The sequence below is a fragment of the Burkholderia sp. GbtcB21 genome (assembly GCF_019091065.1).
Classification (GTDB): Bacteria; Pseudomonadota; Gammaproteobacteria; order Burkholderiales; family Burkholderiaceae; genus Burkholderia; species Burkholderia pyrrocinia_C.
Map to the genome: position 1 here is coordinate 1 of NZ_JAGXKA010000025.1, position 55,258 is coordinate 55,258.

A 55,258-nucleotide genomic window follows, 5' to 3' on the forward strand; every position below is an offset into this window, starting at 1 on the left:
ATGACGCGGCCTGCAACCTCGTCGAGCATAGAACCCCAACTAGGCCTCTTTTCCGCGCTTTGCCTCACATAAAGGACCCCGTCGATACCCAAGTTGTCTGCCATTGGATAGGTGTCTACTGGTGCGCCAGCGAGTAGATCAGCAAACATTTGGCCATCGCCTAAAGGCTTTGCCATAAAAAGGTTCAGGCGGCGGTAGCTTTTTGCCATCTCATTTTCCCCATTTTTTTCGAGGCTGGCGCCTGCCGAATGACACGGAGCGTTGCCTTTCTCTCAATTATGGTAGCCGGAAAACATCCGAAAATCCTGACACAATCGAACCTGTGAGGGGTAAGTCTACTTCTGTTAGACAGCTTTGACCGGTTCACGCACTCTCGCCGAAATTGAACTGCTCAAGGATCAGCGCTGGCTGTCATCGGGACTCCACGCAGGCACCAATTGATCGCACCAACTGTGGCGCGATAGTCAAGATTGACGCTAGACTTCGATACACCGGCTGAGCGATTTCATCAATTCGTTGCACCGACGGGTTGAATCCGCAGTCGATATAAGACTGCGCGAGATGCTGAACCCGGACATCACACTTAAGCAATTTCCGGTGCCCCCGACCGACAAAAAGATTGAGTCGCAGTCGCATCCGCATCCGCATCGAGACGAACTCATACAGTTCGTCCGATTCAATCGAATTGTTTCGAATCGTCAATTTCTGATCAATCGCTCACTGTGACGGATCGACGTTCGCCATCAGCTCTTGCAATGGCCGTGAGCATTGATCTCATTGTCTACCTATAACCAACGGCTAACGTGTGCTCAAGCAACGAACACTGTCTAATAAGCAATGTCCAGTCGATGATGATCGCGCGCGTGGATGGATACGTTGCACGTCCTGATCCACACGTCGAAGCCCCATTTCCACCGAATCACCGACAAAGGAGGAATCCGAACCATCAAAACGCCGCGGTAAACGAGCGCGGGCCGCAAGTGCTACCAACACTCACGACCCGCTAACCACAGCCAACTACATCGGAGTTGCCCATGGCTAAGGCGAATCATAAAGCACGACAACCGAAGACGGAACGTTTCGTCACGATCCAGGAAATGTGGGGTACGCCGAAAACCGACCTCAAGCCGGAGAAGTTCTATCCGTACTTGAAGATTGGTGGAATGTGGCTGATCAGCGATGCGTGTTTTGTCCCGGGCCGAAAGGCACGAATCGATATTGAGCCTGGCCGGCTGATCATCACGCAGTTGTAAAAGGCAACGCCGCAAGATGCGGCCGCGCTGCGCGACGTCGCGCAGCGCGCCGGGTAGGGCAGCCGCTGCGGACTGCCCCAACGCATCACCAGGCGATATTGCAAGACGACCGCGACGTCCTGGCACCGCCGGTAGCCGTGCAATGCGTACCCGCGCCGTTGTCGTAGAACGTGCGCGTCTCCGGCTGCGGCACCGACGGATCATACGGATTCGGCGTACCACGCGGGCCGCGCGCGGCATCGTACGGCCGCGTCGGCGCATACGAGCCGCCACCACCAGCTGGCCGCGAGCCGTTATCTCGCAGGTACTCGTTCCAGTTCTGTTCGCGCTGTTCGTATCCGGGCAACGCGCGACCAAGACTGTCGCTGCCACCCGCGCCGAGCGCGACGCGATTCGCGGGCAATACCAAATCGGGTTCGTGCTCCGACGAAGGCGGCGGTGCCACAAGCGCATCGCCCGACACACGCAATGGCCGCGTATCCGGCGTATCGAACGGACTACGCTCCACGGGCGCAGCGTACTGCGCGCGGCGACGGCTCATACGTGCCGCATGCCCATCATCACGAGCGGCAGCACGCCGCTCCGAGCGAAACACGTTGGCACCAGCCGACCGATCGACGAGCGTATCGCGACCCGAAGCATCGGCAGCGGAAACAGAAAGCGCGCACGCAAACGCGGCGGCGGAAGCAAGACGGAAGGGGTGATTCATCAGCGATCCAAATCAGGTGATGTGCGATGAGAAAAAACGGCAGATCACTGGCTGGCGGCTGGGCAACGGACGGGCGCGGAAGTGGCCCTGAAGCGGCTCCGAGGCGCGCGGACGCGACTCGGAGGAAGGCTGGCTGGATTGCAGAGGCGAAACCGTATTATTTCATATTAATAACGATGACCTTTCGGGGCGGCAAAAACCGTCGGCAAACAGAAGGCTTGAGCCGTTCCACCCAACGCACTGCAATGGTGCCCACCAAACCAATCATCAGTCGATTGAACAACGACGATGCGACCCTTTACCCACCCCGACACACGCCGCACCAGACCGCCTACCACCAGACCTCAATCCCAACAAGGCACAGCGCCAGTAAACCCACCCCGATAGCAACCAGATTGCACCACCAGCAAACGTTGTCGACACCAAAAGGTTGCGCCGTCATTGCTACCGACCGCCACCCCATCCCTACGTGTTTTCCCTCGGTTGACCGGCATTTTTGACAGACAATTTAAAAACGCCCATATAATTTCGGCTGCCTTGCCAACAGCTGTCGGACCATCCCTCCGATCAAGCGATTTGGCAAGCGGGGCAGGCGAAACGCTTGCGCAATGCAAGACGCATCACGATGTCTTTCCGAACCAGACGTCCCCTTCGGGGACTGCAAGAGCCGGGCCCCGCTACGCAACATTCCGCTGGAGTTCCGTCTTCTATGTGTCTCGGGCGTGTCTCATGTCCTCGCCCCGGGTGCTGTTCGATTGCGCAAGTCATGCCGCCTTTGCCCGTATGACTAAACAACATCGAGGAGCTCCCAGATGACGCTGTCCCGTCTTACGTCCATTTCCGTCGCCGCCGTGCTGTTCGCCGCGGGCGCCGCCGCCGCGCAAGCGGAAACCGTGAAGATCGCCATCGCTGGTCCGATGAGCGGCTCGGTCGCCCAATATGGCGACATGGTGAAGGCCGGCGCGCTGACCGCGATTGAGCAGATCAACGCGGCAGGCGGTGCGGGCGGCAACAAGTTCGAAGTCGTGCTGATGGACGACGCTTGCGAACCGAAGCAGGCCGTCGCCGTCGCGAACAAGATCGTCAGCCAGAAGATCAAGTACGTGATCGGCCACGTGTGCTCGGGTTCGACGATCCCCGCATCCGACATCTACGAGAACGAAGGCATCGTGATGGTCACGCCGTCGGCCACCGCGCCGCAGCTGACCGAAGGCAAGAAGCGCCACTTCATCTTCCGCACGATCGGCCGTGACGACCAGCAAGGCCCGGCCGCCGCGCACTTCATCATCAACAACGTGAAGCCGAAGAAGGTCGCGGTGCTGCACGACAAGCAGTCGTACGGCCAGGGCATCGCGTCGTCGGTGAAGAAGGACCTCGAAGCCGCGAAGATCCCGGTCGTGCTGTTCGAAGGCATCAACGCCGGCGATTCGGACTACTCGGCGATCATCACGAAGCTGAAGTCGCAAGGCGTCGATTTCGTCTACTTCGGCGGCTACCACCCGGAAATGGGCCTGCTGATGCGCCAGGCGCGCGAGCAGGGCGTGAAGGCAACGTTCATGGGCCCTGAAGGCGTGGGCAACAAGGACGTGACGGCGATCGCCGGCCCGGCTTCGGAAGGCATGCTCGTCACGCTGCCGGCCGACTTCTCGGCCGACCCGGCCAACGCGGCGCTCGTGAAGGCGTTCGCGGACAAGAAGCGCGACCCGAACGGCCCGTTCCAGATGCCGTCGTACGCAGCGGTGAAGATCATCGCCGACGCGATCGCGGGCGCGAAGACGACCGATCCGACCAAGGTCGCCGCGTACATGCACAAGACGACGTTCGACACGCCGATCGGCAAGGTGTCGTATGACGCACAGGGCGACCTGAAGGCGTTCAAGTTCGTCGTGTACACGTGGCACAAGGACGCGACGAAGACCGCCGCCAAGTAATACGGAGTACCCGCCCCGCGCACCCGCTCTGCCCGTAACCCGGGCGGAGCGCGTGCGCATTTGGCCGTTCCGCGGCCAACGGGCGGCCCGAGACGACACCGTGCGTTGCGCGCGGCCGCAGCCGTGATCCGGCGCGGCAAGCGACGCGGCGCCAACGGGAGCTTCCCGCACATGACTGACTTCTTTCCGCAATTCGCCCAGCAGCTGGTCAACGGCCTGACGCTGGGTGCGATCTATGCGCTGATCGCCATCGGCTATTCGATGGTCTACGGCATCATCGGCATGATCAACTTCGCTCACGGCGAGATCTACATGATCGGCGCGTACGTGGGCCTTGTTACCCTGACCGCCATCGGCATCTCCGCCGGCTATCCGCTGCCGCTCGTGCTCGGCGCCGCACTGATCGTGTCGGTGATCGTCACGGGCCTGTACGGCTTCGCGGTCGAGCGCGTCGCGTATCGGCCGCTGCGCGGCGGCCCGCGCCTCGTGCCGCTGATCTCCGCGATCGGCATGTCGATCTTCCTGCAGAACTACGTGCAGATCGGCCAGGGCGCACGCGACGTGTCCGTGCCGGTGCTGATCTCCGGCGCGTTCGAGATCCATCTCGGCGGCGACTTCGACGTGACCGTTCCATATGCGCGTCTGCTGATCGTCTGCGTGACGATCTTGCTGATGATCGCGCTCACGCTGTTCATCTCGCATTCGCGGATGGGCCGTGCGTGCCGCGCGTGCGCCGAGGACATGAAGATGGCGAACCTGCTCGGCATCGACACGAACCGCGTGATCTCGTTCACGTTCGTGCTCGGCGCGATGCTGGCCGCCGTCGGCGGCGTGCTGATCGGGCTGACGATCGGCAAGCTGAATCCGTATATCGGCTTCGTCGCGGGCATCAAGGCGTTCACCGCCGCGGTGCTCGGCGGGATCGGCAGCATCCCGGGCGCGATGCTCGGCGGCGTGCTGCTGGGCCTCGCAGAAACCTTCGCCGCAGGCTACATGCCGGCCGAGTACAAGGACGTCGTCGCGTTCGGCCTGCTCGTGCTGATCCTGCTGTTCCGCCCGACCGGCCTGCTCGGCAAGTCGGACATCGAAAAGGTTTGACGGAGACGCAGATGAGTACAGTCATTTCCGTTCGCCGCCCGGCCGCCGACGCTTCGTTCGGCCAGGCGCTGAAAAATGCCGTGGCCGCCGCGCTCCTGACGGCGATCCTCACGATCCCGGTGCTCGGCCTGCAGCTGAAGCTCGACGGCTATCAGGTCGTGCTCACGCCGCACTGGCGGCCGGTGTGGATCGCGGTCGCGGCCGTGTTCCTGTTCCAGTTGTTCAAGCCGTGGCTCGTGCGCGCGAAATCGGCGGTGAAGCTGCCGGCGATGCCCGCGATGGGCGCGCAGCAGCAGCGCGTGGTCGTGTGGGTGCTGCTCGCGGTCGGGCTCGTGTGGCCGTTCTTCGGTTCGCGCGGTGCGGTGGACGTCGCGACGCTCGCGCTGATCTACGTGATCCTCGGCCTCGGGCTGAACATCGTGGTCGGTTTCGCAGGGCTGCTCGATCTCGGTTATGTCGGGTTCTACGCGGTCGGCGGCTATACGTACGCGATGCTGAACCAGTATTTCGGGCTGTCGTTCTGGGAGTGCCTGCCGCTCGCCGCGATCGCGGCGGCGACGTTCGGCTTCCTGCTCGGCTTCCCGGTGCTGCGGCTGCGCGGCGACTATCTCGCGATCGTCACGCTCGGCTTCGGCGAAATCATCCGCCTGCTCGCGAACAACCTGACGAGCCTCACGGGCGGCCCGGACGGCATCTCGGGCATCGCGAAGCCGACGGTGTTCGGCTTCGAGATGGCGCGCTCGGCGAGCGTCGAAGGCGCGAAGACCTTCCATGAGCTGATCGGGCTGGAATACAGCGGCGAGCACATGGTGATCTTCCTGTACCTGATCGCGCTGCTGCTGGTCGGCTTCACGCTGTTCGTGACGAGCCGCCTGATCCGCATGCCGATGGGTCGTGCGTGGGAAGCGCTGCGCGACGACGAGATCGCCTGCCGTTCGCTGGGACTGAACCCGACGCGCATCAAGCTGTCGGCGTTCACGCTTGGCGCATCGTTTGCGGGTATCGGCGGCGCGTTCTTCGCGGCGCGCCAGGGCCTCGTGAATCCTGAATCGTTCACCTTCATCGAATCGGCGCTGATCCTCGCGATCGTCGTGCTCGGCGGGATGGGCTCGCAGCTCGGCGTGATTCTCGCGGCGATCCTGCTGACCGTGCTGCCGGAAGTCGCGCGCGGCTTCGCCGAGTACCGGATGCTGATCTTCGGTCTGGTGATGGTGTTGATGATGATGTGGCGTCCGCAGGGCCTGCTGCCCGCGAGCCGTCCCCACGTGGAGCTGCCCCAATGAGCGCGAATGCAGAACTGTTGAAGGTCGCCGGGCTGCAGATGCGCTTCGGCGGGTTGCTCGCGGTGGACGGCATCGATTTCGACGTGCGCCGCGACGAGGTGTTCGCGATCATCGGGCCGAACGGCGCGGGCAAGACCACGGTGTTCAACTGCGTCGGCGGCTTCTACAAGCCGACCGGCGGCGACGTCGTGCTCGACGGCCACCCGATTGCCGGGCTGCCGAGCCACAAGATCGCGGTGAAGGGCCTGGTGCGCACGTTCCAGAACATCCGTTTGTTCAAGTCGCTGACGGTTGTCGAGAACCTGCTCGTCGCGCAGCATCGCAAGGTGAAGGCGGGGCTGCTGCCCGGCCTGTTCTCGACGCCCGCGTATCGCCGCGCCGAGAAGGAAGCGCTCGAACGCGCGGCCGTGTGGCTCGAACGGATGGGGCTGAAGTCGGTCGCCAACCGGCCGGCCGGCACGCTGTCGTATGGGCATCAGCGGCGTCTGGAGATCGCGCGCTGCATGATCACCGAGCCGCGTCTGCTGATGCTCGACGAGCCGGCGGCCGGCCTCAACCCGCAGGAAAAGATCGAGTTGCAGCACCTGATCGACAAGCTGCGCCGCGAGTTCGGCGTGTCGGTGCTGCTGATCGAACACGACATGAGCCTCGTGATGGGCGTGTCGGACCGCATCCTCGTGATGGAGCACGGCCGGCCGATCGTGATCGGCACGCCGGAAGCGGTCCGCAACGACCCGCGCGTGATCAAGGCGTATCTGGGGGAAGAGTGATGCTGAAGCTGGAACAGGTCCATACGCACTACGGCGCGGTCGAGGCGCTCGCGGGCGTGTCGATCGAGGTGAAGAAGGGCGAGATCGTCACGCTGATCGGCAGCAACGGCGCCGGCAAGACGACGCTGATGATGACCGTGTGCGGCACGCCGCGCGCATCGTCGGGCCGCGTGATGTTCGAGGGCAACGACATCACCGCGATGTCGACGCACCAGATCATGCGGCAGGGGATGGCGATCTCGCCGGAAGGGCGGCGCGTGTTTCCGAGCCTGACGGTGCTCGAGAACCTGAAGATGGGCGGGTTCTTCGCGAGCCGTCACGAGATCGACGACGGCATCGAGCACGTGTTCAAGCTGTTTCCGCGCTTGAAGGAGCGTGCGACGCAGCGGGCCGGCACGATGTCGGGCGGCGAGCAGCAGATGCTGGCGATCGGCCGGGCGCTGATGAGCAAGCCGCGTCTGCTGTTGCTCGATGAACCGACGCTCGGCCTCGCGCCGCTCGTGATCGCGCAGATCTTCGACATCATCCGGACGATTCGCGACGAAGGCGTCACGGTGTTCCTCGTCGAGCAGAATGCGAACAAGGCGCTGGGCGTGGCCGATCGCGGGTATGTGCTCGAAACGGGGCGCGTGGTGCTTGCCGATACGGGCGCGAATTTGCTTGCTAATGATCGGATCAAGCAGGCTTATCTCGGCGGTTGATGGTCGATGCCGCCGGCCTGCAACGGGCCGGCGGCGGTGCTGATCTGCTTGCAGCAGTCTCGTACTTGCGACGCTTCGGCACGCTGGTCTGCAGGAAATATGTAGCCGATTTGGCTTCGATCGTAGCCAGATCAGCTATATCTCAGTGTCTGCCTGAATCGACGCAAATAGACGGCCATTGCTGCGTCGGATCTCAATCGAACTGCGGAGGACTCCGATGAAAGTCAAACGAATCGTCGCCAATATCGACACGCAATCGGTAGACGACGCGAAGCGTTTCTATCAGCGGATCTTCGGTCTCGACTTGCTGATGGATCACGGCTGGATCGCAACCTACGGCAATGCCGAACAGATGGATGTGCAGATCAGCTTTGCTTCGCAGGGCGGGTCGGGCACGCCGACGCCCGACCTGTCGATCGAGGTCGACGATCTCGACGAAGCGCTCACGCGCGTTCATGCGATGGGCATTCCCGTCGAATACGGCCCGGCCGACGAGGCTTGGGGCGTGCGGCGTTTTTACGTGCGCGATCCGTTCGGCAAGCTCGTCAACGTGCTGGCGCATCGCTGACCCAAAACGGCGAACCGGCACCGGCGTTCACGCATGCAACGCCAGCCCCTTCACCGCTTTGTCCACGGCTTTCTTCGGCCCGTGCAACGCGAGTCCGACCAAATCGGGATTCTCCGCATCCTCGGCGCGAAACACCTCGCGGTTGGCCGCATCGTGCCCGGTCGAAAACATCGCGCGTACGTAAGGCACGATCCGGAGTTCGCGCGACAGCGCCTGCCGGTGCGCAGCCTGCAGACCGTTCAAATCCGCCGCGAACACCAGCATCGGCTGGCCGAGCATCCGGCTGTAGCGACGCCCTGCCGCATCCTCGTAAGGCTCGCCGAGCGCCTCGGGCGCGCCGGCCGCGACGCCCGTCGCGAGAAACGCGACGACATTGAGTTTCTGCCACGCCGCGAGATCGTCGCGCACGATCAGTGCCACTTTTGTATCGAACATGCTTGCTCCTCGTTGAAGCACTCATGATCGGATGTCGCGTGCGATCAGTCTGGAACGTTTGTGCACATTTGCCGGTACGCAGCCGGCGTGATCCGGTACGCGCGGCGAAACCAGCGGCCCAGATGGCTCTGGTCGGCGAAGCCGACGTCCGCGGCCGCCTGCGCGGGCGTGCGGCCGGCCGCCAGCAGCCGGCGCGCGGCGCGCAGCCGCAAGCGCACCAGATACGCGTGCGGCGACGTGCCGAACGCGCGCTGGAACAACCGCGTCAGCCGGAACCGGTCGATCCCGGCGACGCTGGCGAGTTCGTCGAGCCCGAGGTTGCCGTCCATCTGCGCATGCAGCAGATCGCGCACGCGCGCGATCGCGGGCGGCACGATGCCGCTTTCCAGCGCGAGCGGGCCGCGCAGTTCGCCGCCGAGCCGCGTCAGCAGGCGGTCGAGCGTCTGGTCGCGCGCGAGCCTGCCTTCATTGCCGTGGATCGCGAGAAACGCCTGCCGGATCGCGTCGACGAGGCCGCGGTCGTCGACGAGCGTATGGCCGAACGTGGCCTCGACGCCGCCCAGGCCCGGCAAATCCAGCCGGCGCGCCGCGCGCTCGACCCATGCTTGCGGCAGGTACAGCATCCCGTAGGTGAAGCCGCTCGCGTCGGGCGCATGGCCGTCGTGCATCGCGCCTGGCTCGATCAGGATCGCGCGGCCCGGCACGCTCGTATGCAGCGACCGGTGGCACTGGAATTGCTGCACGCCCTGTTCGGTGAAGCCGACCAGCATGTCGTCGTGATCGTGCGCGTCGTATGCATGGCCGTTGAAATGCGCGTGCAGGCTTTCGATGCCGGTTTCCTGATCGCGGCGCGCGACGAGCCAGTGGTCGGTCGTGCCGATGTCATTTGCCGTTGTCGTCATCGGATGCCTCGCGCGTCGTCGTTGCGTGTCCGGTAGTGTACGCAGGTCGCGTGAAGGCGGTGGCAGGCACGGGCCATACGTTCGGCGATCGCACGGGAAGCGGGGCGGAACCCCGGCGCGTATCGCGATACGCGCAGTGGTGTGCGTGCGCGGTTCATTCCTCGCTCACCACCGCCTGCTCGTCACGCGCGTACTGCGCCGGCGGCCGGCCGACATGCCGCGTGAACGCGACGCTGAACGTGCTCGCGGAACTGTAGCCGACGCGCCCCGCGATCTCGGCGATGCGGCCTTCGTTGCGGCGGAGCAGGTCCTTCGCGAGCGCCATCCGCCACGTAAGCAGGTATTCCATCGGCGCGACGCCGACCGCGCGGCTGAAGCGTTCGAAGAAGGTCGAGCGCGACAGCGCTGCTTCCTTCGCGAGCTCGACGACCGTCCACGGATGCGCGGGGCGTTCGTGCATCCGGCGGATCGCGGCCGCGAGTCGATTGTCGGCGAGCCCGCGCACGAGTCCGGGCGACGCGTTCGTGCCGGCCGTGAACCGCAATGCCTCGATCAACAACACTTCCAGCAGGCGCGCCAGCACGATCTCGCGCGCGGGCCGCTGCGCACGCGATTCGTCACGCACCAGTTGCACGAGCGTGGTCAGGCGTGGTTCGCCGCGCACGTGCACGAATTGCGGCAGCAGCGACACCAGCAGCGCCGCATCCGGCGAACCGAAGCTGCAGTTGCCGGCCATCATCCGCGTGTCGACCGGGTTGCCCGGATCGCCGATCCGGTATTCGCCGTTGTCGAGTGCGACCGGCGGCGCGGTTTCGACGCCCGGCGGCGGCGGTTCGAGGCTGGACATCGCGACGCCGTAGGCCGCCGGAATCAGCACGAAATCGCCGGGCAGCAGATCGATCGGCGCGTGCCCGTCGATCGCGATCCGGCACCCGCCGTCGAGGATCGCGCAATAGAACGGCTCGCCGGCGACCGTGCGGTTGATCGACCACGGGCTCGCACCGTGAACGGACTTGGAGTACCGCGCGCCCGGTTGCAGCAGGGTCACGACTTCGGTCAACGGGTCGATCATCGCCGGACGCTCGCAAAAGAAAATCGGATTTTCGATTGTAGCGAATACGGATCCGGCCATCTATCGTACGGACAGGTGCCCAACACAACCCAGGAGTTCGCATGAAGACCGTACTGATCACCGGCTGTTCCTCCGGCTTCGGCCTCGAGATTGCCCGCCATTTCCTGGCTCGCGACTGGCAGGTCGTCGCGACGATGCGCACGCCGCGCGAGGACGTACTGCCGCCGGCGGAACGCCTGCGCGTGCTGGCGCTCGACGTGACGAACGCGGACAGCATCCGCGCCGCGATCGACGCGGCCGGTCCGATCGACGTGCTCGTCAACAACGCGGGCTTCGGCGCGGCCGCGCCGGCCGAGCTCACGCCGCTCGACACGGTGCGTGCGCTGTTCGAGACCAACACGATCGGCACGATCGCGGTCACGCAGGCCGTGCTGCCGCAGTTTCGCCGGCGCGGGGCCGGCGTAGTCGTGAACGTCACGTCGAGCGTCACGCTGAAGGTGCTGCCGCTGGTCGGCGCGTATCGTGCCAGCAAGGCGGCGGTCAATGCGTTCACCGAATCGATGGCGGTCGAACTCGAACCGTTCGGCGTGCGCGCGCATCTCGTGCTGCCGGGCCGAGCGCCCGACACGCGCTTCGGCGACAACGCGCGGACGCACATGCACGGCTTCGAACACGAGGCTTATGCGGAATTCGTCGGGAAGGCCGTTGCGCGCATGCTCGATGCGTCGGGGCCGATCACTCATGCGCAGGACGTTGCCGAAGCGGTGTGGCGCGCGGCGACCGATCCGTCGAGCCCGATGCACATTCCGGCAGGCGCGGACGCCGAAGCGTGGGCGGCGCAAGGGCGCTGATCGATCGGGAATCCGTCGCGCGGTCGGTCGAACCGGCGCGACGGATTGCGCGATGCGGGGAAGGGCGTTACCGCGTGCCGTTACAGCGCGCGTTCGATCGCCTGTCCGAGCAGCGACAGGCCGAGATCGATCTCTTCGTCGCTGACGGTCAGCGGCGGCGCGATCCGGAACACGCCGCCCATGCCCGGCAACTGCACGATGTTCATGCTGAGCCCGAGGTTCATGCACTCGCGCGTGATTTTCGCGCCGAGCCCGTCCGCCGGTTCTTTCGTGCGGCGATCCTTGACGATCTCGACGCCGAGCAGCAGCCCGCGTCCGCGCACGTCGCCGATGCAGTCGAACCGTTCCATCAGGTCGAGCAGGCCGCGCCTGAGCCGGTCGCCCATCGCGTTCGCGCGGGCGACGAGCCCGTCGCGCTGCACGACGTCCAGCACGCGCAGGCCGACGGCCGCGGGCAGCGGGTCGGACACGTGCGTCGTATAGAACAGGTAGCCGAGCTCGTGCGCGCGTTCCTCGATCGCCGCGGACGTCACGATGGCGGCCAGCGGCAGCCCGGCGCCGAGCGTCTTCGACAGCGTCAGGATGTCGGGCGTCACGCCGTCGCGCTGGCACGCGAACATCGTGCCGGTGCGCCCGACGCCCGTCTGCGCCTCGTCGAGGATCAGCAGCATCCCGCGCTCCTCGCACTTGCGCTTGAGCGCCGCCATATAGCCTTCCGGCAGTTCGATGATACCGCCCGAACTGAGGATCGGCTCCGCGATGAATGCGGCGAGGTTGCCGCTCGACTGGCGGTCGATCAGGTCGAACGCGTAGTCGAGTTCGGCGAGATAGTCGTAGGCGCCGTCGCGCTCGAAGCGCGGCCGGTACGTGAACGGCGCCGGAATCGCGAACGAGCCGACGGCGGCCGGGCCGACGCCCTTGCGGCCGGCGCTGTACGTGGCCGATGCCGCCGCGCCCGTCATCCCGTGCCACGACTGCGCGAAGCCGACGATCTCGTACTTGCCGGTGACGAGCTTCGCCATCCGGATCGCCGCCTCGTTCGATTCCGCGCCGGTGCTGAGCAGCAGCGCGCGGTCGAGCCCGTCGGGCGTGATGTCGGCGAGGCGCGTCGCCAGATCGACGACCGGCCGCGACAGCATCCCGCTGAACAGATGATCGAGCTTGCCCGCGTATTCGCCGATGACGGAGACGATCTCCGGATGGCAGTGGCCGAGCACCGCGCTCATCTGCCCCGACGTGAAATCGAGGATCGCGCGGCCGTCCGCGTCGTAGACGAAGCTGCCTTTCGCGCGCTCGATGATCATCGGCTCGAACGTGCCGCCGTAGCGGACCAGGTGCTGCCTGGCATTGCGCCAGAAGGTTGCGTCGTCGTTCAGGGACATCGGGCTTCTCCGGGCAAAGGGGGCAGGGATCGCTTGCAGTCTAGGCGCGCGTCTGGTTTGATGGAAACGAATAGTTCTTATGCAAGGTAGAAAAGGAGCTAATACCTTGGGGCTTTCGCTCGAAATCGACCTGCTGCGTTCGTTCGTCGTGATCGCCGAGGTGCGCGCGCTCAGCCGCGCGGCGGCGCGCGTCGGGCGCACGCAATCCGCGCTCAGCCAGCAGATGAAGCGGCTCGAGGATATCGTCGACCAGCCGCTGTTCCAGCGCACCGGCCGCGGCGTCGTGCTGACCCACCCGGGCGAGCGGCTGCTCGTGCATGCGCAGCGCATCCTGCGGCTGCACGACGAGGCAATGGCCGACCTGTGCGGTACTGGGCTGTCGGGGACGATCCGGTTCGGGTGCCCGGACGATTACGCGGAGGTGTTTCTACCGTCGCTGCTGCGACAGTTTTCGAGCCAGCATCCGCAGGCGATCGTCGAAATCGTGTGCGGGCCGACGCCGCGGCTGCTCGAACAGCTCGAGAAACGCGCGGTCGATCTCGCGATGATTTCATTGCCGGACGACGGGGCCAGCGACGACATCATTCGCCGCGAGCAACTGGTCTGGATCGGCTACCCGGGGCTCGAACCCGCGCATTTCGATCCGCTGCCGCTCGCGCTTTCCGATCGCGATACGCTCGATCACATCGCGGCTTGCGAAGCGTTGCATCGCGCCGGCCGCGATTACCGCGTCGCGTATGCGAGCAGCAGTCTCGCAGGGCTGATCGCGCTGGTGCGCTCGGGGCAGGCGTTCGCGGTGATGACGCAGACGGCCGTGCCGGCCGACCTGGCGATCGTCAACGGCGATCCGCGATTGCCGCCGTTGCCGGCCGTGGGCATTACGCTGAGGTTCGACCGGAAACGGCCGTCGCATCTGACGACGGCGTTTGCCGAGCATATCCGGCTGACGCTGCCGCTGTTGTGATGCGCAACGCGCGGCTATGTGCGTCCATCGCCACGTCGCGCATCCGGATCTTCACCCACATGCCCTGCAGATTTAGTTCGATTTCCTGATATTCGCCGACCGGTTCGGAATCGGCGATGCCTGCAGCAGGCGGCGCTTGACCGGAACGCGCGGTTCAACGCCCGCCGCACCCGTTACACGCGTGCCAATCGCCGTGCAGCCAGCAACCCGAGAGCGAGCAGCACCGCGACATACGCGGCGACGCTCGCCCACGCGCCGTGTTGCCAGAACGACCCGCCGACCGAACCGAGCACGCTCGACCCGAGATAGTACGCAAGCAGGTACAGCGATGCGGCGTGCCCCTTCGCGGATCCCGCGAGCTGGCCGACCCAGCCGCTCGCGACCGCATGGGCGACGAAGAAGCCGATCGTGACGAGCACGATGCCGACGACGATCGCGACGAGCGAGTGCGACAGCGTCAGCGCGAGGCCCGCCGCGAATACGAGAATGCCGCTGACCAGCACCGGTGCGCGTCCGACGCGGTCGGCGAGCGCGCCTGCGCTCGATGAAGACACCATCCCGAACAGGTAGGCGCCGAAGATCAGGCCGCACTCGGTCGAACTCAGATTGAAGGGGGCCGCGGTGAGCCGGAACCCTGCGTAGTTGTAGATCGTCACGAACGCGCCCATCACCAGGAAGCCGATCGCGAACACGAACGGCAGCCGCGCGTGACGCAGTTGCGCGTTCCACAGCCGCAAATGGTGGCGCAGCGTCAGATCGGTGCGCTTCACGAAGCGTCGCGATTGCGGCAGCAGCATCACGAAGGCAACTGCCGCGACGAGATCGACGACGCCGATCGTCAGCATCGCCGTCCGCCACGAGAAGTGCTCTTCCAGTGCGCTCATGCCGATCCGGCCGACCATGCCGCCGAACGCGGTGCCGCCGACATAGAGCCCCATCGAGAAACCGAGCCCGTCGGACGCGATTTCTTCGGCGAGATAGGCCATCGCGACCGCCGGGACGCCGCCCAGCGCGAAACCTTCGAGCGCACGCCAGACCAGCAGCAGGTTCCAGTTGGGCGACAGCGCGGCGAGCACATTGAACAGTGCGGCCAACGTCATCGACGCGAACATCAGCCCGCGTCGTCCGACGCGTTCGGACAGTGCGCCGGCGCACAAAATCGAGACCGCCAGCATCCCGGTCGACAGCGACAACGACAGCGAACTCGATGCCGCGCCCAGCCCGAACTCCCGTGCGAACGCGGGAAGCAGCGGCTGGACGCAGTACAGCAGCGAGAAGGTGGAAAAGCCGGCGAGGAAGAGCGCCAGCGCGATGCGCTTGTACGCGGCCGAGCGCGGGGAAACGCCGGCAGGTAGCGCATCGGGCGCGGCGTTCTGCGTACCGGGCATGGATCGGGAAATCGAGGGGGAGGACATGGGTGCACTCGATGTGCGTTGGAATGCCTGAATTCTTGCGCACCGTCATGTATATGTCCAATATATGAAAGAAACCATAGCGATATGTTTAACCACTGGCTGACGAGCCAGCCCGGCTCACCGCGAGGTCACGTAGCGAATGGAACTCAGGCATCTCCGATACTTTCTGGCCGTGGCGGCCACGTCGAATTTCACCAAGGCTGCCGAAACGCTCGGCATCGGTCAGCCGCCGTTGAGCCAGCAGATCAAGGCGCTCGAGAGCGAACTCGGCGTGGAGCTGTTCAAGCGGACCGCGCGCGGCGCCGAGCTGACGTTGGCGGGCGAGGTCTTCGCGGAAGAGGCGCGCCGCGTGCTCGACGATGCCGAGCGTGCGGCACGGGCGGCAAGGCGGGCTGCGCGCGGGGAAACCGGCCACCTGCGGGTCGGCTTCACCGGGACGGCGGCGTTCAATTCGAAAGTGTCGGATCTGATTCGCCGCTTTCGGGAGGCGTTTCCGGATGCGGAGCTGACGTTGCAGGAAGCGACCTCGGGCGTCTTGCTGGACGAGCTGGATGCCGGGCGCCTCGACGTCGCGATCGTGCGGCCGGAACGCCGTGTCGCCGCGACGTTGCGGGTGACCGACTGGGACGAGGAGCCGATGTATGTCGCGCTGCCCGTCGCGCATCGGTTGGCGCAGCGTCGGCGCATCGATCTGGCCGAGCTGGCCGACGAGTCGTTCGTGCAAGTGCCTCGGGAGGCCGGCAGCGCGCTGTTCGACGATATCGTCGCCGCATGCAATGCCGCAGGATTCGAGCCGCGGATGGCGCAACCCGCGCCGCAGATCGCGTCCGCGGTGACGCTGGTCGCGGCCGGACTGGGCGTGTCGGTCGTGCCGAAGGCGATTACGCAGGTGCAGGTCGCCGGGGTCGTCTATCGGCCGTTCGCGGGTAATGCGCTGCGTGCAAGGCTGGCCATTGCGTCGCGATGCGACGAGCCGTCGGCGGTCGTTCGCAATTTTCTGTTGCTGGCGTAGCGGGGTGTGCCGAGGTGCTTGGGGCAGATCCGTCCCGCGTTGAATTTCCCGGTGCGCGCCGGGCTTGCATCGGCATCGTGTCGTCGAGCGCGATAAAAACAAAAAACCCGCGAGGCCATGCGCTGTCGCGGGTTTTTGAAAATGCTCGAAACGCGGAGAAACCGCATCATCTGGTGCCGACGGCGAGACTCGAACTCGCACAGCTTTCGCCACTACCCCCTCAAGATAGCGTGTCTACCAATTTCACCACGTCGGCACTGCACTGCAAGGGGCGCAATTCTAGCGTCACATTGCGCGTTTGTGAAGGGGGTATGACACGGTTGCGGTGTGCGCGAAAGCGATCCCGGTAGAATTCGGGCGATCGGTCCGACGATCATCGCAACCGCAACCCGTTTTCTCCCAGTGACCACCACTCTCGAACAACTGCAGGCCGGACAACTGTCGGGCGCCCGGCAACTCAAGCTCGCGTGCGGGCTGACCGAATTTCCGCGCGAGATTTTCGATCTGGCCGACACGCTCGAAGTGCTCGACCTGTCCGGCAATGCGCTCGCCGCGCTGCCCGACGACCTGTCGCGGCTGCACCGCCTGCGCATCCTGTTCGCGTCGGGCAACCGCTTCACCGCCTTCCCCGAGGTGCTCGGCGCGTGTGCGCAGCTCGACATGATCGGCTTCAAGGCGAACCGGATTCGCACGGTGCCGCACGGATCGCTGCCGCGCGCGCTGCGCTGGCTGATCCTCACCGACAACGAAATCGATGCACTGCCCGCCGAGATCGGCGGCTGCTCGCGATTGCAGAAGCTGATGCTCGCGGGCAACCGGCTGCGCGCGCTGCCTGCCGAAATGGCCGCATGCCGTGCGCTCGAACTGGTGCGCCTGTCGGCGAACCGGCTGGACGAACTGCCCGACTGGTTGCCGCGCCTGCCGCGCCTTGCGTGGCTCGCATACTCAGGCAATCCGTTCAGCGCCGCGCCGGAAGCCGCGGCGTCGGCCGGGCCGGAGGTCGCGGACGTCGACTGGGCGTCGCTCTCGTGCGAGCAGAAGCTGGGCGAAGGCGCGTCGGGCGTCATTTACCGCGCGCAATGGCGTGCGGACGGTCATGCGCCGCGCGCGGTCGCGGTCAAGCTGTTCAAGGGCGCGGTGACGAGCGACGGGCTGCCCGACTGTGAAATGGCCGCGTGCCTGCACGCCGGCCGCCACCCGAACGTGATCCCGGTGATCGGCAAGGTGCGCGGTCATCCGGACGGCACGCACGGCCTCGTGATGGAACTGGTCGATCCGGCGCTCGCGAACCTGGCCGGGCCGCCGAGCTTCGCAACCTGCACGCGCGACGTGTATGCGGCCGACGCGCGATTCGAGCCGGAAGAGGCCGTGCGGATCGCACACGGCATCGCGTCGGCCGCACGCCATCTGCACGCGCGCGGCATCATGCACGGCGACCTGTATGCGCACAACATCCTGCACGACGGCGTGGGCGGCGCGCTGCTGGGCGACTTCGGTGCGGCATCGTTCTACGACACGAGCGATGCACGGCATGGCACCCGGCTCGAACGGCTGGAGGTCCGTGCGTTCGGCCATCTGCTCGGCGAACTGCTCGCGCATTGCGCGCCGCGCCTATGGAGCGGGGCGAGTGACCTGGCAGCGCTCGCTGCGGCTTGCGTGAGCGAGGACATCGACACCCGGCCGTCGTTCGACGGGATCATCGACGCGCTGGCCGCGTGGAAGGTCTGACGGGGAAGGGCTGCCCGCCGTGCGTGCGCTTGTTAAACCTGCTGTGCAGTCAGCAGCTTGATCCCGAGCCCGACGAACAGCAGCCCGCTGGCGCGCTTGAGCGCGCGCACCGCGCGGCTCATGCCGAAGCCGCGATGGAACCGGCGCACGCCGGCCGAATAGATGCTGTGAACGACCACAACGGTGCACGCGATCGTCGTGTACATCACGACGAACTGCAGCGCGAGCGGGCGGTCGTGCACGATGAACTGCGGCATGAACGCCGACAGGAAGATCATCGTCTTCGGATTGCTGCCCGACACGAACAGCGCTTCGCGGAACAGCTTCCCGCGGTCGGGCACGGCGCTCTCCGCTGCGCCGGTCGAAGCGGCGGCCTTGCGGTCGCCGCGCAGTTGCCGGACGCCCAGCACCATCAGGTACGCGGCGCCGACGACCTTCATCGCGACGAACAGCGGCGGCATCGCGGCGAGCACCGCGCCGACGCCGAGCGCGACCAGCAGCACGACCACGCCCTGCGCGACGAGGTTGCCGGCGATCGTCGCGGCGGTGCCGTGCGTGCCGTAGCGCACCGTGTTGCGGATGACGAGCAGCACGTTGGGCCCCGGCGACAGCGTCGTGGCGAGATAGGCTGCGGCAAACAGCATCCAGGTCTGAATGGACATGCGTCGCTCCGAGAGGCGGTTCCGGCGGGAGGGGTGAAGCGATGATGCCACGCCAAAATGGCGCAGGCACCCGCCGGAACCGGCGCGGTGCGTCAGCGCGCGTCGCGCATGCAGTACGCGGGGATCGACGGCGGCGTATCGATCGCGGCGGGCCGCGTCATCCACGCGATCCACGCGGCCCATAACCCGCAGGCGATCAGCGCGGCGACATTCAGCGGCGTCCGGTAGCGGACGATCAGGTCGGCCAGCGGCAGGCGGTTCTTCATGTTCGTCTCCATCGGTAGTTGCGCATGCAACGTTACTGATTACTGGCCGGTATACGATGGCGCCTTCGCGTCGCAGGTCACGGACACCGTCGAGCCGTCCGCGAAATGCAGCCGGAACGGCACCTTCGCGCCGGGCGCGACGGGCTGGCGCGGTTGCTCGAGCATCACGTGATAGCTCTTCGGCTTGAACGTCACGGTGCCGTGCGCGGGCACCTCGACCGCGTCGACGTGAACCATCTTCGCGGTGCTGCCGTTCGTCTGCGTTTCATGCACCATCGCCATCCCGTACGCGGGCGTGTCGATGCCTGTCAGTCTGGCGGGCGCATCGCCGTCGTTCTTCAGCGTGAAGTAACCGGACGACGGCACCGTCGCCGGCATCGCACGGATCCAGCAGTTGTCGGCCTGCACGGCCGGTGCGGCGAACGTGGCGGGGGCTTGCAGCGCCAGCAGCGCGAAGAGCGGGCCGGTCGGAATCGTGCGTTTCATCGTTTGTTCTCCTTATCGGGTGTGCTGCATGGGGCATCGACGGCAATACGATCGGCGCGTCATGCCGAAGCGCATCGCGTGCATCACTTCAGCGTGAACGTGTAGCGGCCTTTCGTGCGATGGCCGTCGCTGGCTACGGCGATCCACGCGACCGTGTACGTGCCGGCCGTCAGGCTGGCCAGCGCGACGTGCATCCGCTTCCGGTTGCCGGCGTCGACGGCCGATTTCCCGTCGGCGACCGACTGCCCGTGGCTGTCGGTGACGGCGATCGAGCTGAAGGCCGGCTCGAGCGCTTCGCTGAAATCGATCGTCACCGCGTGCGGGGCGCTCGAAAGCGTGGCGCCGGCGGCCGGTTCCTGCGTCTTCGGGAGCGCGTGGGCCTGGGCGGCCTGGATGACGACGAAGCCGAGTGCGGCGAGTGCGCCGCGAACGAAAGGGGTGGTTTTCATGGCTGGTTGTGCGAGTGGCGAATCGGATGGACACACGGATTCGACGGACGGATGCGCGAGCGGGATCGCAGCGACACCGATGCCGGCTGCGGTCGGCGCGACAGTACGCACCGGAAGCGGCCGACCGCACGCGCGGCACGACGCCGCGCGCTACACGGTGACGCATGATCGTCCTTCGAAACGTGACACGTCACGCACGCCGGTGGCGTGCGCGGACCGCGCGATGCGCTACGGCATCACGCGTGACGACGACGGTTCAGGACGCGAGCGGAGGGGCGCGCGGCTGCGCGGCCGTGAGCGGCAGCGCGCGGCGCAGGCTGTCGAAGCGGGTCGCTTCGCGGTGCTGGATGACGCGCACGTTGGCCGCGAACGTCAGTTCGGGTGCGGGCAGTGCGGGCGTATGGGCAAGCAGGCTGCAGTAGCCGCATGCCTGGAGGTGAGCCTGCAGGCTCTTCGACGACGAATCGGCGGAGCGGTCGCCGGTGGTCGGCGCGGCCGTGCAGTAGCCGGCCAGCAGCGCATCGACGCGGCCTTGCGTTGTCAGCGCCTGCGAGATCGTCGGCGCGAGCGCCGTCATCAGGATGGCGAGCATCCCGATCAGACTGCCGATCTTCCGGAGACGACGACTCAGCATGCGATGTGCGGCGGCGTATGGGCGAGGATGGAGCGGATTATGCCACGCACGTCGATTCGCATGTCGGCAGCGGCGTGCGGCATCGCGGCGCGTTATGCGTGCTTCGCCAGATATTTCGTGATCAGCATCATCTGCGCGGCCCAGCCCTGATCGTTCATCTCGCGCGCCTTCGCGCGACGCGCCTCGATCAACTGGTCGAAACCCGTTTCGGTGACCGTCAGCAGCGTGCCGCCGGCCTGTGGGGCAAGCGTGAACGTGACGAGCGTCATCGGCTCGGACGTGTAATCGAAGTTCGGATCGATCGCGAACGGATGCCAGCGAAACGAGAACAGTTGCTTCGGCTCGATGCGGTCGACGACGATTTCGAACACAGTGCCCGCATAGGGCTCCTGTGCCTTGGCGATGTCGTCGTCGACGCGCGTCGGCGTGATGCGGCCGAACAGCGGCTGGTCGGCCGCGAACGGCCCGTCGAACGTGACGCCGAACCAGTGGCCGAATTCCCCGGAATTGCTGACGGCTTCCCAGGCGCGGTCGGGCGATGCCGCGAGCAGGGTCTGCTTTTCGACGCGATCGGTTTGCTGGGTCATCACGTTCTCCATGCAGGATCAACCGTTGCAGGACGGCGCGCGCGACCGTGCGCCGCGTCTAGTCGAGCATGACCGCGTCGGGCACGTCGAGCACGAGGTCGGACGTCGCGACGGCCACGCACGGCAGCGTATAGCCGTCGGCCTTTTCCTCGCGGCTCAACCCCGGCCATTCGATCGTATAGCGTACGCTGCCGCTGACGATCCGGCAAAGGCAGCTTCGGCACGTGCCGTTGCGGCACGAGCGCGGCAGCGACACGCGCGCGAATGCGGCGGCCTCGAGCAGCGTCAGCGAGTCGGGCGCATCGAAGGTCGTGCCGAGCGGCTCGATGCGCACGAGAGGAGGGTGTTCCGGGGTGGTCATGGCTGAAGCGGGCGGCGGATCGGGCAACGCGCCAAGCATACCCGAAGCCGCCTGCGGCCGGCGCCCGCCGGCCGCGGGTATCAGTGCCGGCGCAGGTACCGGTACACGGTATTGCGCGCGAGGCCGAGCTCGCGCGCAGCCGCCGACACGTTGCCGCCGTGCCGCGCGAGCACCGCGTCGATCACCGCGGCCTGATGGCGTTGCAGCGTCGTTCCTTCGCGCGGGTCGGCCGGTGCGGTCGCGGCCGCCGCAGCGGGTGCCGCCGTCGCATCGTCGCAGTCGAGCCAGAAATCGTCGGGCAAATGCGCGAGCGTGATTTCGGCTTCGTCTTCGGCGAGCATGCCGGCCGTGCGCAGCACGTTGGTCATCTGCCGCAGGTTGCCGGGCCAGCGGTGGCGCGTGAACGCGTCGAGCACGTCGGCCGCGATGCGGCGCGGCATCGGCTCGCTGCGGGCGAGCCGCGCGAGAATCCGGTCGACGAGCGCGGGCAGGTCGGTACGCGCGGCGAGCGCCGGCAGCGTGACCGCGAGCCCGTTGATCCGGTAGAACAGGTCTTCGCGGAACGTGCCTTCGGCGATCATCGCGCGCAGGTCGCGATGGGTCGCGCAGACCACGCGCACGTCGACCGGCACCGCGCGCGCGCCGCCGAGCGGCATCACCGCGCGTTCCTGCAGCACGCGCATCAGCCTGACCTGCTGCGCGAGCGGCATGTCGCCGATCTCGTCGAGAAACAGCGTGCCGCCGTCGGCCTGCGCGATCTTGCCGGGGCTGCCGCGCTTGCGCGCGCCCGTGAACGCGCCGTCCTCATAGCCGAACAGTTCGGCCTCGATCAGCGAATCGGGCAGTGCCGCGCAGTTGACCGCGACGAACGGGCCGTCCGCGCGCGGCGAGGCCTGGTGCAGCGCGCGGGCGAGCCATTCCTTGCCGGTGCCGGTCTGGCCGAGGATCAGCAGCGGCAGGTCGCGCCCGCGGATCTTCGCGACGCGTTCGAGCACGGCAGCCATGCGCGCGTCGCCGGTGTCGAGCGTCGCGAACGTGATCGCGTCGGGGTCCGGTGCGCGCACGCGCGCGGCCGGTGCGGGCGGCGTGACGGCGACGGTCGCGCGCTGCGCTTCCGCGAATTCGCAGCGCGCGAGTACGCGTACGCCGGTCGACAGCGTGAGGCGGAACGTCGCGCCGGGCGCGCGCGCCGCCTGCTGCGCGAGCTGGCCGAAGCGCATGCCGAACAGCGCGTCGCAGCCTTGGTGCTGCAATGCATCGAACGGTGCGCCGAGCTGGAATTGTGCGCTGCGGTTCGCGGCGATCAGCCCGCCGTCGGGGCCGAACGCGACGAGCCCCGCGAACAGCGAGTCGACGCAATCCTCGTGCGCGTGAAAGCGCAGCCGCAACGCTTCCGCACACTGGTTCGCGAACAGGTGGTTTTCGATCAGCTGCGCGGACATTCGCACGAGCGCGAGCGTATGCGGGCTCGAGCCGCGCGGGTCGCCGCTGACGTCGAGCGTGCCGAGCGTGCGGCCGAACGGATCGAAGATCGGCGCGCACGAGCAGGTGAGGATGTGATTGGCGCGCAGGAAGTGTTCGGCGCCGTGCACCGCGACGGCCTGGCCCGATGCGAGCGCGGTGCCGATCGCGTTGGTGCCGCGCGCGCCTTCGGCCCACGACACGCCGGTGCACAGCGCGACGCGGTTGGCTTTCTCGATGAAGTCCGCGTCGCCGATGCTGTGCAGGATCACGCCGTCGGCGTCGGTCAGCAGCACGAGGCTTTGCGTGTCGGCGATTTGCGCGTGGAGGTTCTCCATCACCGGGCGGGCGTGCGAGAACAGTGCGTGATTCGTATCGAGCAGTTCGCGCAGCGCGGTGCGCGACAGCGCCGAGAAATCGGGGCGCTCGTGCGCGCGCAGGCCGACCGCGGTCGAACGCGCATGCGCCTGCGCGAGCAGGTCGGTGCGACCCGCGGTGGCGGGCAGCACGAAGGGTTGCGGCATGACTTGTCTCCTGTCGACCAGAGTTGGCGCTTCAGCGCTTACTCTGGTCCCATGCTTCGCGGTCGGCCTCGGTCAGCGCTTCAGCGCTTACTCGGGCCCCATGCTCCTCGATCGGCCAATCCCGTGCCGCGGTACTTGCCGAAGCCATATCGCCGAAACCCTCTGCGGAATCCACGTTTCGCTTGCGGCGCACCATCGGGCACGAAGGCCGACCATCCGGGTACGCATCATCATACAAGCGCCACGTGCGATATGCGACCGCGAACAAAATCCACTTGCTTTTAAATGGCCGCATGCAATGATGGAAATGGAACACGCACGCGCCGTGTTCCGCATCGCAACATGCATGCGACGCGACATGCATCCGTTCGGGAGACGCATCATGGTTCGGACGGAACTGAGAGTCGTGCTGGCGGCCATCGCCACCTTCATCATGCTGGGCGGCATAGCCGTGGCGATCCACGGGTTGCTGTTCGATCTGACCGATGCGGTGCGATACGGGGCGGCTGCGATTGCGGTGGGCGTCACGACGGCCGCGATCGCGCTCAACGTCTGGCCCACCGATCCGCACTGATGCCCGTTTCCGAAACGGTGCCGGATGCCGCGCTGATCTGATGAAATGCGCGTCGGAACGACGCATGCCGGAAAATTTGTCTCCTGCGCGAAACCGTCTAAAGTGGAAAGCAACCAGCAGGCATTGTCCGCGCCATACCCCGCGGACGGTGCTTCCGCTGGCGAGCCCGCGTAGATTTCGTCCGGCCGGTAGCGGACGACGGACGCGGTCATTCGTGTTCTACCGGTCGAGGCGGCTTCATGCAGATCCATTTCACGAACGAGAAGCCTGAATATTCGGGGCGCGACCTGATGCTTGGGTTCACGGCGCTGGTCAATGGCGAGCGCGTCCAATGCCAGATCACTGCCGAGGCGCTGGAAGACCACTTCGGTGCGGCATCGCCGCGCTTCGAGGACATGGTCGGCGCATTCGACCAGCACCGCGATCGCATCGAGGCGGCCGCACGGCGCCTGCTGTCGGAGACGCGCGCGCAATGCGTGACGCTGCGCAGCGGTTATGTGCGCTTCTACGAGGCGAACTGGCGCTGAGCCGGACGACCGGACAGCGACTGAGCGGGCGCCGAATACCGGCGCCCGTGTCGTATCGGCGCATGCTCGTTCGACCGCACGCTGACGCCGCCTGATGCGCGGCCGATTCGATCGTCGTGCGGTGCGATGGCGTGCCCGTTGTTCCGCTTCGCTCAGTCCGCCCCGGTGAGCGCATACGTGCCACCTGTTTCGCCGTTCGTTCGCGCGATGCGTGCGAAGCCGGCTTCGGCGAGGTGCATTCCCGCAATCAGCAGGTTGTCCGAAGCGGCCTCGGCGAGTGTTGCCGCGCGCGTCGCAAACGCCTGCGACGGATCGTGGTCGAACGCGATCGAGACGTCCGGGCGAGCCACCTGAATCGGCGCGAAATGCACGAGATCGCCCCAGATCAGTAGGCGCTCGCCACACGATTCGATGAGGTAGCCAGTGTGACCGGGCGTATGCCCCGGCAGCGGCACGGCTACGATGCCGGGCAGCACGTCGCCTGCTTCGATGGTGCGCAGCTTCGCCCGATAGACGTCGAAAGTGTGCCGCGCGATCCGGAAGTTGACGCGAGCTCGCTCATTCGCGCGATCGTACGATTCATCGTCCAGCCAGAACGCGCGTTCCCGTTCGTGAATGACCACCTCCGCATCCGGAAAGGCCGGCTGCCCGCTCGCGTCGAGCAGGCCGCCGATGTGGTCGGGATGCGCGTGCGTCAGCAGGATCGTGTCGATGTCGCGCGTATCGATGCCGGCTCGCGACAGCGACGGAATCAGGCGGCCTCCCCAGTTCCGGATGCCGCCGGCGCCGGCATCGACAAGCACGGTGCGGCCGTTCCCGCGTATCACGTAACAGTTGATGTTCACGCTGGACGGCGTGTGGATGCCTGCCCGGTGCATGATGCCGGTCGCGTCGTCGAGCGCGATGTTCGAAAGCAAGTCGAGGCCGGCCGTCAGCGTGCCGTCGCTTATCGCGGTGACCGAGAAATCGCCGATCCGGCGGAACGGGAACGGGAAGCAGGGAAGTGGTTCGCTCATGGATCAATGTCGGGCGTGAAGGTGGATCGTGTCGTAGCCGAAGCAGCGGATGCGTGCGACGAATCCGGTGTGGCGGAGAATTTCGCGATCCAGCTCGGTCATGAATCGGTCCATTAACTCAGTGGTGCGAAATGATTCGAGGCGATAGCGGATCTCCGCGCTGACGGGATGTCCGCAGCCGTGCCTGACCGGGACATGAACGACATGGACCGTGCCGGGTGCAGCCCGCAACACGTCGGTGCAGAGGGTCGCGCAGGCCGACGAGAGCGCGTCGAGTGCGGCGTTCGACGGCATGCTCGCCTCGGGGATGAAAATCGTGACGCTGGGCATGACAGGGCTCCCGTCAGCGTGCGGCCGCCGACACCGGCGCGCCGACGAGCTGGTCGCCCATCGGCGCGTAGAGCCGGATCGCGGTGTCGGACGGCTCGGACGCGAGCCGCGCCTGATCGTGCGTCAGGACGGCCAGCCAGCGATGGGCCGGCTGGCGGTCCAGCGCGATCGCATGAATCGCGCTGGCTGCGATGCCCGCTCGCGCGAATGGGGCAGCGTCGTCGCACACGGCCAGCCACTGATGGCCGGACACGGTCGGCGCGGGTGCTGCGCCGTCGTACACGTTGCGTCGCCACTCGACGATATGCGGCTGCCAGCGCGCGAAATTGCCGCCGCCCTTGTCGCGATACTCGGCCGACGTCAGCACGTCGGGGCTGTCGATCGTGTGAAGCGCGAGGTAGACGGGGCCGTCGCCGCCGAGGGCGCGAAAGCGTTGCGACGTGTGGAAGCCGGATACGGAGATCAGCGCCGGAAGTTTGATCCGGCTGTAGAAATCGTTCCACTCGGCTTCGGTGGCACGGTCGGCGAAGCTGCATTCAACGGCATAGATCATCACGCCTCCACGGGGAGCAAGCGGCCTTCGGGATTGATCGCCGCTCGACTGGTTGAGTTTTTGTCATGATAATCAGGCGCTGTAGTGGCGAAAAACGACAATTCGTCACCATTCATTGATATTTGGTCAAGCTTTGACCGACGACCGTCGGACCGGGAGCAATCGTGACGCGACGCAGGATTCCGAGCAATTCGGCATTGATGGCATTCGAGGCCGCGGCGCGGCACGGCAGCTTCGCGCGCGCCGCCGACGAACTGGCGTTGACGGAAGGGGCGATCAGCAGGCAGATCGGCCGGCTGGAGACGTTTCTCGGCGTGGCGCTGTTCGAGCGTGTCGGCAACCGCGTTCGGGTTGCACCGAACGGCGCGCGCTATGCGGCGCAGGTTCGCGAAGTGCTGGACCGGCTCGAGCGCGACAGCCAGTACATGATGGGGCAGCCCGGCGACGGCGGCAGCGTCGATATCGCCGTGACGCCGACGTTTGCGACGCGCTGGCTGATTCCGCGGCTCAAGCGGTTCCAGGCGCAGCATCCGAACATCACGGTGCATTTCGCGGATCGCGCGGATCCGTTCGTGCTGGCCGGCAGCGGATTCGACGCAGCGATTCACTTCGAGCATCCTGCCTGGGCCGGCATGCATACGTACCGGCTATGCGAGGAGGTGCTGGTGCCGGTCTGCCACCCGTCGCTGCTCGCGGGCGGGCATCCGGACGCGTTGCTGGGCACGCTGCCGCGCCTTCACAAGCGCCAGACGCCCGACGCGTGGTCGGCTTACGTGCAGGAGACGGGGGTGCCGGTGAGCAATCCGGCCGCCGGCGCGCGCTACGATCTTTACTCGATGCTGATCGCGGCGGCCCAGGCCGGGCTCGGCGTTGCGCTGGTGCCGCGGCTGTATGTCGATACCGAGATTACGCAAGGGTTGCTCGCCGCGCCCTGGCCGGACGGTCGGGGCGTGGTCAAGCGCTTCTGTCTCGTGCTGCCCGAAGCGCTGGATCTTGGCGACGGGCCGCTGCAGACCTTTGCGCGCTGGGTGCTGGGGGAGGCGGGTACATGACGCGGCGTCGTCCGCGCCGGGCGCATTCGCAAACAAAAACGCCACCCGAAGGTGGCGTTTCTCATTGAGCATCGCGCCGAAGCGCATCCGTCATTCGCTGCCGAGATAGAAGTAGCGGAACAGGAACACGGCCGCGATGATCCACACGATCGGCTTGACCGTGCGGGCCTGGCCCGTCAGCAGCTTGAGGCCGCCGTACGCGATGAAGCCGAACGCGACGCCGTTCGCGATCGAGTACGTGAACGGCATCAGCAGCGCGGTCAGCGCGGCCGGCACGGCTTCCGTCGCATCGTCCCAGGGCACGTCGACCATCTCGCGCAGCATCAGGCACGACACGTACAGCAGCGCCGGTGCCGTTGCGTAGCCCGGCACGACGCCGGCGAGCGGCGCGATGAACAGGCACGCGAGGAACAGCACCGCGACGGTGATCGCCGTCATGCCCGTGCGGCCGCCGGCCTGCACGCCCGATGCGCTCTCGATATACGCGGTGGTCGACGACGTGCCGAGCACCGAGCCCGCGACGATCGCCGTGCTGTCGGCGAGCAGCGCCTTGTTCAGGCGGTTCATCTTGCCTTCGACGAGCAGGCCCGCGCGGTTCGCGACACCCATCAGCGTGCCCGTCGCGTCGAACAGCTCGACGAGGAAGAACACCAGGATCACGTTGATGATGCCGGTCGACAGCGCGGCGCCGATGTCGAGCTTGAACAGCGTCGCGTCGATCGACGGCGGTGCGGAAAACACGCCGTGGAACTGGTTGTCGCCGAAGAAGAACGACAGGATCGTGACGCCGATGATGCCGATCAGGATCGCGCCGCGCACGCGCAGATGGTCGAGCGTGACGATCGTGAAGAAGCCGACGATCGCGAGGATCGTGTCGTGCTTGTGCAGGTCGCCGAGCGTGACGAGCGTGGCCGGGCTGCCGACGATCACGCCCGACGTCTTCAGCGAGATGATGCCGAGGAACAGGCCGATGCCGGCGGTGATCGAGATCCGCAGCGATTTCGGAATGCCGTTGACGATCGCCTCGCGCACGCGGAACAGCGTGACGAGCAGGAACAGGCAGCCGGAGATGAACACAGCGCCGAGCGCGGCCTGCCACGTGAAGCCCATGCCCTTGACGACCGTGTACGCGAAATACGCGTTCAGGCCCATGCCCGGCGCACATGCGATCGGGTAGTTCGCATACAGCCCCATGATGATCGAAGCCAGCGCCGCGACGAGGCAGGTCGCGACGAACACGGATTCCTTCGGCATGCCGGCGTCGCCGAGGATCGCGGGGTTGACGAAGATGATGTAGGCCATCGTCAGGAACGTGGTGACGCCCGCGAGTATTTCGGTGCGGAAGTCGGTGCCGGCTTCAGCGAAGCCGAAATACCGCTTGATGGATTCCATTAGGGCGTTTCTCCGGTCGGGTTGTCGTGTTGCTTGTTGTGCCGAATTGTTGTAAAGGCAGCGGCCGGCTTAATGTAACCAGCCACTATTGCCCGGCTATCGGCGGATTGTAATAGCGCGGATAGCTCGGACGATATAGTTGGAGGGCACGATCGACTGCCTGCGCGCGAACGGTCTGGCAGCCCGGCCGCGCGACGAAGGCGCGCATTTTACCGGTTCGGGCGGAACGGGCAGGCGGAAAGGGTAAAAACGGGAGCGTGACGAACAGGCGGGGGCCGGCCGATGCATGCGCAACGGCACGTCGGCCACATTGCGCGCGGCCGGCACGCGATGACATTCGACTGAAACGGAGCGCACGCATGCTGCACGAATACGGTGCAGGCATGACGTGCACGATGACGTGCGCGCGGACGCGCGTGCATGGCCGATGCGAGAGCGCAGCGGCGTGCAGCAGCCATTCGTCAGTCCGGGCAGTCGCAGATAACGAGCTATCCTGCGCCGAAGCCGTCCCGCCCGCAACTGTCATTTCGCGATGCGTGGGCGACTGTGGTTTCTGTGTAAAAGATTGCAAGACCCCATCGCATAAACCGGCAAGTCTTTCTAGGATAGATACACCGCGCATGCACACGCCGGCCGGTAATTGCCGACGCGGGGGAGTCGCAGTCCGTGCAGGCCAGGCGGTGAATGGCGGTCAAGGCCGTTGCGCGTTTGGGCAGGCACGGCCGATTGCGATTGCCCGATGCGGGTTCGTCCGTAATCACGGAGGTCAGCATGTTGAACTGGATCAGCCGTTGGGCGATGCGACACGCCCCCACGCCGGAAAAAACCGCTGCGTCGATGCTCGTGACGGCGCGCATGGAACTGTTCACTGCGGAACAGCGCGTCATCGATGCGAAATTACAGGCGGATTACTGGCGTACACGTGTGTCATTCCTCGAAGAGGTGCAGAAGCAGGGCATCGATCCGTGGGTGACCTCGCAGGCTGCGCTACGCCCCGAGCTCGATTCAACTCCCCGAAGCACGGGCCCGCGTCTCGCCGCCAGCACCTGATGCACCTACTGCATCCGATAGCTGCGCACGGCGCGCGATCGCTCGCGGCACGCATTGGCGTGCCGCGTCATTCGATGCGCACCTGCGGCGGTTAGCGCCGCAGGTGCGTCTGTTTCCGGTCGCGGCCGTTCCGCGTCTCGCGTGCGTGACGGCGCGTCAATCATCCACTCCTTCTCCATACCCCGACGAGCAAACGTTGCACTTGCGCGAGCGTGCGTCTGAAGCGCTCGCCGCGCCGCACGTAGGCGGTCGTGATCGACGCTTCGGCCGATCGGTCGGCATCGGTGCTGAGCCAGATGCGGTCGCCGCGTGCGATGCGCAGCACGTCGCCGGGCTGCACCCAGTAGTCGTCGACGCTCGGCGGGCGCGTGATCCACAGCGCCGCGCCGTGTGCGCGGATTTCCGCGTCTTGCGGCGCGCGCCAGGTCATCGTCGTGCGCGGCGCGACCGCGAAACGGATCACGACGGTCGGTAATGCGATCGTGCCGGCGCGGCGCCGGTCGGGACGGTCAAACAGCTGGCTTGCCTGGTCCATCGTCTTCTCCATTCAGTGAGCCGGACGGATGACGCGCACCAGAACAAAAAGGCCTCATCCGTTTCCGGCGAGGCCTTGTGTGACATGCGGTACTGCTCGATTGCTAACGCACAAGCGCCTCCCGTGATCCATTCTTTCGAATGTTCACCGGGCAATGATTCGCGATGGCGATGAGCTTGAACGTAGGCATGCGAACGAGTGTGTCGTGGCAGCGCGGCGCTGTCAACGACATTTTCGAGAGGCGTGGCGGTTACGCGTCGCGTTGCGCGAGACCGTTCACGAGCAGTTCGGACAGCAGGCCCGTCATCCCTTCGGGATGCGTGGCCGCGCGCGCCTTCAGCTGCTCGACGAGCTCGGCGTTGAGCTTGCACGCAAACGGCACGAGCCCTTGTTCCTGGTCGAGCTTGCGCTGCGCGCGGCGGTCGAGCTTTGCCGCGTCTTCGGCGCCCTTGCCGAAACGGGCGGCGCCCGACTGCTTCATCGCGTGCGTCAGCTTGAGCGCCTTGTTCTTTTCTAGATCGGTTTTCTTCATGGCCATCGCGGCACCTCCGGGAAATGAAGCCGCGATTGTACGCATTTCGGCGGGCGCCGCCCGCCGCGCCCGCCGGAAACCCGGTTACGCGCCCTTCGTGGTGCGCCAGTTGCCGCCGTGCGCGGCCGCCTGCGCGGCCGGCGAGCGCGCGAGGTATTCGAGCGCCTGCTCGGTCGAGCCTTCGTGATGCGGCGTATAGCCCGGCTTGAAATAGCGCAGCGCCGCGCCGATCACCTTCCAGAACGACGGCAGGTGCCCGCGCCGCGAGCCCTGCCACCACGCGAGCACGAAGCCCGGGTAGCGGCCGGCCGCCGGGTCGCGTCTGTACATGAACTTCGCGCCGGTCGTGATGTAGTAGAGCAGCAGCAGGATCACGAACGCCATGTGCACGCAGCGCTCCGGATAGGTGCCGCCCAGGTGCCGGTAGATGTCGAACGCGACGGTGCGGTGCTCGACTTCCTCGGCGCCGTGCCAGCGCAGCAGGTCGACCATCGTCGGGTCGGCACGGCCTTCGTCGAGCGCGTGCGCGTTGAGCACCCAGTTGCCGAGATAGCCGAAGAAATGCTCGAGCGACGCGATCACCGCGAGCTGCTGCCGCAGCCAGAAACGCGTATGGCCGATCTTCAGCCCGAGCGGCTGTTCGCCGAGCGCGCGCGTGAACAGCCGGTTGAGCTTCTGCGTGAACGGCTTCGTGTCGATCCCGTGTCGGTCGTAGTAGTGCTTGAGCACGCCGCCGTGCGAACGCGAATGCACGGCTTCCTGCCGCAGGAAGCCTTCGGCCTCGTCGCGCAGGCGTGCATCGGAGATCAGCGGCAGCGCCTTGTTGTACACGCGGCAGAACCACAGTTCGCCTTCCGGGAACAGCAGGTTCAGCGTGTTGATGATGTGGGTGCTGCCCGGATCGTTCGGCACCCAGGTGATCGGCGTGTCGCTGAAGTTGAACTTCACGTGCCGGGCCTTGATCTTGTGGTAGTCGGCGGTAGCGGTCATTTGTGTCTGTCTCCCTGTGCGGCGTCATGCGCCGTCAATGCGATGCCATGCTGACGCGGGCGATCATCCGGCCGAGCCACGGCATGAAGCGGCCGACCAGGCGCATCGCGTGCGCCTCGCCGCCGACCGCGACGACGGGGCGGTTGCGCAGCACGCCGTCGACCATCGCCTGCGCGACGGTCTCGGGTTTCAGGCCGCGCATCTGGTACAGCTTCGTCGCGCGCTTGCGCAGCCGCGCTTCGTCCTGCGCGTTGGCGCCCGCGTATTGCGTCGACGCCATGATTCCGGTTTCCGCGAAACCGGGGCACACGGCCGTCACGCCGATGCCCTTTTCCGCGAGTTCCGCGCGCATGCATTCGCTGAGCATCAGCACGGCGGCCTTGGTCGTCGCGTACGCGGGCAGGTCGCGCGACGGCCCGAACGCGGCGGCCGACGCGGTGTTGACGATGTGGCCGCCGGTGCCGCGCGCGGCCATCTGCTGCGCGAACAGCCGCGAGCCGTGGATCACGCCCCACAGGTTCACGTGCAGGATGCGCTCCCAGTGCCGCGTGCTCGTGTCGAGGATGCCGCCGGCCATGCCGATGCCCGCGTTGTTGATCACGACGTCCGCGCCGCCGAGTTCGCTGCCGACCCATGCCGCGAGCGCTTCCATCTCGTCGGCGGACCCGACGTCGACGCGCTTCGCGTGCGCCTGCGCGCCGGTCAGCCCGATCAGCAGCGCGGTGCGCTCGGCGCTCGCGATATCGATGTCGCAGGCGACGACCGTCGCGCCTTCGCGTGCGAATGCGAGCGCCGCGCAGCGGCCGATGCCGCTGCCCGCGCCGGTGACGACTGCGACCTTGCCGCTGAAGCGCCCGCTCGTTGCGCGGCGGCGTGCATTCGCGAGCGCGGGTGGTTCGTGGCCCGATTCGACCGCGTCGATCAGTTGCCCGGCGAGATCCGCGAAGCGCGCGGGATCGGCGAGCGGCAGCCAGTGGCCGGCCGCAACCTCGCGCCGGTAGTACTGCGGTACCCAGCGCGACAGGTTCTCGGACAGCGCGGGGCTCACGTACTTGTCGCCGAGCGGCACGATCGTCTGCACGGGCGCATGCGCGTAGCGTTCGCGCGGCGCGAACAGGCAGCGGATGAAGTTCGCGCGATAGAGGCGCACGCCGTGCGCGCCGTCGTCGGCCTGCGTCGCGCGCGGCGCGGCGGGCGTCTTTTCGAGGCGGCGCAGCAGGCGCGGCCATGCGCGGCCAAGCCACAGCCGCCAGCCTAGCTCGGGGATGAACGGCAGGTGGAACAGGTACACGTACCACGACCGCACGAGCTGGCCGCCCAGCTTGGCCAGCGACGCGGGCGTGGGGCGCAGCACGCGTTCGCGCAGCCAGAAGCCGACGTGGTCGAGGCACGGCCCCGAGCACGACGTGTACGACGCGATGCGGCCGGAAAGGCGCGGATCGGTGACGAATTCCCAGCCCTGGATCGAGCCCCAGTCGTGCGCGATCAGGTGTACCGCGCGGCCGGGGCAGAGCGCATCGATCACCGCGACGAAGTCGTCGGTCAGCTTCGCGAGGTGGTAGTCGGCCGTGCGCTTCGGCACGCCGGACAGTCCCGCGCCGCGCACGTCATATGCGATCACGTAGTGCTTGCGCGCGAGCAGCGGCGCGACGTGCCGCCAGACGCTGCTGTCGTCGGGATAACCGTGCACGAGCACGACCGGCGAACGGGCCGGGTCGCCCCAGGTCTTGACCGCGAGCGTCAGGTCACCCGAGGCGACCGCCGTTTCGTTATGAACCGATTCGAACAGGGCCAGCGGCGCTTCGTCGGAAAGAGGCTGCATCGTGAGTCCGTCGTTCAGGGATTCGGGAGGAAAGGCGCGGGTGCGTCAGGCGGCGGCCGGCACGGTCGCGGCGGCCTGCGCGCGTTCGGCCTGGCGGCGCTGCCAGCGGCGCACGTGCGGCAGGTCTTCGTCGAGCCAGTACGCATCGTCTTCGGTGATCACGAGCAGCTCTTCGAATTTCGCGCCGACGCCGGCGAAGCCGAGATGCGGCTCGACGGCCCACAGGCCCGGCACGGGCGCGTGCTCGGAGCGGCGGTCGATCGACCACAGCGGCGACCAGCCTTGCTGCTTCGCCGCGCGGCCCTGGTCGAGCAGCAGGTTGCGCGTCGCGTTCAGCCCGAAACGCGCGACGAAGCGCGGCTTCGACAGCTTGTGGATCTTCGCGACGCGATGCGCGAGCACCTTGAACGGATAGGCCTTGTGGCGCGGCTCGACGCCCTGGCGGCGGCACAGCGCGTCGACTTCCTGCGCGACCTCGGCCATCGATCGGCGCGCCTTCACGAGCCGCACGATCATGTCGCGATGGTCCATCAGGTCGTCCTGCAACTGTTCGAGGATCGGGTTCTCGCCGAGGCAGTGCGCGTAGCCGACGTCGGCCACGATGCCGTCGAGCACGGGCGCGACGTCGAGGATCACCGGCATGTCGGTTTCGAGCTGCCGGTTGCTCGGGAAGAACGCGAGATTGAAGCCGCCCATGTGCTTGAGGCCCGAGAAGCCCTCGAACGCGGTGCGGTCGCCGAACCACGCGAACGGCTTGTGCAGCCAGTCGTGCACGCCGTTGTCCTGCAGCCATTCGGTCAGCAGGCGCGCGGCCTCCTTCTCGGTGATGCCGGGGTAGAGCATCGCACCGACGGTTTCGACGCAGCGGTAGGCAAGCTGCTGGACCGCGCGGAATTGCGGCAGCTCGTCGAGGTGGACTTCCGGCAGCGGGTGGTGGTCGGCCATGATGCGTCTCCAGAGGGTCGCTGATCTCGAACGCGCCCGCCGGCATCGCAGTTGCGGGTTATTTGGTCAGCATTTAATGTGCCATTGAACAATGTAATCATCATAGACGGTTCCGTGACGCTCGCCAGCTCCCTGGGATGAGGATTTGTCCTAATGAATGAGGGAAATGGAGGGGACGCTCTAGCGTGCCGGGATTTGCTTTTCGAGCGGGGACGAGCCTAAACTATTCAAAGGTAATACCTCTGGATACTCGTCATCATGGCAACTTCGATCAAACTCGATCCGACCCTTCAGGATCGCGTGCGTCATCTGGCCGAGCAGCGCCGCCGCACGCCGCACTGGATCATGCGCGAGGCCATCGCCCAGTATGTGGAGCGCGAGGAAAAGCGCGAATCATTCAGGCAGGAAGCGATGCAGGCATGGGAAGACTATCAGTCGACGGGCCTGCATGCGACGCATGAGGAAATGGACGCATACCTCGAGAAGCTCGAGGCCGGTGAAGCAGCGGAGCCGCCCGAGTGTCACGACTGATCTGGACTCGACCCGCCCAGCAAGCGATTGTCCGTCTTCATCGTTTTCTCGCCGATCAGGATCCGGCCGCCGCGCGTCGCGCGATCAAGGCGATTCGCGCCGGCGTCAATGTGCTCGTTCAACAGCCTCGACTCGGGCGCCCGGTCGACGAACTCGACACCGTGTTTCGCGAATGGCCGATCGATTTCGGCGATAGCGGATATGTGGTGATGTACCGGGTCGACGATGAAGGCGTCGCGATTCTCGCGATACGGCATCAGCGCGAAGCAGGGTACTGAACGCGGGTTCCGAATCGACTCACCCCGACGAAATCGTGCATCGGCCCGTTGCACGATTGGCGGCCCGGCCTCCGACCGAGGGGGCGTCGTCCGGAGGCCGGCACGAGCAGTCCCGGCGCCGACCCGGATGGCGGCGCGTGCAGCCGCGTCGTGACGACCCGGCAGGTCGCACCGGATCAATTCCCCGTCGCGTCTTGGCGAGACGCCGTCATATTGTCGAAATAATTTCGTCACATCATCCGCCCCCAGTTCGGAGCCGTCCCGGCTTCGCTGCGTCGATGAGCCGCCGGTGCGCCGCGCGGGATAGCGACCGAAACCGATTCGACACCCCACGGAGAGAGAGACCATGCAACGCCGCAAGTTCATGAATACCCTTGCCGCGGCGACCGCCGCGACGTCGCTGCTGCTCAAGGCCGGCACGGCCGACGCGAAGAGCGCCACCGCGCCGGATGCGCTGGACCCGGGCCGCTGGTCGCCGTTCAATGCCGCGCGCCTGCAGGCGGTGCTCGACCGGCACGGCGTCGCGAGCGCGCGCTACGACGCAAAGCGCCGCCCGTACGCGGTGTTCGACTGGGACAACACGTGCATCATGAACGACTGCGAAGAGGCGTTGCTGATGTACCAGATCAACCATCTGCAGTACAAGCTGACGCCGGACGAATTCGTCGACGTGATGTGGAAGGACGTGCCGAAGGGCGCGTTCGCGAAGGACTACACGACGGTGGACGGCAAGCCGGTGACGATGGAGGACCTCGCCGCCGACGTCGAATCCGACTATCGCTGGCTCTACGCGAACTACCAGGGCTTCGGCGGCGGCAAGAGCCTCGACGAGATTCGCGAGACCGATCAGTTCAAGGATTTCCGCGCGAAGCTGTACTACATGTACGACGCGATCTGCGATACGCATCCGCTCGAGATCGGCTACAAGTGGATCATCTACTTCTACAAGAACATGACGACCGCCGAGCTGCAGGCGATGGCGCAAGCGTCGAACAACTACGGCATCGGCGACGCGCTGCGCAAGGTGAAGTATGAAAGCCCGAAGACGCTGCCGGGCAAGGCGGGCGTCGTCGCCGCGACGCATTTCCACGGTATCCGCATTCACGAGGAGATCCGCGCGGTGATGCATACGCTGCGCGCGAACGGCATCGACGTGTACGTGAGCACCGCATCGATCGACGATGTCGTGCGCGTGTTCGCCGGCCACCCGAACTACGGCTACGGCGTGCCGCCGGAGAACGTGATCGGCCTGCGTCTCGACATGCGCGACGGCAAGTACGTCAGCCACTACCCGGACGGCTGGCACTTCAACTACGGCCCGGGCAAGACGGTGGGCATCCGCAACGTGCTCGAATCGAAGAAGGGCTACGGCCCGCTGCTGGTGTTCGGCGATAGCGACGGCGACGCGTGGATGCTGCGCGACTTCAAGGACACCGCGGCCGGCGTGATCGTCAACCGGATGAAGAAGGGCGAGATCGGCGCGGACAGCAAGCTCGCGGCCGAGCAGATCGGCAAGCCGGACGCACGCTTCCTGCTGCAGGGCCGCGACGAGCACACGGGCCTGATGATCCCGGACGAGAAGTCGATCAAGTACGGCAAGACCGAGCGCAAGCTGCTGGCCTGACGTATGCACCGTACGCCGGGCGCCGGGCCGTCGCGGCCCTGCGTCCGGCGGGATCGACGGCCGCGTCGCGCGGGCCGGGAAACGCGCGTGTCAGCGCTCGTGCGGCTTGCCCAGCCGCTCCAGCATCGCCCCCAGAAAATCGACCGGCAGCGGAAACACGATCGTCGAGTTCTTGTCCGCCGCGATCGTCGTCAGCGTCTGCAGATAGCGCAGCTGCATCGCCTGCGGCTCCTGCGCGAGCCGCTGCGCGGCCTGCAGCAGCTTCTCCGATGCCTGCAATTCGCCTTCCGCATGAATCACCTTCGCGCGCCGCTCGCGCTCGGCCTCGGCCTGCCGCGCGATTGCGCGCACCATCGTCTCGTTCAGGTCGACGTGCTTGATCTCGACCGTCGATACCTTGATCCCCCACGCATCGGTCTGCGCGTCGAGCGTCTTCTGGATGTCGGCATTCAGTTGTTCGCGCTCGGCCAGCAGCGCATCGAGCTCGTGCTTGCCGAGCACCGAGCGCAGCGTCGTCTGCGAGAGCTGGCTCGTCGCGTCGAAGAAGCGCGCGACCTGGATCACGGCCTTCTCCGGATCGACGACGCGGAAATACACCACCGCATTCACCTTCACCGACACGTTGTCGCGCGTGATCACGTCCTGCGGCGGCACGTCGAACACGACGGTGCGCAGGTCGATCCGCACGACCTGCTGGACGATCGGGATGATCAGCACGAGCCCCGGGCCCTTCACTTTCCAGAACCGGCCGAGCATGAACACCACGCCGCGCTCGTACTCGCGGAAGATGCGGATCGACGACGCGACGAGCACCACGACGAAGACGATCAGGACGCTGCTGAAGCCGAAGGTGTAGCCCATCATGTTGGTTCTCCGTGGTGTTGTTGTTCCTGAACCGGCACGTCGTAGAGCGGTGAGACGGTGAGCAGCAATCCCTGGCGGCCGGTGACGCGCACGCGGCAGCCCGCGGCGAGCGGCACGCTGCTCGCGACGCGCCAGCGCTCGCCATGCACGCGCGCCCAGCCCGCGGCCGATGGCGCGGGGCCGGCCGCGCCGTACGGCTGGTCGGCGCACAGGCCGTCGTCGAGCACTTCGCCGATGCTGCCGACCATCGCCTCGGCGCCCGTCACGACCGGCCGCCGCCGTGCGCTCAGCGCAACGCTCGACACGCCCGCGACGAGCAGCCCGCCGCCGAGCGCGAGGCTCGCGATCACGGGCCACGGAATCCCGTAGCCGGGCACTTCGGTATCGATCAGCATCAGCGCGCCGATCGTGAACGACACGATTCCGCCGAAACCGAGCACGCCGAAGGTCGGCAGGAACGCTTCGGCCACCAGGCAGCCGAGACCGAGCAGCACGAGGCCGAGACCCGCATAGCTGATCGGCAGCAACTGCATCGCGAACAGCCCGATCAGCAGGCAGATCGTGCCGGCGACGCCCGGCAGCACGAAGCCGGGGTTCGCGAATTCGAAGAAGAGGCCGTAGATGCCGATCGTCAGCAGGATCAGCGCGACATTCGGATCGGTGATGATCGACAGGAAGCGGCTGCGCCAGTCGGGTAGGACCACGACGAGCGGCGCATGCGCGGTCGCGAGCCGCAGCGTGCCGGCGGTGGTCGTCGCGCTGTGGCCGTCGAGCTGGCGCGCGAGGTCGGCCGGATCCTGCGCGATCAGGTCGACGACGTGCTGCGCGCGCGCCTCGGTCGCCGACAGGCTGACGGCCTCGCGCACCGCGCGCTCGGCCCATTCGGCATTGCGCCCGCGCAACTGCGCGAGGCCGCGGATGTAGGCGGCGGAGTCCTGCATCGCCTTGCGGATTTCGGTCGATTGCGTGTCGGTCGGCAGCGCGACCGGCAACGTGCCCGAGGCTCCCGATGCACCCGGCGTCCCGGCCGGCGGCGCTCGCGGCGCAGCGGGGTTGGTGCCCGGCGCCGGCGCGCCGCCGCCGATGCCGAACTGCACGGGCGACGCCGCGCCGAGATTGGTGCCGGGCGCCATCGCCGCGAAGTGGCTCGCATAGACGATGTAGGTGCCCGCGCTCGCGGCCCGCGCGCCGCCCGGCGCGACGAATGCGGCGACCGGCACCGGCGAGCCGAGGATGGCCTTGATGATCTGCCGCATCGACGTGTCGAGGCCGCCCGGCGTGTCGAGCTGCAGGATCGCGAGCGGCGCGTGCTCGCGTGCGGCGCGATCGAGCGAGCGAACGATGAAGTCGGCGCTGGCCGGCCCGATCGCGCCGTTGATGGGGATCACGACGACCGGGCGCGCGGCTGCGGGTGCAGCGGCGGGCAGCGCTGCGGCGACGGCCGCACATACGACGAGCAGCGCCGCGAACAGCGCGGCGCGCGCGACCCGCGCGGGCAGCGGGTGAAGGGGGCGGTCGTCTGGCGCGGCAGGCGCCGGCGGCGGCCCGTGACGGTGGAGGCGCATCGGGGCGTCCGGGCGGCGCACAGTCGCACGCCGTCCGGCTCGCGGAAAGGGCGTTGGCCCGATGCTTAAAGATTAGGCGGTTTCGGCGGAAAGCGCGAAGGCGGGGCCGGATTCAGCCCGCGCCGCCGCCCCGCGCGAGCACTTCGTCGCGATAGTCGGCCGGGCTGCGCCCGCTCCATTTGCGGAACGCACGATAGAACGCGCTCGGCTCCGCGAAGCCGGTCGCGGCCGCGACGTCGGCGATCGTGCGCGCGGGGTCGGCCAGCGCCTCGAACGCGAGATCGCGCCGCAGCGCGTCCTTGATCGACTGGTACGCATGGCCTTCCTGGTGCAGCTTGCGGCGCAGCGTGGCCTCGGCCACGTGCAGCCGCGCGGCCATTCCGCCCGCGCCCGGCCACGCGGCGGGCGGCATCCCGCGCAGCACCGCGCGCACCCGCTGCGCGAGCGCGTTCGGGTTGCGGTACTTGACGATGAAGCTCGCCGGCGCGTTGCGCAGGAACGTCTTCAGCGTCTTCGCGTTCTGCACGACCGGCAGCGTCGCGAATTCGGGATCGAAATCGACATACGAATCGGGTTCGTTGAAACGCATGTCGTCGCAGAACATCGACGGGTATTCGTGATCGGCGGGCGGCGTGTCGCAGCGGAAGCTCGCATGCAGCAGCGGGATGCGCCGCCCGATCAGCCAGCAGGTCAGCCCGTAGACGATGATGAAATAGGTCGCGTACGTGAACATCGCGGGCGTCGCGCCGTTGTTGCGGTGCACGAAGCGTAGCCGCACGCGCTGCGGGTTCGCGTCGAGTTCCGCATGCAGGTCGTCGAGCACGCAGTGCATGAAATTCACCGCGCGCGCCATTGCATGCAGCCCGTCGCGCGCGGACAGCGCGGCCTGGCTCATCGCGATGAAGCTGCCGCTGCGCATCGGGTGGCGATCCTGCCCGAAAAACTCGTCGTCGAGCGCGCGCGCAATTGCGTTCCACAGCGCACCGTATTGCTGCGCGGATACACGTGCGCGCGGCTGCCCGAGCAGCGCGGGCGCGATGCCGGCCTGCGCGAGCAGCGGCTCGGCCGCGACGCCGCGCCGGGTCGCGAGCGCGACGCTGTAAGCGACGAGGCTGATCGCGACGGTTCCCTTGTCTTCCTGCTTCATCGTGCCGCCGGTGTGGCAAAAACGCTCAGTGTAAATGAGCGACGCGAGCATCGAACAGTCGCGCGCGCTTGCCTACACTTGTTGCATCGAAACGCAAGGACGGTCGCGCCCGGCGGCCGCGGGAGACAGCAGCACCATGGACGAGCTTTACACCGAAGACCAGCGGATGATCCGCGACGCCGCACGCGCTTTCGCCACCGAGATGCTGGCGCCGAACGCCGCGCAGTGGGACCACGATGCGCAGTTGCCCGACGCCATCGTCGCGCAGCTCGGCGAACTCGGCCTGCTCGGGATGATCGTGCCGCAGGAGCTGGGCGGCTCTTACACGGACTACGTCGCGTATGCGCTGGCGATGGAGGAAATCGCCGCCGGCGACGCCGCGTGCGCGACGCTGATGAGCGTGCACAACTCGGTCGGCTGCGGCCCGATCCTCGGCTTCGGCACGCCGGCGCAGAAAGAGCGCTGGCTGGCCGACATGGCGTCCGGCCGGGTGATCGGCGCGTTCTGCCTGACCGAGCCGCAGGCCGGTTCCGAGGCGCACAACCTGCGCACGCGCGCGGAGCTGCGCGACGGCAAATGGGTGCTGAACGGCGCGAAGCAGTTCGTGACCAACGGCAAGCGCGCGGGTGTCGCGATCGTTTTTGCCATGACCGACCCGGAAGCCGGCAAGCGCGGCATTTCCGCGTTCCTGGTGCCGACCGACACGCCGGGCTTCATCGTCGGCAAGCCCGAGAAGAAGATGGGTATCCGCGCATCGGATACGTGCCCGATCACGTTCGAGAACTGCGCGATTCCGGAAGAGAACCTGCTCGGCAATCGCGGCGAAGGGCTGAAGATCGCGCTGTCGAATCTCGAGGGCGGCCGGATCGGCATCGCCGCGCAGGCGCTCGGCATCGCGCGCGCCGCGTTCGACAAGGCGCGCCGTTATGCGGGCGAGCGCGTGCAGTTCGGCAAGCCGATCGCCGAGCATCAGGCGATCCAGCAGAAGCTCGCCGACATGGCCACGCAGATCAACGCCGCGCGCCTGCTCGTGCATCACGCGGCGAAGCTGCGCACGGCCGGGCTGCCGTGCCTGTCGGAAGCGTCGCAGGCGAAGCTGTTCGCATCCGAGATGGCCGAGCGCGTGTGCTCGGACGCGATCCAGATCCACGGCGGCTACGGCTACCTGGTCGATTACGAAGTCGAGCGTCATTATCGCGACGCGCGCATCACGCAGATTTACGAAGGCACCAGCGAAGTGCAACGGATGGTGATCGCGCGGCAGCTTTGAGTCGCGGCGGTCGCGTCGACAGAACGGAAGCATCACGCAGGGCACGAGGGCAGCGCGGTGAACGCGGCACGCAACGACGTGACCGTGCGCCGTGCAAAACGGAATCGGGCATGTGCTGCAGCGCGTGCGCCGGTTGACCGCGAGGCATGGAGACTGGAGGAAACGATGACGGTACAGGCATTCCTGGACGCACGCGACTTTCTGCTGCGCCATCGCACCGACTACGAAACCGCGTACCGCGATTTCGAGTGGCCGGTGCTCGATGCGTTCAACTGGGCGCTCGACTACTTCGACCCGATGGCGCGCGGCAACGACCGGCCCGCGCTATGGATCGTCGACGCGGCGACCGGCACGGGCGATCCGTATTCGTTCGCGCAGATGTCCGAGCGTTCGTCGCGGATCGCGAACTGGCTGCGCTCGATCGGCGTCGTGCGCGGCGATCGCATCCTGCTGATGCTGCCGAACCGTGTCGAGCTGTGGGACGCGATGCTCGCCGCGATGAAGCTCGGCGCGATCGTGCTGCCCGCCACCACGCAACTGTCGGCCGACGACGTGCGCGACCGCGTGCAGATCGGCGGCGCGAAATACGCGATCGTCGACGAGAACGAAACCGCGAAATTCGAACAGCCCGACCTCGGCCTCGCGCGGAAGATCGTCGCCGGCGCGCCGCGCGCGGGCTGGCTCGCGATGAACGACGGCTACGCGGCGAGCGCCGCGTTCGAGCCGGACGCCGTCACGCACGCAAACGATCCGATGCTGCTGTATTTCACGTCGGGCACGACGTCGAAGCCGAAGCTCGTCGAGCATACGCACCGCACCTATCCGGTCGGCCATCTGTCGACGATGTACTGGGTCGGCCTGCAGCCAGGCGACATCCACTGGAACATCAGCTCGCCGGGCTGGGCGAAGCACGCGTGGAGCTGCTTCTTCGCGCCGTGGAATGCGCAGGCGTGCGTGTTCGCATTCAACTACGCGCGCTTCGAGCCGAAGGTCGTGCTCGATGCGCTGGTCAAATACCAGGTGACGACGCTGTGCGCGCCGCCGACGGTATGGCGGATGCTCGTGCAGCAGCCGCTCGCGTCGTTCGACGTGAAGCTGCGCGAGATCGTCGGCGCGGGCGAGCCGCTGAATCCCGAGATCATCGAACGCGTGAAGAAGGCGTGGGGCATCACGATCCGCGACGGCTACGGCCAGACCGAGACGACCTGCCTGATCGGCAACTCGCCGGGCCAGCCGGTCGTCGCGGGCTCGATGGGCCGGCCGCTGCCAGGCTACCGGATCACGCTGCTCGATCCGGATGGTGCGCCCGTGACCGAAGGCGAGGTCGCACTGCCGATCGGGCCGGACGTCGCGCGCCCGGTCGGGCTGATGAACGGCTATGCGAATAACCCCGACGCGACCGCCTACGCGATGCGCGACGGCCATTACCGCACGTCGGACATCGCGATGCGCGGCGACGACGGTTATTACGTGTATATCGGCCGCGCGGACGACGTGTTCAAGTCGTCCGACTACCGGCTCAGCCCGTTCGAACTCGAGAGCGTGCTGATCGAGCATCCGGCGATCGCCGAGGCGGCGGTCGTGCCGAGCCCCGACCCCGTGCGGCTGTCGGTGCCGAAGACCTTCATCACGCTGCGGCAGGGCTACGAGGAAAGCCCCGCGCTCGCGCTGGAAATCTTCCGCTTCTCGCGCGAGAAGCTCGCGCCGTACAAGCGCATTCGCCGCCTGCAGTTCGCGGAGCTGCCGAAGACGATCTCGGGGAAGATCCGCCGCGTCGAGCTGCGCCGCCGCGAAATCGAGCGCGGCGACGACGCGGCCGCGCGAATGCCCGGCGAATACTGGGAAGAAGATTTCGCCGCCGAACTGAAATGAAATGACCGACCGCGGGCCGCGCGCGCCGCATTCCGCGGCCGCCGCCCGCAGCCGAATTGAACCGGCCGCGCGGCGGGATTGCGCTTCGCGGCCCTCTGCAAGGAGAAACGATCGATGAACGCGAATCCGACGCCCCGGACGGGGCAAGACGTGCCGACGGTCAAGCTGCTGATCGACGGCGCCTTCGTCGAGTCCGCCACGAAAGAGTGGCGCGACATCGTCAACCCGGCCACGCAGCAGGTGCTCGCGCGCGTGCCGTTCGCGACCGTCGAGGAAGTCGACGCGGCCGTGCAGGCCGCGCACGCCGCGTATGCGACGTGGAAGAACACGCCGATCGCCGCGCGCATGCGCATCATGCTGAAGTTCCAGGATCTCGTGCGTACCAACCAGCAGCGCATCGCGAAGACGCTGACGGCCGAGCAGGGCAAGACGATTCCCGATGCCGAAGGCGACATCTTTCGCGGCCTCGAAGTAGTCGAGCACGCGTGTTCGATCGGCTCGCTGCAGCTCGGCGAATTCGCGGAGAACGTCGCGGGCGGCGTCGACACGTACACGCTGCGCCAGCCGCTCGGCGTGTGCGCGGGCATCACGCCGTTCAACTTCCCCGCGATGATTCCGCTGTGGATGTTCCCGATGGCGATCGTCTGCGGCAACACGTTCGTGCTGAAGCCGTCGGAGCAGGACCCGATGTCGACGATGGAACTCGTCCAGCTCGCGATCGAGGCCGGCGTACCGAAAGGTGTCCTGAACGTCGTGCACGGCGGCAAGGAAGTCGTCGATGCGATCTGTACGCATCCGCTCGTGAAGGCGATCTCGTTCGTCGGCTCGACGGTGGTCGGCACGCACGTGTACAACCTCGGCAGCGCGCACGGCAAGCGCGTGCAGTCGATGATGGGCGCGAAGAATCACGCGGTGGTGTTGCCCGATGCGAACCGCGAGCAGACGATCAATGCGCTCGTCGGCGCCGGCTTCGGCGCGGCGGGGCAGCGCTGCATGGCGACGTCGGTCGCGGTGCTGGTCGGCGAAACGCGCGACTGGCTGCCCGATCTCGTTGCGAAGGCGAAGCTTCTGAAGGTGAATGCGGGCGCGGAAGCCGGCACCGACGTCGGCCCGGTCGTGTCGAAGGCCGCGAAGGAACGCATCCTGTCGCTGATCGAAGCGGGCGTGAACGAAGGCGCGAAGCTCGAGCTCGACGGCCGGGGCGTGACGGTGCCTGGCTATGAAAGCGGCAACTTCATCGGCCCGACGATCTTCTCGGGCGTGAATACCGACATGTCGATCTACACGCATGAAATCTTCGGCCCGGTGCTCGTCGTGCTCGAAGCCGACACGCTCGACGAAGCGATCGCGCTCGTCAACCGGAACCCGATGGGCAACGGCGTCGGGTTGTTCACGCAAAGCGGCGCGGCCGCGCGCAGGTTCCAGAGCGAAATCGACGTCGGCCAGGTCGGCATCAACATCCCGATTCCGGTGCCCGTGCCGTTCTTCAGCTTCACCGGTTCGCGCGGCTCGAAGCTCGGCGATCTCGGTCCGTACGGCAAGCAGGTCGTGCAGTTCTACACGCAGACGAAGACGGTCACCGCGCGCTGGTTCGACGACGACACGACGGCCGGCCCGGTGAATACGACGATTCGGCTGCATTGAGCGGCGGAGGACACGACCATGAAAATCGGATTTATCGGCCTCGGCCACATGGGTGCGCCGATGGCGCTGAACCTGTTGAAGGCCGGCCACGAAGTGCATGCGTTCGACCTGAGCGCCGATGCATTGCGCGCGCTGCAGGACGCCGGCGCGCAGGTTGCCTCGTCGCCGCGCGACGCTGCGTCGGGCGCGACGTTCGTGATCACGATGCTGCCGGCCGCGCCGCACGTGCGTTCGGTGCTGTCCGGCGAGAACGGCGTGCTGGCCGGCCTCGACGCGGGCGCGACCGTGATCGATTCGAGCACGATCGACCCGGCGAGCGCGCAGGCATTCGGCGCGCTGGTGCGCGAGCACGGCGGCGCGTTCGTCGATGCGCCGGTATCGGGCGGCACCGGCGGCGCGGCGGCCGGCACGCTGACCTTCATGGTCGGCGGCAGCGACGCCGATTTCGAGCGCGTGAAGCCGGTGCTCGCGGGCATGGGCAAGAACATCGTCCACTGCGGCGCGACGGGCATGGGGCAGGTCGCGAAGGTCTGCAACAACCTCGTGCTCGGCATCTCGATGGCGGCCGTGTCGGAGGCGATGTCGCTCGGCGTCGCGCTCGGCATCGACCCGAAGGTGCTGGCCGGCATCGTCAACACGTCGACGGGCCGCTGCTGGAGCTCGGACACGTACAACCCGTATCCGGGCGTGATCGACACGGCGCCGTCGTCGCGCGGCTATTCGGGCGGCTTCGGCACCGACCTGATGCTGAAGGATCTCGGCCTCGCGAACGACGCGGCGAAGCAGGCGCGCCAACCCGTCTATCTCGGCGCGCTCGCGCAGCAGCTGTACCAGACGATGAGCAGCCGCGGCGACGGGCAGCTCGATTTCTCGGCGGTGATCCGCCTGTACCAACCGGCAACGAAGAAGGACGCGACATGATCGAACTGGACTACGTCGACGACGGCGCGATCGCGTGCGCGACGCTCAAGCGTCCGCCCGCGAACGCCTTTACCGCCGACGGGCTGCAGCAACTGCAGGAAACCGTCGCCGAACTGAATGCGAACCCGCGCGTGCGCGCGCTGGTGATCACCGGCGACGGCCCGAAGTTCTTCAGCGCGGGCGCCGACCTCAACACGTTCGCCGACGGCGACCGCGCGGTCGCGCGCGCGATGGCGTCGCGTTTCGGCGCGGCGTTCGAGGCGCTGCACGATGCGCGCGTCGTGACGATCGCGGCGATCAACGGTTATGCGATGGGCGGCGGCTTGGAATGCGCGCTCGCGTGCGACCTGCGGATCGCCGAGGCGCATGCGCAGATGGCGCTGCCCGAGCCGTCGGTCGGCCTGCTGCCGTGCGGGCTCGGCACGCAGACGCTGCCCTGGCTCGTCGGCGAAGGCTGGGCGAAGAAGATCATCCTGACCGGCGCACGCGTCGACGCGGCGACGGCGCTCAGGATCGGCCTCGTCGAAGACGTGGTGGAAAGCGGCGCCGCCCGCGACGCGGCGCTGGCATTGGCGCGCAACGTCGCGCGGCAAAGCCCGCACGCGGTTGCATACAGCAAGGAGCTGATCGGCCTCGCGCGCCGCGGCGTGCCGCGCAGCGCGGCGCTCGCGGTCGAGCGCGAACGCTTCGTCGACCTGTTCGACACGAACGATCCGCGCGAAGGCGTGGCCGCGTTTCTCGGCAAGCGCGCGCCGCAATGGAATACCGACGGAGAGCAGCAACGATGAGCACGCCGGTGACGAATCACGACGCGTTCGCGGAAGCCGCGCCCGAGGTGCTGTTCCGCGTGGTGAACCGCGTGGCGCTGATCACGCTGAACCGTCCGGCCGCGCTCAACGCGCTGTCGTACGCGATGATCGGCGAGCTGGCCGCGCTCTTCGAGCGCTGCCGTCACGACGACCAGATCGTCGCGGTCGTGCTGCGCGGCGCGGGCGAGAAGGGCTTCTGCGCAGGCGGCGACGTGCGCGCGCTGTACCGGATGGTGGCGCAGCGCGACACCTGGCTGCCGTTCTTCGTCGACGAATACCGGCTCGACCATGCGATCCACACGTTCCCGAAGCCGGTGGTCGCGCTGATGGACGGCGTGACGATGGGCGGCGGCATGGGCCTCGCGCAAGGTGCGGCGCTGCGCGTCGCGACCGAGCGCAGCAAGATCGCGATGCCGGAAACGCGCATCGGCCTCGTGCCCGATGTCGGCGCGACGCATTTCCTGTCGCGCATGCCGGTCGAACTCGAACTGTACGTGGGGCTGACCGGCGCGATGCTGTCGGGCGCCGACGCGCTGACCGCGAAGCTCGCGGACCTGTGCGTGCCGTCCGCGTGGCTCGACACGTTCGAGACGCGCATCGAAAGCGTCAAGTGGGACGGCGACGTGCTGCCGGCGCTGCGCAAGGTGTTCGAACCGCCGTGCAACGTCGTGCCGCATGCGGCGCTCGACAGCCAGATGCCGTGGATCGTTCGTCACTTCGACAAGCGTTCGACCGTCGAGCGGATCGTCGCGACGCTGACGCAGGAGCTCGCACGCGACGAGCTGACGCGCGAGCACCGTCAATGGCTGCAGGCGACGCTCGATGCGCTCGCCGGCCATTCGCCGACGATGCTGCAGGTGACGCGCGAAGCGCTGCTGCGCGGCCGGCAGATGACGCTTGCCGAATCGTTCCGGATGGAGCTCGGCATCGTCGCGCGCGCGATCGAGGAAGGCGACTTCTGCGAAGGCGTGCGCGCGCATCTCGTCGACAAGGATCGCAAGCCGCGCTGGGCGCCCGCATCGCTCGTCGAGGTGCGTGCCGAACGCGTGCGGCATTTCCTGACGTCGCCGTGGAAGCTGTTCGCGCATCCGCTCGCCGATCTCGGCGCAGTGTGATCTCCCGACGCGCCGTGCGGCGGCGCGTCGGCTTCAACTCATCTCATCGCGCTTCGTCCGGGCGCTCGATCATCGGCGGCACCGCCTGTACGAGCGCGTCGATCACGCAGCGGGTCTTGCGCGGCAGGTAGCGCGTCTTCGGCCAGATCGCGTGAATGTCGCCTTCGCAGACGAAACAGCGGTCTAGCACGACCGCCATTTCGCCGCGCTTCACGTAGTAGTCGAGCAGCCAGCTCGGCAGCCATGCGATTCCGAACCCCGACGCACCGGCCGCCGCGATCGCCTGCACGTCGTCGAAACTCAGCTGGTGCTGCATGTCGACGCGCACCGTCGAGCCGTCCGGCGCGCGCAGGTCCCACGGCTGCGGCACGCCCGAGCGTGAATACGCGATGGTCCGGTGGTGCTTCAGATCGTCGAGCGACTTCGGCATTCCGTAGCGCGCGAGATACGACGGCGCCGCGCCGAGGCTGCCGTATTGCGTGCCGAGCCGGCGCACCGCGAGGCTCGTGCTGTCCGCGAGCGTGCCGATCCGCACCGCGAGATCGATGCCTTCCTCGACGAGATCGACGAAGCGGTCGGTGATCGACACGTCGATCCGCAGATGCGGATAGGTGCGCGCGAGGTCGAGCACGATCGGCGTCACGCAGTGGTGCCCGAACGCGAGCGGCACGCTCAGCCGCAGCTTGCCGCGCGCCTCGTTGCGGCCGCAGTCGAGATCGGCTTCCGCCGCTTCCAGTTCCGCGAGCGCGCGCACGCAGCGGTCGTAGTACGCCTGGCCGTCGTCGGTCAGGCTCTGGCTGCGCGTCGTGCGCTGCAACAGCCGTGCGCCGAGCCGCTTTTCGAGCCGCGCGATCGCCTTGCCGACGGCCGAGCGCGTCATGTCGAGCCGCTCCGCGGCGAGCGCGAAGCTGCCCGATTCCACCACCTGGACGAAGGTCGTTACGCCGTCGAGTCTGTCGGTCATGGCAGGGTGTGCCGATTGAGTCCTGTGATTCCCCAGTTCGGAGAAATGGGTGCGTCAATGGGGATCGAAATTCTCACTATAGTACCGATTCCCGTTCAGCGTGCGTCGCCGGCCGCGCGCGGCGAACCCTTCTCACCTGGAGGCGCGCGGCCTGTTGCCGGGCCGCCGCGCAATACGCATGACGCTATCCGACTCCCGCAGGAATGCGGTCGCGCTCGCGGCCGTCTGTCTCACGTCGCTGATGTTCGGCCTCGAAATCTCGAGCGTGCCGGTGATCCTGCCGACGCTCGAACACGTGCTGCATGGCGATTTCAACGGCATGCAGTGGATCATGAACGCGTACACGATCGCGTGTACGACGGTGCTGATGGCGGCCGGCACGCTCGCGGACCGGTTCGGCCGCAAGCGCGTGTACGTGATCGGCACCGTGCTGTTCGGCGCGACGTCGCTGCTGTGCGGGCTCGCGCCGAACGTGCCGGTGCTCGTCGCGGGCCGGCTGCTGCAGGGTGCGAGCGGCGGCGCGATGCTGATCTGCCAGATCGCCGTGCTGTCGCATCAGTTCCGCGAGGGCCGCGAGCGCGGCCGTGCGTTCGGGATCTGGGGGATCGTGTTCGGCATCGGGCTCGGCTTCGGGCCGATCGTCGGCGGCGCGATCGTCGCGCTGGCGAGTTGGCCGTGGGTGTTCCTCGTCCATGCGCCGCTCGCGGCTATCGCGCTCGCGCTGATCGGCGGCGCGGTGCAGGAGTCGAGCGATCCGCATGCGGGCACGCTCGACGTCGCGGGCATCGTCACGCTGTCGCTCGCGGTGCTCGGCCTCGCGTTCTACATCACGCAGAGCGCGGAGCTCGGGCTCACGAGTGCGGCCGGCCTCGGCGTGCTCGGCGCGACCGTGCTGGCGCTCGCGGGTTTCTTCGTCGCGGAACGCGCCAGCGCGCGGCCGATGTTCGATTTCTCCGTGTTCCGGATTCGCGCGTTCACCGGCGCGATCTTCGGTTCGATGGGGATGAACTTCAGCTTCTGGCCGTTCATGATCTACCTGCCGATCTGGTTCCAGGTCGCGCTCGGCTACGACAGCGTGACGGCCGGCCTCGCGCTGCTCGCATACACGCTGCCGACGCTGGTCGCGCCGCCGTTCGGCGAACGGCTCGCGCTGCGCTACGGGCCGGGCGTCGTGATCCCGGGCGGCCTGTTCACGATCGCGGCCGGTTTCGCGCTGATGCGGGTCGGCAGCGCGGCCGAGCACGCGAGCTGGCTCACGATGCTGCCGGGCTGCGTGATCGCCGGCATCGGGCTCGGGCTCACGAACACGCCGGTCACCAACACGACGACGGGCGCGGTGCCGAGTTCGCGGGCCGGGATGGCATCGGGCATCGACATGAGCGCGCGGATGATCTCGCTCGCGCTGAACATCGCGACGATGGGCTTCGTGCTGGTCGCGGGGATCGTCGCGAGCCTGAAGGACGGTGCTGCGGGCGCGATCGGCGATGCGGCGCTGCGCCGGCTCGCACAGGAGATCGCGTCGGGTCGCACCGACGGGCTGCAGCAGATCGCACCGGCGCTCGCGCAGGCCGACCCGAGCGGCGCGGCGCTGCACGCGGCGCTCGTGCACGGGTTCGGCTGGGTGATGGTATACGGCGCGGCGGGCGTGGCCGTGCTCGCGACCGCGAGCGCGGTGGCGTTCGCGCCGGCGCGGCGCAGGGCGGCCGTGTGCGAATGACGCGGCGTGCCTATTGCGGCGTTTGTACGCCGGTCAGGACGTGCCGCCGCCGAGCGCGCGATACAGCGTCATCTGGTTGTTGAGCCGGTTCAGCCGCGTCAGCTCGTCGGCGCTTTGCGCGTCGCGCAGCCGCTGCTGCTGGTCGAGCCACGGCTGCACGGCGGTCGCGCCGGCCGCGAACCGGGCGGCGGCAAGCTGCTCGGCGCGCTGCGCCTGGGCCAGCGACAGCGCGCGCTGTTCGGCCTCGCGTTCGAGCTGCACGCGCGCCGACAGCGCATTCTCGACTTCCGCGAGCGCCGTGTAGAGCCGCTGACGGAACCCGACCACCGCTTCCTCGTACTGCGACTTCGACACCTTGATCTGCAGTTGCATCGTGTTCCACTGGATGAACGGCAGTGCAAGGCCGAGCCCGAGCGTGCCGACCGGATTCGTCAGCACGCGCTCGAGGCTCGTGCTCGTCGTGCCGGCGCTGCCGGTCAGCGTGAAGGTCGGGTAGAAGCTCGTGCGCGTCGCGTCGACCTGCGCGAGCGACTCGCGCAGCCGGAATTCCGCCGCGCGCAGGTCGGGGCGCCGGCCGAGCAGGCTGGCCGGCAGGCCGGCGGCTACTTCCGGTGGCGGCGCGTCGGGCAGCGCCGACGGTTCGGCCGCGAGCTGCTGCGGCGGCCGGTCGAACAGCAGCGCGAGCGCGTGGCGCTTCTCGGTGCGCTGCTGGATCAGCTGCGTCTGCGCGGCGCGTTGCGCGGACAGGCTCTGCTCGGCCTGCGCGAGATCGAGCCCCGACACGGCGCCGGCCGCATGCCGCGACCGGACGACCGCGAGCGTGCGCACCGCATACGCGATGTTCGCGTCGCCGAGCACGATCTGCCGGTTCAGATAACCGATCTGCCAGTACAGCGACGCCGTCGTGCCGATCAGCGACAGCCGCGCGGCTTCGAGATCGGCGGCAGTTGCGTCGGCTTCCCAGTGCGCGGCATCGCGCAGCGCGGCCAGTCGGCCCCACAGGTCGATTTCATAGCTGAGCGAACCGTTGATGCCGCTCGACCGGCTCGTCCGGTGCGTATCGAGCGTGCGCGACACGGCGCCGTTCGCGCCGAGCGATACGGCGGGCGTCAGGTTCGTGTCGACGAGCCCGGCCTGCAGTTGCGCGCGGTACACGCGAATCGCCGCGACCGCGAGGTCGTTGTTGGCACGCAGCGCGTCGTCGATCAGCGCGTCGAGTTGCGGATCGCCGAAGCTGCGCCACCAGTCGCGCGTGGTGGCCGGCGCGCCGGCCGCGACCGGCGCGGCCCAGTTCGCGGGCATCGCGACAGCCGGCAGCGGCGCGTGGCGCGCGGCCGTGCAGCCGGCCAGCAGGGCGGCCGCGCATGCGAATGTGCCGAGGCGGCGAAGCGGTGACGAATGCGTCATGACAGGGCTTTCGTCAGTCGCGCGCGAGCGCATCGATCGGATCGAGCCGCGACGCGTTGCGCGCGGGCATGAAACCGAATATCACGCCGGTCAGCGTCGAGCAGACGAACGCCGTCACGATCGCGCCGACGGAGAACACCATCTTCCATTGCGTGACGAACATCGAGAACACCGCGCCGAGCCCGAACGACAGCACGATGCCGATCGTGCCGCCGAGCAGGCAGACGAGCACGGCCTCGACGAGGAACTGCTGCAGGATGTCGGACTGGCGCGCGCCGACCGCCATCCGGATGCCGATTTCGCGCGTACGCTCGGTGACCGACACGAGCATGATGTTCGTCACGCCGATCCCGCCGACGACGAGCGAGATCACCGCGATCAGCGACAGCAGCAGCGTCAGCGACTGGCCGGTTTTCTCGACGGTCTTGACCACGCTGTCCATGTTGTACGTGAAGAAGTCCTTGCGGCCGTGGCGCTGGATCATCAGCTTCTCGAGGCTTTTCTCGGCGGCGGCGCTCGGCTGCCCGTCGCGCACGCGCACGGTGATGCTGTCGAGATGGCGCTGGCCGAACAGGCGCCCGCTCGCCGTCGTGTACGGCACCCATACGTTCAGGCTCTTCACGCTGCCGAACGCGCTCTTCTTGTCGGCCGTGACGCCGATCACGACGCACGGCACGTTGTCGACCAGGATCGCTTCGCCGACCGGATTGCGCGTCGCGCCGAACAGCTTGCGGCGCGTGTTCTGGTCGATCACGGCCACCTGCGCCTGGCGGCGCACCGCATCCTCGTCGAACGCGACGCCCAGCGCGAAACGCATCCCGCGCGCCTGGAAGAAGCGGTCGCCGACGCCGCTCACGAGCGCGTTGACGTCGATGTTGCGGTAGCGCAGCAGCAGCGTGCGCGACGTTTCGGGCGTCGCGCTGTCGACGTACGGCTGCTCGGCGAGCGCGGCGACATCGGCGGGCACGAGCGTCTGGATCGCGTCCGCGCGGCTGTCGCCCCAGTCGGTGCCCGGATAGACGTTGATCGTGTTCGTGCCGATGCTGCCGATCTCGTCGAGCATGTAGCGCTTCGCGCCTTCGCCGATCGCGACGATCGACACGACCGACGTGATGCCGATGATGATGCCGAGCATCGTCAGCAGCGTGCGCAGCCGGTGTGACACGAGCGCGATCCACGCCATCCGGCACGCTTCGGCGAAGCGGCCGCTGCCGGCCGCGAAGCGGCGCGCGCGCGTGTCGGTATCGGCGTGGGCGTCGGCGGGCGGCCCGTCGTCGTGCCGATCGTGCGCGGAGGGCGCGCCGGACGTCGCTTCGGCCGCGTCGACGAAGGCTTCCGCGAGCGCTTCCGCATAGTGGCGATTCCGCCGGTCGGCGACGATTGCGCCGTCGCTGATCTCGATGATGCGCCGCGCATGGCGCGCGACGTCCTTGTCGTGCGTGACGATGACGATCGTATGGCCGAGCGCGTTCAGCTCGTGCAGGATGCGGATCACGTCCTGGCCGCTTTTCGTGTCGAGCGCGCCGGTCGGTTCGTCGGCGAGGATCACCTGGCCGCCGTTCATCAGCGCGCGCGCAATGCTCACGCGCTGCTGCTGGCCGCCGGACAGTTGCCCGGGCCGGTGGTGCGCGCGATCCGCGAGCCCGAGGCGCGCGAGCAGCCCGCGGGCGCGTTCGTGCCGCTCCGCGCGCGTGGTGCCCGCGTAGATCGCCGGCATTTCGAGGTTCGCGGCCGCGTCGACGTGCGGTAGCAGGTGATAGCGCTGGAACACGAAACCGAAGTGCTCGCGGCGCAGCTGCGCGAGTTCGTCGCTGTCGAGCATGTGCGTGTCGCGTCCGCCGACCGTGTAGGTGCCTTCGCTCGGATGATCGAGGCAGCCGAGGATGTTCATCAGCGTCGACTTGCCGGAACCCGACGCGCCGACGATCGCGACGATCTCGCCCGCATCGATCGACAGGTTGACGTTGTTCAGGACGACGACATCCTTGTCGCCGGCCGGAAAGCGCCGTGTGACGCTCGAGAGTTTCAGCAGGGGCCGGCTCATCGTCAGACCACGTCCGCCAGCGGCGCGTGCTCGTCCGCGGCGGCTTCGCCGATCACGACGCGCTCGCCGTCCTTCAGGCCGGCCAGCACCTCGACGCGTACGTTGTTGTTGATGCCGATGCGGATGTTGCGCGTTGCCGTGCTGCCGTCGGCGCGCAGCACGCGGACCGCATAGGTGCCGTCCTTGCGCTTCTCGCCGAGCGCGGCGGCCGGGATGCTGAGCGCGTTGCGCGCGTTGCCGAGCACGATGCTGACCTGCGCGGTCATCGCGATGCGCAGCCGGTGCTCGGGATTCGGCACTTCGAACAGCGCGTTGTAGAACACCGCGGCGTTCGGTTTCGTGCCGCCGCCCGTGCCGCCGCCGAGCGTGCTCTGAGCGTCGGCGAAGTTCTGCGGCGCCGGCTCGATCGCGCGCAGCCTGCCGTAGTGGCGCTTGTCCGGTTCGCCGAGGATCGTGAAATACGCGGTCTGGCCGGCGCTCACGCGGATCACGTCGGCTTCCGACACCTGCGCCTTCACGGTCATCGTGTCGAGATCGGCAAGCTTCAGGATCACCGGCGCCTGCTGCTGCGCGATCACGGTCTGGCCTTCCTGTGTGACGATCGCGACGACCTCGCCATCGATCGGCGCGACGATGCGCGTGTAGCCGAGGTTGGCCTGAGCGG

General features: G+C 67.2%; 56 protein-coding genes and 1 tRNA gene (1 of these 57 cut by a window edge). 25 read left to right on the forward strand and 32 right to left on the reverse strand.

The window, feature by feature from the left end; genetic code table 11:
• Nucleotides 1-209: hypothetical protein (locus KVT39_RS33590; RefSeq protein ID WP_217591088.1), on the reverse strand; the 209-nt coding region annotated here is incomplete at its 3' end.
• A gap of 825 nt (nt 210-1,034) precedes the next feature.
• Here KVT39_RS33590 and KVT39_RS33595 point away from each other — a divergent pair.
• On the forward strand, nt 1,035-1,253 hold the full coding sequence (locus KVT39_RS33595) for a type I toxin-antitoxin system SymE family toxin (protein WP_217591089.1): 219 nt from the start codon (nt 1,035-1,037) through the stop codon (nt 1,251-1,253).
• An 85-nt stretch (nt 1,254-1,338) separates the two neighbouring features.
• On the opposite strand, the gene KVT39_RS33600 is transcribed toward KVT39_RS33595, so the two are convergent.
• A complete protein-coding gene (locus KVT39_RS33600; RefSeq protein WP_254640734.1) occupies nt 1,339-1,794 on the reverse strand; it encodes a hypothetical protein in 456 nt (151 codons plus the stop codon).
• Nucleotides 1,795-2,774: 980 nt separating this feature from the next.
• Between KVT39_RS33600 and KVT39_RS33605 the strand changes: the two genes are divergently transcribed.
• The 6 genes from KVT39_RS33605 to KVT39_RS33630 all read left to right on the forward strand — a co-directional run bounded on the left by KVT39_RS33605 (nt 2,775) and on the right by KVT39_RS33630 (nt 8,313).
• Nucleotides 2,775-3,893, forward strand: a complete 1,119-nt coding sequence (locus KVT39_RS33605) for a branched-chain amino acid ABC transporter substrate-binding protein (protein WP_047902577.1) — start codon at nt 2,775-2,777, stop codon at nt 3,891-3,893.
• 171 nt (nt 3,894-4,064) lie between these two features.
• On the forward strand, nt 4,065-4,991 hold the full coding sequence (gene livH / locus KVT39_RS33610) for a high-affinity branched-chain amino acid ABC transporter permease LivH (RefSeq protein ID WP_217591091.1): 927 nt from the start codon (nt 4,065-4,067) through the stop codon (nt 4,989-4,991).
• Between the two features lie 11 nt (nt 4,992-5,002).
• Entirely contained in the window at nt 5,003-6,274 is a 1,272-nt protein-coding gene (locus tag KVT39_RS33615; RefSeq protein ID WP_217591092.1) for a high-affinity branched-chain amino acid ABC transporter permease LivM, read from the forward strand.
• The gene (gene livG, locus KVT39_RS33620; protein WP_034180686.1) at nt 6,271-7,044 is read left to right on the forward strand and encodes a high-affinity branched-chain amino acid ABC transporter ATP-binding protein LivG; all 774 of its coding nucleotides are present in this window, start codon (nt 6,271-6,273) and stop codon (nt 7,042-7,044) included. Before KVT39_RS33615 ends, livG begins: the two co-directional genes overlap by 4 nt.
• Nucleotides 7,044-7,745 (forward strand): ABC transporter ATP-binding protein, encoded by a 702-nt coding sequence (locus KVT39_RS33625; RefSeq protein ID WP_034180685.1) that lies wholly within the window; start codon nt 7,044-7,046, stop codon nt 7,743-7,745. Before livG ends, KVT39_RS33625 begins: the two co-directional genes overlap by 1 nt.
• A 217-nt stretch (nt 7,746-7,962) precedes the next feature.
• Complete coding sequence (locus KVT39_RS33630) at nt 7,963-8,313, forward strand: VOC family protein (RefSeq protein ID WP_105392225.1); 351 nt, start codon at nt 7,963-7,965, stop codon at nt 8,311-8,313.
• Between the two features lie 27 nt (nt 8,314-8,340).
• Here the strand turns inward: KVT39_RS33630 and KVT39_RS33635 are convergent, their stop codons facing one another.
• The 3 genes from KVT39_RS33635 to KVT39_RS33645 form a co-directional block, all read right to left on the reverse strand.
• Nucleotides 8,341-8,748, reverse strand: a complete 408-nt coding sequence (locus tag KVT39_RS33635) for a DUF2000 domain-containing protein (protein ID WP_131946044.1) — start codon at nt 8,746-8,748, stop codon at nt 8,341-8,343.
• Nucleotides 8,749-8,792: 44 nt separating this feature from the next.
• Nucleotides 8,793-9,650: an AraC family transcriptional regulator gene (locus KVT39_RS33640; protein ID WP_217591093.1), complete on the reverse strand. Its 858-nt coding sequence runs from the start codon at nt 9,648-9,650 to the stop codon at nt 8,793-8,795.
• A gap of 154 nt (nt 9,651-9,804) precedes the next feature.
• On the reverse strand, nt 9,805-10,782 hold the full coding sequence (locus KVT39_RS33645; protein WP_217591094.1) for an AraC family transcriptional regulator: 978 nt from the start codon (nt 10,780-10,782) through the stop codon (nt 9,805-9,807).
• 41 nt (nt 10,783-10,823) lie between these two features.
• Between KVT39_RS33645 and KVT39_RS33650 the strand changes: the two genes are divergently transcribed.
• Nucleotides 10,824-11,573 carry an SDR family oxidoreductase gene (locus KVT39_RS33650; protein ID WP_034180674.1) on the forward strand — a complete coding sequence of 250 codons (750 nt, stop codon included), beginning with the start codon at nt 10,824-10,826 and terminating at the stop codon, nt 11,571-11,573.
• Nucleotides 11,574-11,653: 80 nt separating this feature from the next.
• On the opposite strand, the gene KVT39_RS33655 is transcribed toward KVT39_RS33650, so the two are convergent.
• A complete protein-coding gene (locus KVT39_RS33655; RefSeq protein ID WP_034180673.1) occupies nt 11,654-12,955 on the reverse strand; it encodes an aspartate aminotransferase family protein in 1,302 nt (433 codons plus the stop codon).
• A gap of 79 nt (nt 12,956-13,034) precedes the next feature.
• Between KVT39_RS33655 and KVT39_RS33660 the strand changes: the two genes are divergently transcribed.
• On the forward strand, nt 13,035-13,919 hold the full coding sequence (locus KVT39_RS33660) for a LysR family transcriptional regulator (protein WP_217591095.1): 885 nt from the start codon (nt 13,035-13,037) through the stop codon (nt 13,917-13,919).
• Nucleotides 13,920-14,092: 173 nt separating this feature from the next.
• On the opposite strand, the gene KVT39_RS33665 is transcribed toward KVT39_RS33660, so the two are convergent.
• Entirely contained in the window at nt 14,093-15,334 is a 1,242-nt protein-coding gene (locus KVT39_RS33665) for an MFS transporter (protein WP_217591096.1), read from the reverse strand.
• A gap of 139 nt (nt 15,335-15,473) precedes the next feature.
• On the opposite strand from KVT39_RS33665, the gene KVT39_RS33670 reads away from it, so the two are divergent.
• The gene (locus KVT39_RS33670; protein ID WP_034180660.1) at nt 15,474-16,346 is read left to right on the forward strand and encodes a LysR family transcriptional regulator; all 873 of its coding nucleotides are present in this window, start codon (nt 15,474-15,476) and stop codon (nt 16,344-16,346) included.
• A 171-nt stretch (nt 16,347-16,517) separates the two neighbouring features.
• On the opposite strand, the gene KVT39_RS33675 is transcribed toward KVT39_RS33670, so the two are convergent.
• Nucleotides 16,518-16,602 (reverse strand) — tRNA-Leu (locus KVT39_RS33675).
• A gap of 146 nt (nt 16,603-16,748) precedes the next feature.
• Here KVT39_RS33675 and KVT39_RS33680 point away from each other — a divergent pair.
• Nucleotides 16,749-18,074, forward strand: coding sequence for a leucine-rich repeat-containing protein kinase family protein (locus tag KVT39_RS33680; RefSeq protein WP_217591097.1), 1,326 nt, complete (start codon nt 16,749-16,751; stop codon nt 18,072-18,074).
• Between the two features lie 32 nt (nt 18,075-18,106).
• Here KVT39_RS33680 and KVT39_RS33685 read toward each other — a convergent pair whose 3' ends face one another.
• From KVT39_RS33685 to KVT39_RS33720, 8 genes are all read right to left on the reverse strand, one after another.
• Nucleotides 18,107-18,736, reverse strand: a complete 630-nt coding sequence (locus tag KVT39_RS33685; RefSeq protein WP_217591098.1) for a LysE family translocator — start codon at nt 18,734-18,736, stop codon at nt 18,107-18,109.
• 92 nt (nt 18,737-18,828) lie between these two features.
• Complete coding sequence (locus KVT39_RS33690; protein WP_217591099.1) at nt 18,829-19,002, reverse strand: hypothetical protein; 174 nt, start codon at nt 19,000-19,002, stop codon at nt 18,829-18,831.
• 39 nt (nt 19,003-19,041) lie between these two features.
• A complete protein-coding gene (locus KVT39_RS33695; protein ID WP_217591100.1) occupies nt 19,042-19,488 on the reverse strand; it encodes a copper chaperone PCu(A)C in 447 nt (148 codons plus the stop codon).
• Nucleotides 19,489-19,571: 83 nt separating this feature from the next.
• Complete coding sequence (gene copC, locus KVT39_RS33700; RefSeq protein WP_105392214.1) at nt 19,572-19,937, reverse strand: copper homeostasis periplasmic binding protein CopC; 366 nt, start codon at nt 19,935-19,937, stop codon at nt 19,572-19,574.
• Between the two features lie 256 nt (nt 19,938-20,193).
• Nucleotides 20,194-20,571 carry a DUF2946 domain-containing protein gene (locus KVT39_RS33705; protein WP_105392213.1) on the reverse strand — a complete coding sequence of 126 codons (378 nt, stop codon included), beginning with the start codon at nt 20,569-20,571 and terminating at the stop codon, nt 20,194-20,196.
• A 92-nt stretch (nt 20,572-20,663) separates the two neighbouring features.
• Nucleotides 20,664-21,158, reverse strand: a complete 495-nt coding sequence (locus KVT39_RS33710; RefSeq protein WP_217591101.1) for an SRPBCC family protein — start codon at nt 21,156-21,158, stop codon at nt 20,664-20,666.
• Between the two features lie 58 nt (nt 21,159-21,216).
• The gene (locus KVT39_RS33715; RefSeq protein WP_034180650.1) at nt 21,217-21,519 is read right to left on the reverse strand and encodes a 2Fe-2S iron-sulfur cluster-binding protein; all 303 of its coding nucleotides are present in this window, start codon (nt 21,517-21,519) and stop codon (nt 21,217-21,219) included.
• An 80-nt stretch (nt 21,520-21,599) separates the two neighbouring features.
• Entirely contained in the window at nt 21,600-23,504 is a 1,905-nt protein-coding gene (locus KVT39_RS33720) for a sigma-54-dependent Fis family transcriptional regulator (protein WP_217591102.1), read from the reverse strand.
• Nucleotides 23,505-23,802: 298 nt separating this feature from the next.
• Between KVT39_RS33720 and KVT39_RS33725 the strand changes: the two genes are divergently transcribed.
• Together KVT39_RS33725 and KVT39_RS33730 are read left to right on the forward strand one after the other, a co-directional pair.
• A complete protein-coding gene (locus KVT39_RS33725) occupies nt 23,803-24,078 on the forward strand; it encodes a DUF2964 family protein (protein WP_235212474.1) in 276 nt (91 codons plus the stop codon).
• 239 nt (nt 24,079-24,317) lie between these two features.
• Nucleotides 24,318-24,605 (forward strand): DUF1488 domain-containing protein, encoded by a 288-nt coding sequence (locus tag KVT39_RS33730; RefSeq protein WP_034180648.1) that lies wholly within the window; start codon nt 24,318-24,320, stop codon nt 24,603-24,605.
• 152 nt (nt 24,606-24,757) lie between these two features.
• Here the strand turns inward: KVT39_RS33730 and KVT39_RS33735 are convergent, their stop codons facing one another.
• From KVT39_RS33735 to KVT39_RS33745, 3 genes are read right to left on the reverse strand one after another with little or no spacing between them, the layout of a single operon-like run.
• Nucleotides 24,758-25,621 (reverse strand): MBL fold metallo-hydrolase, encoded by an 864-nt coding sequence (locus tag KVT39_RS33735; protein WP_217591103.1) that lies wholly within the window; start codon nt 25,619-25,621, stop codon nt 24,758-24,760.
• Nucleotides 25,622-25,624: 3 nt separating this feature from the next.
• Nucleotides 25,625-25,951 (reverse strand): hypothetical protein, encoded by a 327-nt coding sequence (locus KVT39_RS33740; RefSeq protein WP_105392210.1) that lies wholly within the window; start codon nt 25,949-25,951, stop codon nt 25,625-25,627.
• A 13-nt stretch (nt 25,952-25,964) separates the two neighbouring features.
• Nucleotides 25,965-26,504 (reverse strand): sugar ABC transporter, encoded by a 540-nt coding sequence (locus KVT39_RS33745; protein WP_217591104.1) that lies wholly within the window; start codon nt 26,502-26,504, stop codon nt 25,965-25,967.
• Nucleotides 26,505-26,704: 200 nt separating this feature from the next.
• Here KVT39_RS33745 and KVT39_RS33750 point away from each other — a divergent pair, with 200 nt between their 5' ends.
• Nucleotides 26,705-27,556, forward strand: a complete 852-nt coding sequence (locus tag KVT39_RS33750) for a LysR substrate-binding domain-containing protein (RefSeq protein ID WP_217591105.1) — start codon at nt 26,705-26,707, stop codon at nt 27,554-27,556.
• Nucleotides 27,557-27,646: 90 nt separating this feature from the next.
• On the opposite strand, the gene KVT39_RS33755 is transcribed toward KVT39_RS33750, so the two are convergent.
• A complete protein-coding gene (locus KVT39_RS33755) occupies nt 27,647-28,948 on the reverse strand; it encodes an NCS2 family permease (protein ID WP_047902602.1) in 1,302 nt (433 codons plus the stop codon).
• A 771-nt stretch (nt 28,949-29,719) separates the two neighbouring features.
• Here KVT39_RS33755 and KVT39_RS33760 point away from each other — a divergent pair.
• Nucleotides 29,720-29,998, forward strand: a complete 279-nt coding sequence (locus KVT39_RS33760) for a hypothetical protein (RefSeq protein ID WP_072441829.1) — start codon at nt 29,720-29,722, stop codon at nt 29,996-29,998.
• A 160-nt stretch (nt 29,999-30,158) separates the two neighbouring features.
• Here the strand turns inward: KVT39_RS33760 and KVT39_RS33765 are convergent, their stop codons facing one another.
• The 5 genes from KVT39_RS33765 to KVT39_RS33785 all read right to left on the reverse strand — a co-directional run bounded on the left by KVT39_RS33765 (nt 30,159) and on the right by KVT39_RS33785 (nt 34,822).
• Nucleotides 30,159-30,533 carry a DUF2917 domain-containing protein gene (locus tag KVT39_RS33765; RefSeq protein ID WP_105392206.1) on the reverse strand — a complete coding sequence of 125 codons (375 nt, stop codon included), beginning with the start codon at nt 30,531-30,533 and terminating at the stop codon, nt 30,159-30,161.
• 250 nt (nt 30,534-30,783) lie between these two features.
• Nucleotides 30,784-31,071 carry a hypothetical protein gene (locus KVT39_RS33770; protein WP_105392205.1) on the reverse strand — a complete coding sequence of 96 codons (288 nt, stop codon included), beginning with the start codon at nt 31,069-31,071 and terminating at the stop codon, nt 30,784-30,786.
• Nucleotides 31,072-31,149: 78 nt separating this feature from the next.
• Complete coding sequence (locus KVT39_RS33775; RefSeq protein ID WP_217591106.1) at nt 31,150-32,055, reverse strand: metal-dependent hydrolase; 906 nt, start codon at nt 32,053-32,055, stop codon at nt 31,150-31,152.
• Between the two features lie 34 nt (nt 32,056-32,089).
• Nucleotides 32,090-33,877, reverse strand: a complete 1,788-nt coding sequence (locus KVT39_RS33780; protein WP_034180639.1) for an SDR family oxidoreductase — start codon at nt 33,875-33,877, stop codon at nt 32,090-32,092.
• A gap of 45 nt (nt 33,878-33,922) precedes the next feature.
• Nucleotides 33,923-34,822: a M24 family metallopeptidase gene (locus KVT39_RS33785; RefSeq protein WP_217591107.1), complete on the reverse strand. Its 900-nt coding sequence runs from the start codon at nt 34,820-34,822 to the stop codon at nt 33,923-33,925.
• 258 nt (nt 34,823-35,080) lie between these two features.
• Here KVT39_RS33785 and KVT39_RS33790 point away from each other — a divergent pair, with 258 nt between their 5' ends.
• The 3 genes from KVT39_RS33790 (at nt 35,081) to KVT39_RS33800 (ending at nt 37,255) form a co-directional block, all read left to right on the forward strand.
• Nucleotides 35,081-35,353: a CopG family ribbon-helix-helix protein gene (locus KVT39_RS33790; protein ID WP_034180637.1), complete on the forward strand. Its 273-nt coding sequence runs from the start codon at nt 35,081-35,083 to the stop codon at nt 35,351-35,353.
• A complete protein-coding gene (locus KVT39_RS33795) occupies nt 35,341-35,631 on the forward strand; it encodes a type II toxin-antitoxin system RelE/ParE family toxin (protein WP_131946292.1) in 291 nt (96 codons plus the stop codon). The genes KVT39_RS33790 and KVT39_RS33795 overlap by 13 nt, the downstream gene beginning before the upstream one ends.
• A 346-nt stretch (nt 35,632-35,977) precedes the next feature.
• Entirely contained in the window at nt 35,978-37,255 is a 1,278-nt protein-coding gene (locus tag KVT39_RS33800; protein WP_175747231.1) for an HAD family hydrolase, read from the forward strand.
• 90 nt (nt 37,256-37,345) lie between these two features.
• On the opposite strand, the gene KVT39_RS33805 is transcribed toward KVT39_RS33800, so the two are convergent.
• The 3 genes from KVT39_RS33805 to KVT39_RS33815 all read right to left on the reverse strand — a co-directional run bounded on the left by KVT39_RS33805 (nt 37,346) and on the right by KVT39_RS33815 (nt 40,831).
• The gene (locus tag KVT39_RS33805) at nt 37,346-38,119 is read right to left on the reverse strand and encodes a slipin family protein (RefSeq protein WP_034180634.1); all 774 of its coding nucleotides are present in this window, start codon (nt 38,117-38,119) and stop codon (nt 37,346-37,348) included.
• Nucleotides 38,116-39,684 carry a nodulation protein NfeD gene (locus tag KVT39_RS33810; RefSeq protein WP_217591108.1) on the reverse strand — a complete coding sequence of 523 codons (1,569 nt, stop codon included), beginning with the start codon at nt 39,682-39,684 and terminating at the stop codon, nt 38,116-38,118. The genes KVT39_RS33805 and KVT39_RS33810 overlap by 4 nt, the downstream gene beginning before the upstream one ends.
• Before the next feature lie 112 nt (nt 39,685-39,796).
• Nucleotides 39,797-40,831: an AraC family transcriptional regulator gene (locus KVT39_RS33815; protein ID WP_034180632.1), complete on the reverse strand. Its 1,035-nt coding sequence runs from the start codon at nt 40,829-40,831 to the stop codon at nt 39,797-39,799.
• Between the two features lie 136 nt (nt 40,832-40,967).
• On the opposite strand from KVT39_RS33815, the gene KVT39_RS33820 reads away from it, so the two are divergent.
• The 6 genes from KVT39_RS33820 to KVT39_RS33845 all read left to right on the forward strand — a co-directional run bounded on the left by KVT39_RS33820 (nt 40,968) and on the right by KVT39_RS33845 (nt 48,462).
• Complete coding sequence (locus tag KVT39_RS33820; protein ID WP_034181001.1) at nt 40,968-42,101, forward strand: acyl-CoA dehydrogenase family protein; 1,134 nt, start codon at nt 40,968-40,970, stop codon at nt 42,099-42,101.
• A gap of 165 nt (nt 42,102-42,266) precedes the next feature.
• Nucleotides 42,267-43,973 carry an AMP-binding protein gene (locus KVT39_RS33825; protein WP_034180631.1) on the forward strand — a complete coding sequence of 569 codons (1,707 nt, stop codon included), beginning with the start codon at nt 42,267-42,269 and terminating at the stop codon, nt 43,971-43,973.
• A 114-nt stretch (nt 43,974-44,087) separates the two neighbouring features.
• The gene (locus KVT39_RS33830) at nt 44,088-45,617 is read left to right on the forward strand and encodes a CoA-acylating methylmalonate-semialdehyde dehydrogenase (protein ID WP_034180630.1); all 1,530 of its coding nucleotides are present in this window, start codon (nt 44,088-44,090) and stop codon (nt 45,615-45,617) included.
• A gap of 18 nt (nt 45,618-45,635) precedes the next feature.
• Entirely contained in the window at nt 45,636-46,538 is a 903-nt protein-coding gene (gene mmsB, locus KVT39_RS33835; protein WP_034180629.1) for a 3-hydroxyisobutyrate dehydrogenase, read from the forward strand.
• The gene (locus tag KVT39_RS33840; protein WP_217591109.1) at nt 46,535-47,326 is read left to right on the forward strand and encodes an enoyl-CoA hydratase; all 792 of its coding nucleotides are present in this window, start codon (nt 46,535-46,537) and stop codon (nt 47,324-47,326) included. Before mmsB ends, KVT39_RS33840 begins: the two co-directional genes overlap by 4 nt.
• Nucleotides 47,323-48,462, forward strand: a complete 1,140-nt coding sequence (locus tag KVT39_RS33845; protein WP_175747242.1) for an enoyl-CoA hydratase/isomerase family protein — start codon at nt 47,323-47,325, stop codon at nt 48,460-48,462. Before KVT39_RS33840 ends, KVT39_RS33845 begins: the two co-directional genes overlap by 4 nt.
• A gap of 43 nt (nt 48,463-48,505) precedes the next feature.
• On the opposite strand, the gene KVT39_RS33850 is transcribed toward KVT39_RS33845, so the two are convergent.
• Complete coding sequence (locus KVT39_RS33850) at nt 48,506-49,426, reverse strand: LysR family transcriptional regulator (RefSeq protein ID WP_217591110.1); 921 nt, start codon at nt 49,424-49,426, stop codon at nt 48,506-48,508.
• 178 nt (nt 49,427-49,604) lie between these two features.
• Here KVT39_RS33850 and KVT39_RS33855 point away from each other — a divergent pair, with 178 nt between their 5' ends.
• A complete protein-coding gene (locus KVT39_RS33855; protein ID WP_217591111.1) occupies nt 49,605-51,143 on the forward strand; it encodes an MFS transporter in 1,539 nt (512 codons plus the stop codon).
• Nucleotides 51,144-51,176: 33 nt separating this feature from the next.
• On the opposite strand, the gene KVT39_RS33860 is transcribed toward KVT39_RS33855, so the two are convergent.
• The 3 genes in view from KVT39_RS33860 to KVT39_RS33870 are tightly spaced (at most 13 nt apart) and all read right to left on the reverse strand, a layout consistent with a single transcriptional unit that may run on beyond the window.
• Nucleotides 51,177-52,550 (reverse strand): efflux transporter outer membrane subunit, encoded by a 1,374-nt coding sequence (locus KVT39_RS33860; RefSeq protein ID WP_217591112.1) that lies wholly within the window; start codon nt 52,548-52,550, stop codon nt 51,177-51,179.
• Between the two features lie 13 nt (nt 52,551-52,563).
• Complete coding sequence (locus KVT39_RS33865) at nt 52,564-54,594, reverse strand: MacB family efflux pump subunit (protein WP_217591113.1); 2,031 nt, start codon at nt 54,592-54,594, stop codon at nt 52,564-52,566.
• Between the two features lie 2 nt (nt 54,595-54,596).
• Nucleotides 54,597-55,258: the 3' portion of an efflux RND transporter periplasmic adaptor subunit gene (locus KVT39_RS33870; RefSeq protein ID WP_131945970.1), read on the reverse strand. It continues 532 nt past the right edge of the window; the window shows 662 of its 1,194 coding nt (coding positions 533-1,194); its start codon lies beyond the right edge, outside the window; its stop codon occupies nt 54,597-54,599.

Coding starts and splice junctions, on each gene's coding strand:
- KVT39_RS33595 (WP_217591089.1), top strand. CDS start 1,035: ATGGCTAAGGCGAATCATAAAGCACGACAACCGAAGACGGAACGTTTC.
- KVT39_RS33600 (WP_254640734.1), bottom strand. CDS start 1,794: ATGAGCCGTCGCCGCGCGCAGTACGCTGCGCCCGTGGAGCGTAGTCCG.
- KVT39_RS33605 (WP_047902577.1), top strand. CDS start 2,775: ATGACGCTGTCCCGTCTTACGTCCATTTCCGTCGCCGCCGTGCTGTTC.
- livH (WP_217591091.1), top strand. CDS start 4,065: ATGACTGACTTCTTTCCGCAATTCGCCCAGCAGCTGGTCAACGGCCTG.
- KVT39_RS33615 (WP_217591092.1), top strand. CDS start 5,003: ATGAGTACAGTCATTTCCGTTCGCCGCCCGGCCGCCGACGCTTCGTTC.
- livG (WP_034180686.1), top strand. CDS start 6,271: ATGAGCGCGAATGCAGAACTGTTGAAGGTCGCCGGGCTGCAGATGCGC.
- KVT39_RS33625 (WP_034180685.1), top strand. CDS start 7,044: ATGCTGAAGCTGGAACAGGTCCATACGCACTACGGCGCGGTCGAGGCG.
- KVT39_RS33630 (WP_105392225.1), top strand. CDS start 7,963: ATGAAAGTCAAACGAATCGTCGCCAATATCGACACGCAATCGGTAGAC.
- KVT39_RS33635 (WP_131946044.1), bottom strand. CDS start 8,748: ATGTTCGATACAAAAGTGGCACTGATCGTGCGCGACGATCTCGCGGCG.
- KVT39_RS33640 (WP_217591093.1), bottom strand. CDS start 9,650: ATGACGACAACGGCAAATGACATCGGCACGACCGACCACTGGCTCGTC.
- KVT39_RS33645 (WP_217591094.1), bottom strand. CDS start 10,782: ATGGCCGGATCCGTATTCGCTACAATCGAAAATCCGATTTTCTTTTGC.
- KVT39_RS33650 (WP_034180674.1), top strand. CDS start 10,824: ATGAAGACCGTACTGATCACCGGCTGTTCCTCCGGCTTCGGCCTCGAG.
- KVT39_RS33655 (WP_034180673.1), bottom strand. CDS start 12,955: ATGTCCCTGAACGACGACGCAACCTTCTGGCGCAATGCCAGGCAGCAC.
- KVT39_RS33660 (WP_217591095.1), top strand. CDS start 13,035: ATGCAAGGTAGAAAAGGAGCTAATACCTTGGGGCTTTCGCTCGAAATC.
- KVT39_RS33665 (WP_217591096.1), bottom strand. CDS start 15,334: ATGTCCTCCCCCTCGATTTCCCGATCCATGCCCGGTACGCAGAACGCC.
- KVT39_RS33670 (WP_034180660.1), top strand. CDS start 15,474: ATGGAACTCAGGCATCTCCGATACTTTCTGGCCGTGGCGGCCACGTCG.
- KVT39_RS33685 (WP_217591098.1), bottom strand. CDS start 18,736: ATGTCCATTCAGACCTGGATGCTGTTTGCCGCAGCCTATCTCGCCACG.
- KVT39_RS33690 (WP_217591099.1), bottom strand. CDS start 19,002: ATGAAGAACCGCCTGCCGCTGGCCGACCTGATCGTCCGCTACCGGACG.
- KVT39_RS33695 (WP_217591100.1), bottom strand. CDS start 19,488: ATGAAACGCACGATTCCGACCGGCCCGCTCTTCGCGCTGCTGGCGCTG.
- copC (WP_105392214.1), bottom strand. CDS start 19,937: ATGAAAACCACCCCTTTCGTTCGCGGCGCACTCGCCGCACTCGGCTTC.
- KVT39_RS33705 (WP_105392213.1), bottom strand. CDS start 20,571: ATGCTGAGTCGTCGTCTCCGGAAGATCGGCAGTCTGATCGGGATGCTC.
- KVT39_RS33710 (WP_217591101.1), bottom strand. CDS start 21,158: ATGACCCAGCAAACCGATCGCGTCGAAAAGCAGACCCTGCTCGCGGCA.
- KVT39_RS33715 (WP_034180650.1), bottom strand. CDS start 21,519: ATGACCACCCCGGAACACCCTCCTCTCGTGCGCATCGAGCCGCTCGGC.
- KVT39_RS33720 (WP_217591102.1), bottom strand. CDS start 23,504: ATGCCGCAACCCTTCGTGCTGCCCGCCACCGCGGGTCGCACCGACCTG.
- KVT39_RS33725 (WP_235212474.1), top strand. CDS start 23,803: ATGATGGAAATGGAACACGCACGCGCCGTGTTCCGCATCGCAACATGC.
- KVT39_RS33730 (WP_034180648.1), top strand. CDS start 24,318: ATGCAGATCCATTTCACGAACGAGAAGCCTGAATATTCGGGGCGCGAC.
- KVT39_RS33735 (WP_217591103.1), bottom strand. CDS start 25,621: ATGAGCGAACCACTTCCCTGCTTCCCGTTCCCGTTCCGCCGGATCGGC.
- KVT39_RS33740 (WP_105392210.1), bottom strand. CDS start 25,951: ATGCCCAGCGTCACGATTTTCATCCCCGAGGCGAGCATGCCGTCGAAC.
- KVT39_RS33745 (WP_217591104.1), bottom strand. CDS start 26,504: ATGATCTATGCCGTTGAATGCAGCTTCGCCGACCGTGCCACCGAAGCC.
- KVT39_RS33750 (WP_217591105.1), top strand. CDS start 26,705: ATGGCATTCGAGGCCGCGGCGCGGCACGGCAGCTTCGCGCGCGCCGCC.
- KVT39_RS33755 (WP_047902602.1), bottom strand. CDS start 28,948: ATGGAATCCATCAAGCGGTATTTCGGCTTCGCTGAAGCCGGCACCGAC.
- KVT39_RS33760 (WP_072441829.1), top strand. CDS start 29,720: ATGTTGAACTGGATCAGCCGTTGGGCGATGCGACACGCCCCCACGCCG.
- KVT39_RS33765 (WP_105392206.1), bottom strand. CDS start 30,533: ATGGACCAGGCAAGCCAGCTGTTTGACCGTCCCGACCGGCGCCGCGCC.
- KVT39_RS33770 (WP_105392205.1), bottom strand. CDS start 31,071: ATGGCCATGAAGAAAACCGATCTAGAAAAGAACAAGGCGCTCAAGCTG.
- KVT39_RS33775 (WP_217591106.1), bottom strand. CDS start 32,055: ATGACCGCTACCGCCGACTACCACAAGATCAAGGCCCGGCACGTGAAG.
- KVT39_RS33780 (WP_034180639.1), bottom strand. CDS start 33,877: ATGCAGCCTCTTTCCGACGAAGCGCCGCTGGCCCTGTTCGAATCGGTT.
- KVT39_RS33785 (WP_217591107.1), bottom strand. CDS start 34,822: ATGGCCGACCACCACCCGCTGCCGGAAGTCCACCTCGACGAGCTGCCG.
- KVT39_RS33790 (WP_034180637.1), top strand. CDS start 35,081: ATGGCAACTTCGATCAAACTCGATCCGACCCTTCAGGATCGCGTGCGT.
- KVT39_RS33800 (WP_175747231.1), top strand. CDS start 35,978: ATGCAACGCCGCAAGTTCATGAATACCCTTGCCGCGGCGACCGCCGCG.
- KVT39_RS33805 (WP_034180634.1), bottom strand. CDS start 38,119: ATGATGGGCTACACCTTCGGCTTCAGCAGCGTCCTGATCGTCTTCGTC.
- KVT39_RS33810 (WP_217591108.1), bottom strand. CDS start 39,684: ATGCGCCTCCACCGTCACGGGCCGCCGCCGGCGCCTGCCGCGCCAGAC.
- KVT39_RS33815 (WP_034180632.1), bottom strand. CDS start 40,831: ATGAAGCAGGAAGACAAGGGAACCGTCGCGATCAGCCTCGTCGCTTAC.
- KVT39_RS33820 (WP_034181001.1), top strand. CDS start 40,968: ATGGACGAGCTTTACACCGAAGACCAGCGGATGATCCGCGACGCCGCA.
- KVT39_RS33825 (WP_034180631.1), top strand. CDS start 42,267: ATGACGGTACAGGCATTCCTGGACGCACGCGACTTTCTGCTGCGCCAT.
- KVT39_RS33830 (WP_034180630.1), top strand. CDS start 44,088: ATGAACGCGAATCCGACGCCCCGGACGGGGCAAGACGTGCCGACGGTC.
- mmsB (WP_034180629.1), top strand. CDS start 45,636: ATGAAAATCGGATTTATCGGCCTCGGCCACATGGGTGCGCCGATGGCG.
- KVT39_RS33840 (WP_217591109.1), top strand. CDS start 46,535: ATGATCGAACTGGACTACGTCGACGACGGCGCGATCGCGTGCGCGACG.
- KVT39_RS33845 (WP_175747242.1), top strand. CDS start 47,323: ATGAGCACGCCGGTGACGAATCACGACGCGTTCGCGGAAGCCGCGCCC.
- KVT39_RS33850 (WP_217591110.1), bottom strand. CDS start 49,426: ATGACCGACAGACTCGACGGCGTAACGACCTTCGTCCAGGTGGTGGAA.
- KVT39_RS33855 (WP_217591111.1), top strand. CDS start 49,605: ATGACGCTATCCGACTCCCGCAGGAATGCGGTCGCGCTCGCGGCCGTC.
- KVT39_RS33860 (WP_217591112.1), bottom strand. CDS start 52,550: ATGACGCATTCGTCACCGCTTCGCCGCCTCGGCACATTCGCATGCGCG.
- KVT39_RS33865 (WP_217591113.1), bottom strand. CDS start 54,594: ATGAGCCGGCCCCTGCTGAAACTCTCGAGCGTCACACGGCGCTTTCCG.